At 62.3% G+C, this 54,716-nt stretch carries 59 protein-coding genes and 1 pseudogene (1 of these 60 only partly in view); 35 read left to right on the top strand and 25 right to left on the bottom strand.

The window, feature by feature from the left end:
* The 5 genes from GGR20_RS13490 to GGR20_RS13470 all read left to right on the top strand — a co-directional run.
* Window positions 1-652, top strand: the 3' portion of a protein-coding gene (locus tag GGR20_RS13490; RefSeq protein ID WP_183311878.1) for an amino acid ABC transporter permease. It extends 167 nt beyond the left edge of the window; 652 of the gene's 819 nt are visible here — the last part of the coding sequence; the start codon falls outside the window, past its left edge; the stop codon is at window positions 650-652.
* A gap of 70 nt (window positions 653-722) precedes the next feature.
* The gene (locus tag GGR20_RS13485) at window positions 723-1,250 is read left to right on the top strand and encodes a CreA family protein (protein ID WP_210283177.1); all 528 of its coding nucleotides are present in this window, start codon (window positions 723-725) and stop codon (window positions 1,248-1,250) included.
* A gap of 100 nt (window positions 1,251-1,350) precedes the next feature.
* The gene (locus GGR20_RS13480) at window positions 1,351-1,554 is read left to right on the top strand and encodes a hypothetical protein (RefSeq protein ID WP_183311877.1); all 204 of its coding nucleotides are present in this window, start codon (window positions 1,351-1,353) and stop codon (window positions 1,552-1,554) included.
* 170 nt (window positions 1,555-1,724) lie between these two features.
* Window positions 1,725-2,360, top strand: a complete 636-nt coding sequence (locus tag GGR20_RS13475) for a peroxiredoxin (protein ID WP_183311876.1) — start codon at window positions 1,725-1,727, stop codon at window positions 2,358-2,360.
* 457 nt (window positions 2,361-2,817) lie between these two features.
* Complete coding sequence (locus GGR20_RS13470; RefSeq protein WP_183311875.1) at window positions 2,818-3,174, top strand: septal ring lytic transglycosylase RlpA family protein; 357 nt, start codon at window positions 2,818-2,820, stop codon at window positions 3,172-3,174.
* Window positions 3,175-3,238: 64 nt separating this feature from the next.
* On the opposite strand, the gene GGR20_RS13465 is transcribed toward GGR20_RS13470, so the two are convergent.
* Window positions 3,239-3,511, bottom strand: a complete 273-nt coding sequence (locus GGR20_RS13465) for a hypothetical protein (protein WP_183311874.1) — start codon at window positions 3,509-3,511, stop codon at window positions 3,239-3,241.
* A 1-nt stretch (window position 3,512) separates the two neighbouring features.
* Here GGR20_RS13465 and GGR20_RS13460 point away from each other — a divergent pair, with 1 nt between their 5' ends.
* The 6 genes from GGR20_RS13460 (at window position 3,513) to GGR20_RS13435 (ending at window position 8,659) form a co-directional block, all read left to right on the top strand.
* Window positions 3,513-3,908 carry a LysR substrate-binding domain-containing protein gene (locus tag GGR20_RS13460; RefSeq protein ID WP_183311873.1) on the top strand — a complete coding sequence of 132 codons (396 nt, stop codon included), beginning with the start codon at window positions 3,513-3,515 and terminating at the stop codon, window positions 3,906-3,908.
* Window positions 3,909-3,980: 72 nt separating this feature from the next.
* Complete coding sequence (locus tag GGR20_RS13455; protein WP_183311872.1) at window positions 3,981-4,556, top strand: hypothetical protein; 576 nt, start codon at window positions 3,981-3,983, stop codon at window positions 4,554-4,556.
* A gap of 111 nt (window positions 4,557-4,667) precedes the next feature.
* Entirely contained in the window at window positions 4,668-5,840 is a 1,173-nt protein-coding gene (locus GGR20_RS13450; RefSeq protein ID WP_183311871.1) for an MFS transporter, read from the top strand.
* The gene (locus GGR20_RS13445; protein WP_183311870.1) at window positions 5,837-7,030 is read left to right on the top strand and encodes an MFS transporter; all 1,194 of its coding nucleotides are present in this window, start codon (window positions 5,837-5,839) and stop codon (window positions 7,028-7,030) included. The genes GGR20_RS13450 and GGR20_RS13445 overlap by 4 nt, the downstream gene beginning before the upstream one ends.
* The gene (locus tag GGR20_RS13440) at window positions 7,023-7,487 is read left to right on the top strand and encodes an MmcB family DNA repair protein (RefSeq protein ID WP_183311869.1); all 465 of its coding nucleotides are present in this window, start codon (window positions 7,023-7,025) and stop codon (window positions 7,485-7,487) included. Before GGR20_RS13445 ends, GGR20_RS13440 begins: the two co-directional genes overlap by 8 nt.
* Window positions 7,488-7,525: 38 nt before the next feature.
* Window positions 7,526-8,659: an MFS transporter gene (locus GGR20_RS13435; RefSeq protein WP_183311868.1), complete on the top strand. Its 1,134-nt coding sequence runs from the start codon at window positions 7,526-7,528 to the stop codon at window positions 8,657-8,659.
* Here GGR20_RS13435 and truB read toward each other — a convergent pair.
* The 4 genes from truB to GGR20_RS13415 form a co-directional block, all read right to left on the bottom strand.
* Window positions 8,649-9,557: a tRNA pseudouridine(55) synthase TruB gene (gene truB / locus GGR20_RS13430; RefSeq protein WP_183311867.1), complete on the bottom strand. Its 909-nt coding sequence runs from the start codon at window positions 9,555-9,557 to the stop codon at window positions 8,649-8,651. The genes GGR20_RS13435 and truB overlap by 11 nt on opposite strands.
* 2 nt (window positions 9,558-9,559) lie before the next feature.
* Window positions 9,560-9,973: a 30S ribosome-binding factor RbfA gene (rbfA, locus tag GGR20_RS13425; protein ID WP_183311866.1), complete on the bottom strand. Its 414-nt coding sequence runs from the start codon at window positions 9,971-9,973 to the stop codon at window positions 9,560-9,562.
* 33 nt (window positions 9,974-10,006) lie between these two features.
* Entirely contained in the window at window positions 10,007-10,666 is a 660-nt protein-coding gene (locus GGR20_RS13420) for a hypothetical protein (protein WP_183311865.1), read from the bottom strand.
* A gap of 151 nt (window positions 10,667-10,817) precedes the next feature.
* Complete coding sequence (locus GGR20_RS13415; RefSeq protein ID WP_183311864.1) at window positions 10,818-11,837, bottom strand: 2-hydroxyacid dehydrogenase; 1,020 nt, start codon at window positions 11,835-11,837, stop codon at window positions 10,818-10,820.
* Between the two features lie 114 nt (window positions 11,838-11,951).
* Here GGR20_RS13415 and GGR20_RS13410 point away from each other — a divergent pair, with 114 nt between their 5' ends.
* Window positions 11,952-12,497: an SH3 domain-containing protein gene (locus GGR20_RS13410; RefSeq protein WP_183311863.1), complete on the top strand. Its 546-nt coding sequence runs from the start codon at window positions 11,952-11,954 to the stop codon at window positions 12,495-12,497.
* Here GGR20_RS13410 and GGR20_RS13405 read toward each other — a convergent pair.
* A complete protein-coding gene (locus GGR20_RS13405) occupies window positions 12,473-13,291 on the bottom strand; it encodes a siderophore ferric iron reductase (RefSeq protein ID WP_183311862.1) in 819 nt (272 codons plus the stop codon). The two genes, GGR20_RS13410 and GGR20_RS13405, sit on opposite strands and share 25 nt — an antisense overlap.
* 175 nt (window positions 13,292-13,466) lie before the next feature.
* On the opposite strand from GGR20_RS13405, the gene GGR20_RS13400 reads away from it, so the two are divergent.
* The 3 genes from GGR20_RS13400 (at window position 13,467) to GGR20_RS13390 (ending at window position 16,864) form a co-directional block, all read left to right on the top strand.
* Window positions 13,467-13,895, top strand: coding sequence for a TadE/TadG family type IV pilus assembly protein (locus tag GGR20_RS13400; protein ID WP_183311861.1), 429 nt, complete (start codon window positions 13,467-13,469; stop codon window positions 13,893-13,895).
* Window positions 13,892-15,532 carry a TadG family pilus assembly protein gene (locus GGR20_RS13395; RefSeq protein WP_183311860.1) on the top strand — a complete coding sequence of 547 codons (1,641 nt, stop codon included), beginning with the start codon at window positions 13,892-13,894 and terminating at the stop codon, window positions 15,530-15,532. Before GGR20_RS13400 ends, GGR20_RS13395 begins: the two co-directional genes overlap by 4 nt.
* Before the next feature lie 207 nt (window positions 15,533-15,739).
* A complete protein-coding gene (locus tag GGR20_RS13390; protein WP_183311859.1) occupies window positions 15,740-16,864 on the top strand; it encodes a Gfo/Idh/MocA family protein in 1,125 nt (374 codons plus the stop codon).
* Window positions 16,865-16,913: 49 nt separating this feature from the next.
* Here GGR20_RS13390 and GGR20_RS13385 read toward each other — a convergent pair whose 3' ends face one another.
* Window positions 16,914-17,519 (bottom strand): hypothetical protein, encoded by a 606-nt coding sequence (locus GGR20_RS13385; RefSeq protein WP_183311858.1) that lies wholly within the window; start codon window positions 17,517-17,519, stop codon window positions 16,914-16,916.
* A 97-nt stretch (window positions 17,520-17,616) separates the two neighbouring features.
* On the opposite strand from GGR20_RS13385, the gene GGR20_RS13380 reads away from it, so the two are divergent.
* The gene (locus tag GGR20_RS13380) at window positions 17,617-18,054 is read left to right on the top strand and encodes an Rrf2 family transcriptional regulator (RefSeq protein WP_183311857.1); all 438 of its coding nucleotides are present in this window, start codon (window positions 17,617-17,619) and stop codon (window positions 18,052-18,054) included.
* Between the two features lie 83 nt (window positions 18,055-18,137).
* Window positions 18,138-19,028 (top strand): NAD(P)/FAD-dependent oxidoreductase, encoded by an 891-nt coding sequence (locus GGR20_RS13375; protein WP_183311856.1) that lies wholly within the window; start codon window positions 18,138-18,140, stop codon window positions 19,026-19,028.
* 110 nt (window positions 19,029-19,138) lie between these two features.
* Here GGR20_RS13375 and GGR20_RS13370 read toward each other — a convergent pair whose 3' ends face one another.
* Window positions 19,139-20,176 (bottom strand): aldo/keto reductase, encoded by a 1,038-nt coding sequence (locus tag GGR20_RS13370; RefSeq protein WP_183311855.1) that lies wholly within the window; start codon window positions 20,174-20,176, stop codon window positions 19,139-19,141.
* 69 nt (window positions 20,177-20,245) lie between these two features.
* Between GGR20_RS13370 and trhO the strand changes: the two genes are divergently transcribed.
* Together trhO and GGR20_RS13360 are read left to right on the top strand one after the other, a co-directional pair.
* Window positions 20,246-21,283 (top strand): oxygen-dependent tRNA uridine(34) hydroxylase TrhO, encoded by a 1,038-nt coding sequence (trhO, locus tag GGR20_RS13365; RefSeq protein WP_246349596.1) that lies wholly within the window; start codon window positions 20,246-20,248, stop codon window positions 21,281-21,283.
* Window positions 21,284-21,364: 81 nt separating this feature from the next.
* A complete protein-coding gene (locus GGR20_RS13360) occupies window positions 21,365-22,318 on the top strand; it encodes a LysR family transcriptional regulator (RefSeq protein ID WP_183311854.1) in 954 nt (317 codons plus the stop codon).
* Here the strand turns inward: GGR20_RS13360 and GGR20_RS19120 are convergent.
* Window positions 22,279-23,043, bottom strand: coding sequence for a LytTR family transcriptional regulator DNA-binding domain-containing protein (locus GGR20_RS19120; RefSeq protein WP_183311853.1), 765 nt, complete (start codon window positions 23,041-23,043; stop codon window positions 22,279-22,281). The two genes, GGR20_RS13360 and GGR20_RS19120, sit on opposite strands and share 40 nt — an antisense overlap.
* A gap of 101 nt (window positions 23,044-23,144) precedes the next feature.
* Between GGR20_RS19120 and GGR20_RS13350 the strand changes: the two genes are divergently transcribed.
* On the top strand, window positions 23,145-23,639 hold the full coding sequence (locus GGR20_RS13350) for a DUF2306 domain-containing protein (protein WP_183311852.1): 495 nt from the start codon (window positions 23,145-23,147) through the stop codon (window positions 23,637-23,639).
* Here the strand turns inward: GGR20_RS13350 and mbfA are convergent.
* On the bottom strand, window positions 23,636-24,616 hold the full coding sequence (mbfA, locus tag GGR20_RS13345; protein WP_183311851.1) for an iron exporter MbfA: 981 nt from the start codon (window positions 24,614-24,616) through the stop codon (window positions 23,636-23,638). The two genes, GGR20_RS13350 and mbfA, sit on opposite strands and share 4 nt — an antisense overlap.
* Before the next feature lie 148 nt (window positions 24,617-24,764).
* Between mbfA and GGR20_RS13340 the strand changes: the two genes are divergently transcribed.
* The 3 genes from GGR20_RS13340 to GGR20_RS13330 all read left to right on the top strand — a co-directional run bounded on the left by GGR20_RS13340 (window position 24,765) and on the right by GGR20_RS13330 (window position 26,792).
* Window positions 24,765-25,166: a hypothetical protein gene (locus GGR20_RS13340; protein ID WP_183311850.1), complete on the top strand. Its 402-nt coding sequence runs from the start codon at window positions 24,765-24,767 to the stop codon at window positions 25,164-25,166.
* A 63-nt stretch (window positions 25,167-25,229) separates the two neighbouring features.
* Window positions 25,230-26,198, top strand: a complete 969-nt coding sequence (locus GGR20_RS13335; RefSeq protein WP_183311849.1) for a copper chaperone PCu(A)C domain-containing protein — start codon at window positions 25,230-25,232, stop codon at window positions 26,196-26,198.
* A 3-nt stretch (window positions 26,199-26,201) separates the two neighbouring features.
* A complete protein-coding gene (locus GGR20_RS13330; protein WP_183311848.1) occupies window positions 26,202-26,792 on the top strand; it encodes an SCO family protein in 591 nt (196 codons plus the stop codon).
* Between the two features lie 57 nt (window positions 26,793-26,849).
* Here the strand turns inward: GGR20_RS13330 and GGR20_RS13325 are convergent, their stop codons facing one another.
* Together GGR20_RS13325 and GGR20_RS13320 are read right to left on the bottom strand one after the other, a co-directional pair.
* Window positions 26,850-28,103, bottom strand: coding sequence for an NAD(P)/FAD-dependent oxidoreductase (locus tag GGR20_RS13325; RefSeq protein WP_183311847.1), 1,254 nt, complete (start codon window positions 28,101-28,103; stop codon window positions 26,850-26,852).
* Window positions 28,104-28,230: 127 nt separating this feature from the next.
* Window positions 28,231-29,172, bottom strand: a complete 942-nt coding sequence (locus GGR20_RS13320; RefSeq protein ID WP_183311846.1) for a LysR substrate-binding domain-containing protein — start codon at window positions 29,170-29,172, stop codon at window positions 28,231-28,233.
* A 355-nt stretch (window positions 29,173-29,527) separates the two neighbouring features.
* On the opposite strand from GGR20_RS13320, the gene lepA reads away from it, so the two are divergent.
* Entirely contained in the window at window positions 29,528-31,333 is a 1,806-nt protein-coding gene (gene lepA, locus GGR20_RS13315; protein ID WP_183311845.1) for a translation elongation factor 4, read from the top strand.
* Between the two features lie 135 nt (window positions 31,334-31,468).
* On the opposite strand, the gene GGR20_RS13310 is transcribed toward lepA, so the two are convergent.
* A complete protein-coding gene (locus GGR20_RS13310; RefSeq protein ID WP_183311844.1) occupies window positions 31,469-32,194 on the bottom strand; it encodes an SIMPL domain-containing protein in 726 nt (241 codons plus the stop codon).
* Window positions 32,195-32,272: 78 nt separating this feature from the next.
* On the opposite strand from GGR20_RS13310, the gene GGR20_RS13305 reads away from it, so the two are divergent.
* Window positions 32,273-33,310 (top strand): Gfo/Idh/MocA family protein, encoded by a 1,038-nt coding sequence (locus tag GGR20_RS13305; protein ID WP_183311843.1) that lies wholly within the window; start codon window positions 32,273-32,275, stop codon window positions 33,308-33,310.
* A gap of 64 nt (window positions 33,311-33,374) precedes the next feature.
* Here the strand turns inward: GGR20_RS13305 and GGR20_RS13300 are convergent, their stop codons facing one another.
* The 4 genes from GGR20_RS13300 to GGR20_RS13285 form a co-directional block, all read right to left on the bottom strand.
* Window positions 33,375-35,015 (bottom strand): ABC transporter ATP-binding protein, encoded by a 1,641-nt coding sequence (locus tag GGR20_RS13300; protein ID WP_183311842.1) that lies wholly within the window; start codon window positions 35,013-35,015, stop codon window positions 33,375-33,377.
* Entirely contained in the window at window positions 35,015-35,974 is a 960-nt protein-coding gene (locus tag GGR20_RS13295; RefSeq protein ID WP_183311841.1) for an ABC transporter permease subunit, read from the bottom strand. The genes GGR20_RS13300 and GGR20_RS13295 overlap by 1 nt, the downstream gene beginning before the upstream one ends.
* A 3-nt stretch (window positions 35,975-35,977) precedes the next feature.
* Window positions 35,978-36,958 (bottom strand): ABC transporter permease, encoded by a 981-nt coding sequence (locus GGR20_RS13290; protein ID WP_183311840.1) that lies wholly within the window; start codon window positions 36,956-36,958, stop codon window positions 35,978-35,980.
* Window positions 36,959-37,028: 70 nt separating this feature from the next.
* Window positions 37,029-38,609 (bottom strand): ABC transporter substrate-binding protein, encoded by a 1,581-nt coding sequence (locus tag GGR20_RS13285; protein ID WP_183311839.1) that lies wholly within the window; start codon window positions 38,607-38,609, stop codon window positions 37,029-37,031.
* 226 nt (window positions 38,610-38,835) lie between these two features.
* On the opposite strand from GGR20_RS13285, the gene GGR20_RS13280 reads away from it, so the two are divergent.
* From GGR20_RS13280 to GGR20_RS13265, 4 genes are all read left to right on the top strand, one after another.
* Window positions 38,836-39,228 (top strand): VOC family protein, encoded by a 393-nt coding sequence (locus tag GGR20_RS13280; RefSeq protein ID WP_183311838.1) that lies wholly within the window; start codon window positions 38,836-38,838, stop codon window positions 39,226-39,228.
* Window positions 39,229-39,320: 92 nt separating this feature from the next.
* A complete protein-coding gene (locus GGR20_RS13275; RefSeq protein ID WP_183311837.1) occupies window positions 39,321-39,734 on the top strand; it encodes a hypothetical protein in 414 nt (137 codons plus the stop codon).
* Window positions 39,731-40,669, top strand: coding sequence for an aldo/keto reductase (locus GGR20_RS13270; protein ID WP_183311836.1), 939 nt, complete (start codon window positions 39,731-39,733; stop codon window positions 40,667-40,669). The genes GGR20_RS13275 and GGR20_RS13270 overlap by 4 nt, the downstream gene beginning before the upstream one ends.
* Before the next feature lie 220 nt (window positions 40,670-40,889).
* Window positions 40,890-42,077 (top strand): ROK family transcriptional regulator, encoded by a 1,188-nt coding sequence (locus GGR20_RS13265; protein WP_183311835.1) that lies wholly within the window; start codon window positions 40,890-40,892, stop codon window positions 42,075-42,077.
* Here GGR20_RS13265 and GGR20_RS13260 read toward each other — a convergent pair.
* Entirely contained in the window at window positions 42,068-42,382 is a 315-nt protein-coding gene (locus GGR20_RS13260; protein WP_210283176.1) for an HU family DNA-binding protein, read from the bottom strand. The genes GGR20_RS13265 and GGR20_RS13260 overlap by 10 nt on opposite strands.
* A 192-nt stretch (window positions 42,383-42,574) precedes the next feature.
* Between GGR20_RS13260 and rirA the strand changes: the two genes are divergently transcribed.
* Both rirA and GGR20_RS13250 read left to right on the top strand, forming a co-directional pair.
* Entirely contained in the window at window positions 42,575-43,030 is a 456-nt protein-coding gene (gene rirA, locus GGR20_RS13255) for an iron-responsive transcriptional regulator RirA (protein WP_183311834.1), read from the top strand.
* A gap of 249 nt (window positions 43,031-43,279) precedes the next feature.
* On the top strand, window positions 43,280-45,094 hold the full coding sequence (locus GGR20_RS13250) for an ABC-F family ATP-binding cassette domain-containing protein (RefSeq protein ID WP_183311833.1): 1,815 nt from the start codon (window positions 43,280-43,282) through the stop codon (window positions 45,092-45,094).
* Window positions 45,095-45,100: 6 nt separating this feature from the next.
* On the opposite strand, the gene GGR20_RS13245 is transcribed toward GGR20_RS13250, so the two are convergent.
* Window positions 45,101-46,147: a LacI family DNA-binding transcriptional regulator gene (locus GGR20_RS13245; protein WP_253560225.1), complete on the bottom strand. Its 1,047-nt coding sequence runs from the start codon at window positions 46,145-46,147 to the stop codon at window positions 45,101-45,103.
* Window positions 46,148-46,653: 506 nt separating this feature from the next.
* On the opposite strand from GGR20_RS13245, the gene GGR20_RS13240 reads away from it, so the two are divergent.
* The gene (locus GGR20_RS13240) at window positions 46,654-46,869 is read left to right on the top strand and encodes a hypothetical protein (protein WP_183311832.1); all 216 of its coding nucleotides are present in this window, start codon (window positions 46,654-46,656) and stop codon (window positions 46,867-46,869) included.
* 55 nt (window positions 46,870-46,924) lie between these two features.
* On the opposite strand, the gene GGR20_RS13235 is transcribed toward GGR20_RS13240, so the two are convergent.
* The 4 genes from GGR20_RS13235 to GGR20_RS13220 all read right to left on the bottom strand — a co-directional run bounded on the left by GGR20_RS13235 (window position 46,925) and on the right by GGR20_RS13220 (window position 49,717).
* Window positions 46,925-47,131, bottom strand: coding sequence for a hypothetical protein (locus GGR20_RS13235; protein WP_183311831.1), 207 nt, complete (start codon window positions 47,129-47,131; stop codon window positions 46,925-46,927).
* 188 nt (window positions 47,132-47,319) lie between these two features.
* A complete protein-coding gene (phnN, locus tag GGR20_RS13230; protein ID WP_183311830.1) occupies window positions 47,320-47,886 on the bottom strand; it encodes a phosphonate metabolism protein/1,5-bisphosphokinase (PRPP-forming) PhnN in 567 nt (188 codons plus the stop codon).
* Window positions 47,883-49,019, bottom strand: coding sequence for an alpha-D-ribose 1-methylphosphonate 5-triphosphate diphosphatase (locus GGR20_RS13225; RefSeq protein WP_183311829.1), 1,137 nt, complete (start codon window positions 49,017-49,019; stop codon window positions 47,883-47,885). The genes phnN and GGR20_RS13225 overlap by 4 nt, the downstream gene beginning before the upstream one ends.
* A gap of 5 nt (window positions 49,020-49,024) precedes the next feature.
* Entirely contained in the window at window positions 49,025-49,717 is a 693-nt protein-coding gene (locus GGR20_RS13220) for a DUF1045 domain-containing protein (RefSeq protein ID WP_183311828.1), read from the bottom strand.
* Between the two features lie 122 nt (window positions 49,718-49,839).
* Between GGR20_RS13220 and GGR20_RS13215 the strand changes: the two genes are divergently transcribed.
* The 3 genes and pseudogenes from GGR20_RS13215 (at window position 49,840) to GGR20_RS13210 (ending at window position 52,283) form a co-directional block, all read left to right on the top strand.
* Window positions 49,840-51,093: a glycerate kinase type-2 family protein gene (locus GGR20_RS13215; protein ID WP_183311827.1), complete on the top strand. Its 1,254-nt coding sequence runs from the start codon at window positions 49,840-49,842 to the stop codon at window positions 51,091-51,093.
* 60 nt (window positions 51,094-51,153) lie between these two features.
* Window positions 51,154-51,258, top strand: a pseudogene (locus GGR20_RS18740) (VOC family protein); the annotation flags it as partial.
* An 86-nt stretch (window positions 51,259-51,344) separates the two neighbouring features.
* Window positions 51,345-52,283, top strand: coding sequence for a Gfo/Idh/MocA family protein (locus GGR20_RS13210; RefSeq protein WP_183311826.1), 939 nt, complete (start codon window positions 51,345-51,347; stop codon window positions 52,281-52,283).
* Window positions 52,284-52,286: 3 nt separating this feature from the next.
* Here GGR20_RS13210 and GGR20_RS13205 read toward each other — a convergent pair whose 3' ends face one another.
* The gene (locus GGR20_RS13205; RefSeq protein ID WP_183311825.1) at window positions 52,287-53,048 is read right to left on the bottom strand and encodes a DUF1365 domain-containing protein; all 762 of its coding nucleotides are present in this window, start codon (window positions 53,046-53,048) and stop codon (window positions 52,287-52,289) included.
* Complete coding sequence (locus GGR20_RS13200; protein ID WP_183311824.1) at window positions 53,045-54,394, bottom strand: NAD(P)/FAD-dependent oxidoreductase; 1,350 nt, start codon at window positions 54,392-54,394, stop codon at window positions 53,045-53,047. Before GGR20_RS13200 ends, GGR20_RS13205 begins: the two co-directional genes overlap by 4 nt.
* Window positions 54,395-54,716 lie beyond the last annotated feature (322 nt).

The raw sequence follows: 54,716 nt of genomic DNA, 5'->3' as shown, positions 1-54,716 counted from the left end.
CATCCTGGGCTTTGTGGCAGCAACCGCGCTGGGCCTGCTGATCGCCCTGGCCCGCACCTCGGCTAACCGCATTTTGCGCGAACTCGCGACCTTTTATGTCGAGATCATCCGCGGCATCCCCATTCTGGTCTTTCTGTTCTACATCGCCTTTGTCGCCGCCCCCGCCATGGTGGCCGGCTTCAACTGGGTCTTCGCTCCGCTGATCGATTGGGGCCTTCTGCCACCGGCCACGGTGCGCGGCTTCGACTTTGTCTGGCGCGCCATTTTCGCGTTGACCGTGTGCTATTCCGCCTTCATCGCCGAAATTTTCCGCGCCGGCATCGAGGCGGTGGGGCGCGGCCAGATCGAGGCCGCCCGCTCGCTGGGCCTTTCCCGCTGGCATTGCTTCCGCCACATCATCTTCCCCCAGGCCCTGCGCACCATCCTGCCCCCGCTCGGGAATGACTTCGTCTCCATGGTCAAGGACTCCGCCCTGGTCTCGGCGCTCGGCGTGCAGGACATCACCCAATTGGGCAAGCTCTCTGCCTCCTCGAGCTTTCTGTTTTTCGAGACCTATAATGTTGTCGCCTTCCTCTATCTGACCATGACCATCTCGCTCTCTCTGCTGGTGCGCTGGCTCGAAAGAGTGATGGACGAGCGGGTAACGCGTTAGGATTTACTCCGCTCATCTTGCGGAGGGCTTTCCCATCCCCCATCTTGACGTGGTCAGCCGGAGGACCCTCATGCATCCCATTGCCCGTCTTGCCATTGTCGCCGTTGCGGCATTTTCTCTTGCCGCCTGTGGCAATCGCGACGAGGTGGGCAGTGTCGGGGTCGACTGGACCGGCAATGATATTTCTATCGAGGCGCTTGCCGACCCCGATGTCGATGGCGTGGTGTGCCACCTTTCCTTCTTCAATCGCTCCTTCATCGATCGACTAAGCCAAGGCAACTGGTTCGAGGACCCATCCTATTCGGCGCTCGATTGCTCGGCAGTCGCCCCCATCACGGTGGGTGACATTTCCACGCGCGGTGCCGGCGAGGAGATATTTCGCGAGGGCCGTTCGCTGATCTGGAAGTCACTGCGCGTGACCCGCATCTATGATGCAGCCAACAACGCACTGGTCTATCTGGCCCATGCTCGCGAGATACAACAGGGCTCGGGCAAGATGAGCCTGTCCGTAGTGCCGCTGAACGGGCTTGATGTGACCTGGGAAAACGGCGCGCCGACGCCGCAGCCGGCCGTCGAAGGCTCAGTCCTGGTGCAATAGCACCCGATACAATTTGCATTAAATCGCGTTCAAACCTGGCACCACCGCGCAATCAGTTGGTGCAAGCCTTCTCGGGCTATCGATGTCCCGGGAGGGGTTCATGCCGGATATGCTCGCCTATCTGGCCGATAACGCGGCCAATCTTTTGCTCAACGCCACCTTCGCTCTGTCGGTTTACCTGATTGCGCGGCTGCTCAAGGCCGGGCCCTCTGCCGCTATCGTATTTGCCGCCATCCCCTTTGGCGCGATCCTGTTACTGCAAAATCCGGCCGTGCCGAACCGCCTCATCGCCCTGCTGGGCTAGCAGGCCTCGTTTCGATCCACAGATCACAACGGCAACGGCTTGCCTGGATGGGCCTGAACAAGGCAAAACCATTCCGCTTGCCTCCGCTTCAATCGGGAGGCCCCAGCACGATATTCTATTGACCAGAACCGACAGCAGACCTGCGACAGCGCGGGCAGAGGAAGACGACCATGGCTATCCTGATTGGCGATACCGCTCCGGACTTCACCCTCGAATCCACCGAGGGCACCATTCACTTCCACGATTTTATCGAGGGCTCCTGGGCGGTGCTGTTCAGCCACCCCAAGAACTATACGCCGGTCTGCACTACCGAACTGGGTTACACTGCCAAGCTCAAGGACGAATTTGCCAAGCGCGGCGTCAAGGTTCTCGGCCTGAGTGTCGACAAGATCGAAGACCATGCCGGTTGGGCCAAGGATATCGAGGAAACCCAGGGCTCGGCCCTCAATTTCCCGCTCCTGGCCGATACCCAGGGTGAGGTCGCGCGCAAATACGACATGATCCACCCCAATGCCGACAACACGCTGACCGTGCGCTCGCTCTTCGTCATCGGGCCGGACAAGAAGGTCAAGCTCAAGATCGAATATCCCGCCTCGACGGGCCGCAACTTCGACGAGATCCTGCGCGTCATCGACAGCCTGCAATTGACCGCCAAGCATCAGGTCGCCACCCCGGTGAACTGGAAGAATGGCGAAGACGTCATCATCGTCCCCGCCGTCTCCAATGAAGCAGCCAAGGACAAGTTCCCGGGCGGCTGGAAGGAAGTAAAACCCTATCTCCGCATCGTGCCCCAGCCTCAGGGCTGAACGCACCACGTTCTTCGTTTCTCTCCCTGACCAACTCGGCGATGGCTTTCGGCCATCGCCTTTTTCTTTGCCGCAATGCTCCGCCGCTCGTCACATTGATGCCCAATTTCGCCTTGCGCGAAGACCAAATGGCCCAAGTACCTGCCATTGCTTTACCCAAATCGGGTCCTTTTGCCCGGTTTGTCGGAACCGTTGCCTCATGGTCACACCGGGCAAATCGGTTCCTCCCGAACGCCGATTCTGGTCGGTGGATAACGGGTCGTGCGCAAATCCGTGGATTCAGATTCTAAGGATTACGCGATCTTGCTTCGCTTCCTGCGCAACAACCCTCTCAGATTCTGCTGCCGAGCGGCCACAAACTGGAGCGGGACGTCGTACGCGGCCGACCTTGCCCAGATTCCGGCCCGCGCTGCCTCTATTGAAGCGACATCGAAAACTTCAGTGAGCTCCAAGACCATTGACTAAGCGCATCGCAATCGCCGCCGCTTCGGCCGCAACCATCCTTGCCTTCTCCGCTTCCGCTGCCTACGCCCAGTGTGGCGGTGCCTCCTGGTATGGCCCGGGATTCCACGGCAAGACTTCTGCCTCCGGCGAAGTCTTCAACCAGAACGCCATGACCGCCGCCCACCGCACCCTGCCTTTCGGCACCAAGGTGGAAGTGACCGACCAGTCCACCGGCAAATCGGTGGAAGTGACCATCAATGATCGCGGCCCGTTTGTCGGCAAGCGCATCATCGATCTCTCCAAGGGAGCTGCCGCCGCCCTGGGCTTCCAGAACAAGGGTGTCACCTCCGTCTGCATCGCGCAGCGCTAAAGCTTTCGCCCGCCTCCCGGGATGACAAGGGCCGCCTTCGGGGCGGCCCTTTTTCTATGCCCGCTCAACCCTGCTGCGCGCCGAGGAAGTCGAGGCGGCCATGCTCTCGCTGCGGCGTTGGAAAGACGGGGCCATCGGCGAGCGCGTGGTGCGCGTTTCGGCAGGGCCTTGGACCTCGGCCTTCATCGCCCGCCATATCGCCCAGGTCTGGACGGCGGCGGACCGCTTCGGCGTTGAATTGGTCACCGCCAGCCGCAAGGTCGATATTGGCCGTCGCCACGCCGATATCGGCATCCGCAACCAGCGGCCGACCGAGCAATGGCTGGCCGGGCGGCAAAGTGGCCTATGGTCTCTATGCCCGCCCCGGGTTGATCAGCGGCGTTGCCGCCGGCTATTTTGTGGGCCTGGCCGGGGACAGCAGCCAGGCCCATTCTGCCCGCTGGCTGCATGCCCGCCATGGCGACCGCATTGCCACCCGCGGCAATGACGCCATGAGCGTGCTCGAACTGGTCGCGGCGGGGGCCGGCATCTCGGTGTTTCCGTGTTTCGTCGGCGATGCCGATCCGCGCCTCTCGCCCATGGCCGGGACCATTCCCGAGCTCGAAACCGAGCAATGGCTGGTCTGCCACCATGAAGAGCGGCATGCCCCGGCAGTGCGCACCGTCACCGAGCGCCTTGCGGCCCTGATGCGCGAACAGGGGGGCCTGTTTCGCGGCGAGCGCATTGCTAGCTAAAGCATTGAGAAAATATTGCGCATTAGCGGTATGTTAGCAGCTTTGGAGTAATATTCGCGCCGGACGCAGGAAATGTTTGAAAGCGATGCCATGCGCGCATACGCCTATGTTGTCGGGCCTGAAGATGGTCCCGGTTCGGCCCTTCTCGACCTGGCGCGAGGGCTCGGCTTTGCCGGGGTGAGCCCGTTTTCGACCATGGCCCAGGCCGAGCGGCAGACCCAGACCACGCCCGTCTGCTTCTTTCTGTTCGCCGCTACCGACCATCTCGAAAGCTTGCGTAGCATCGCCGAGGCCGTCCGCTTCAGCACCACAAGGCGTCTGCGATTTTCGCCGCTGATGTATTTTGCCGAAAGCCCTTCGGTCGAGGCCATTAGCGGCTGCATCAATATGGGTTTTGACGATGTCATCACCATGCCCTTTACCCGCAAGCGGGTGCTTGAGCGGATGACGCGGCAGGTCGGGCAGAACCTGATCTATTACGAAACCCCGCGCTATTTCGGTCCTGACAGGCGCGGCCGGCCGGGCATCGAACAGGGGAACGGCAATAGCCGCGGCTCCGGCCAGTTCCGCCGCCTTGAAATCGTCCGCAACCTGGTCAGTGGCATCAATGTGGTGCGTGACGATCATTTCGCGCCTGAGCCGGTGTGACTGGAATGCAAACGTTGCAATAATCAGTTCGACTGGCGAGGGACCCTATTCTCAGCGGCGAGGAAATGGCCTAGCGTTCGCGCGAACACCTTCCTTGAGCACTTTACAAAAATGCGATTCGGCCTCGTCTTGCCGCCCCAGATCAAGGTCTTCGGGGCCTTCTTCATTTATTCGTTCTGCATGGGCTCCATGTTTCCGCGCCTGCCCGAAATCCAGGAAGCCATGGGCGTGGGCGAAGGCCAGCTCGGGCTGGCGCTGATCGGCTCGGCCGTCGGCACGCTGATTTCGCTGACCTTTGCGGGCCGGTTCATCGAGGCTTTCGGCTATCGGCGCATCCTGCTCGTCGCCATTCCATTGCTCGCAGTGTTCTTTGCCGCTGCCGTCTGGGCAGCCAATCCGCTGGTCTTCTTCCTGCTCTTGCTGCCGGTGGGGCTGACCATTGGCTGCATCGAGATCATCATCAATATCGAGGCCGACCGGGTCGAACACGCCATTGGTCGTCGCATCATGAGCCGCGCCCACGCCTTTTGGAGCCTGGGCTTTTTTTCCGCCGGCATTGTCGGTTCCTTCATCGCCCGCACGGGCCTGGCGCCGCAATGGCACCTGATGATCATGATCCCGGTGGTGCTGGTTGCCACGCTTATCGTGCTGGGCCAGTTTCAGCCCGCCGCTCATCGCGCCGGTTCCAGCACCGATGAAACCCCGCGCCTGGCCCGTCCCACCGCCACCATCATGGCGCTGGTCGCGGTCTGCCTCTCGGCCATGCTGATGGAAGGTGCCGGCATTGACTGGTCGGCCATCTATATGCGCAACATTTTTGACGCCACGCCCTTCTGGGCCGGTATCGCCGTTGCCGTGGTGGCCGGCTCGCAGGCCTTTGCCCGCTTCTTTGCCGATGGCTTTGTCGATCGCTTCGGCCCGGTCACCGTGGCCCGCGTACTGCTGACCATTCTGGGCGGCGGCGTGGTGCTGGCCTTTCTGGCCCCCTCGGCGCTGCTCGCCTATTGCGGCTTTGCCATGATCGGTTTCGGCTCAAGCGCCCTGTTCCCCCTGGCCATGTCGGCCGCTGCGCAACAGACCGACCGGCCCGCCGCCATCAATGTTGCCGCTTTAGCCCAGTTCTCCTTCACTGCCTTCCTGCTCGGCCCCCCGCTATTGGGGTTCGTCGCCGAACATTTCGGCATCCAGTGGACCTTTGGCGTCGGCTTCCCGCTGGTGCTGCTGGGGCTGTTCACCGCCCATGTGCTGGCGCCGCGCCCGGTCATCCGCACGGTGACGCCGTGATCATCGCCCCCCAGCACCGTATCTACGCCTGCTTTTTCTTCTTCGCCGCCGCCACCGGCGCGCTGATGTCCCGCCTGCCCGAACTGCAGACCCATCTCGGTGTCAGCGAGGGTCAGTTGGGTCTTACCATGATCGGCATGGCCATCGGTTCGCTGATCTCCTTGACCGCCGGCGCGCCGCTGGTCGAGAAGCTGGGTTTCCGCACCACCGCCTTCATCTCTACGCTGGGCCCGGCTATTCTGTTTGCCATCATTCCCTGGCTCCCGGCCGCGCCCGCGGTTTTCGTCGTTCTGCTTGTGGTCGGCTTGCTGGTTGGGGCGCTTGAGATCAATCTCAATGTCGAAATCGACCGGCTCGAAACGCTGACCGGCAAGCGCTACATGAACCGCGCGCACGGTTTCTGGAGCGTCGGTTTCTTTTTCACCGCTCTGTTCGGCGCCATGATCCGCCAGTCGGGCCTGTCCGCCGGGCTGCACCTGGCCCTCGTAGCCACCATTGTCGTGCTGGTCGGCGGCTATCTGATTTACGGCGCGACCAATGCGCCCAAAACCGCTCGCAGCCAGACCGAAGCGGTCGGGCACCGTTTTGCCTTCCCCAATCTGGGCCTACTGCCACTCTGCCTCATCGGCTTTGCCGCTTTTCTGGTGGAAGGGGCCGGCATCGACTGGTCGGCCATCTATATGCGCGATGTGTTTGCCGTCGAACCTATTGTGGGCGGCATGAGCCTGACCCTGTTTGCCTTCTTCATGGCCCTGCTGCGGCTCACCGCCGATCCCTTCGTCACCCGGTTCGGGCCGCGCAATGTGGCCATGTTCATGCTCGGCTCCGCCAGCCTCGGCGCCCTGTTGGTTGGTATCGCGCCGGGCCCCGCATTGGCTCTGGTCGGTTTCGCGCTAATGGGCGCGGGCTGTTCAGCGGTTTATCCCCTGGCCGTCTCGGCTGCGGCGCAGCGCACCGATCGGCCGGCCGCCGTCAATGTCGCGGCCATCGGCCAGGTCAGCGTCGTGGTGTTCTTCCTCGCCCCGCCACTGCTTGGCTTTGTGGCCGAGTGGATCAATATTCGTGCCTCCTATCTGGTCTGCCTGCCGCTGCTGCTGGCCGGGCTCTGGGCCTCCAGCTTTGCGTTGGGCACCAAAAAAGTGGAAGCTCCTATGCACATGCCGCCCGAACCGATCGGACCCAATGGCTGATCTGCCGCCAATCGTCGATCTGCGCCAATCGGCCACCGCGCTGCGCGTGCAGCGCGGGGTCATGCGCATGTTGCGCGAGCGGCACGACATGGCCTGCTACGCCGAAGTGCCATTGGCCAATGGCCGCCGCGCCGATGTGCTGGCGGTCGGGCCCAAGGGTGAAATCTGGATCATCGAGATCAAGTCGAGCCTGATCGATTTTCAGGTCGACCGCAAATGGCCCGAATATCGCGAATTTTCCGACCGCTTCTTTTTCGCCAAGCCGCCCGAATTGGATGGCGAGATATTTCCCGAAACAGAAGGTCTGATCGTGGCCGATGGCCATGACGGCGCCATTCTGCGCGACAGCCCCGACACCCCGCTCGCCCCCGCCCGCCGCAAGGCGCTGATGCTCAAGCTCGCCCGCATGGGTGCCGACCGCATCCACACCCTGATTGATCCCGGGCCGATCGCCTGAGCCTTCCCTTTGGTGCCAATCCAAACTATTGACGCACAATGCTTTCCACCCATTGGCGCATTATTGCGCTCTTCTTCACCCACGCCCTGGCCGCCGGCGCCATTCATACGCGCATCCCGGACCTGCAGCAGCTGATCGGCCTCACCGAAGGCCAGCTCGGCCTGGTCCTGATCGGCCAGCCGCTGGGCGCGCTCTCGATGTTCCTGTTCTCCAGCGCCATCGTCGAGCGCTTCGGTCCGCGCCGCATGATCCTGTGGCTACTGCCAATCGTGGTCATCACCGCTGCCCTCGCCACCGTGTTGCTCAACCCGATTACCCTGTTCGTGCTGCTCGCGCTCAATGGCGTCGGCTTTTCGCTCACCAACATCGCCATGAATGTCGAGGCCGACCGGGTCGAGGCGGCGACCTCGGCACGGGTGATGAATACCTGTCACGGCGCCTGGAGCGTTGGTTTTCTGCTGACCTCATTGCTTGGTGCCACAATGCGCGGTCTGCATGTCGCCCCGGCCATTCATCTGTGGGCGCTGGCCCCGGTGCTGATCGGGCTGATTGCTTTTGTGGTTCTGCCCATGCCCAACATGCCGCCGCGCCCCCATACCGACGGCGCGGTGAAAAAACTGGCCTGGCCGACCTGGGCCACCATGGGCCTGGTGGCCTTCGGGCTGGGCGCCGGCTTGACCGAAGGAGCATCGCGGGCCTGGTCGATCATCTATCTGCGCGATGCCTTCGATGTCGCGCCCTTCATCGAGTCGCTGGCCCTGCCGGCACTGCTCTTGTCCATGGCCGGCGGGCGGCTGGTCGCCGACCGCTTCATCGACCGCTACGGGCCGGTGCGCGTGGCGCGCAGCCTCTCGGCATTGGCCGTTCTGGGCATGCTGGCTATTGTCCTGGCCCCCAATGCCTATGCGGCCCTGGCCGGATTTTTGGCGGTGGGGATAGGCATCTGTGTGCTGTTCCCGCTGATGCTGTCAGCGGCGGCGCGCCTGGGGGATCGTCCGGCCAGCCAGAACGTGGCGGCAACAACGCTGATCTTTCAGCTGGTCAACCTAGGTGCGCCCGTTCTCATCGGCAGTGTCGCAGAGGGCTTTGGCGTGCGCATGGCATTCGCCATGCTCATTCCACTGCTCGTGCTGACCGTCACCATGGCGGGGCAGCTACGCCCTAAAGATTGAACACCCGGCCGGGTTTGAACTGGCCGAACTCCACATGCCCGGTGGCCAGCACCTTGCCCTTGAAGCTCACCCAGCACTCGTCCACCGACACCGGTGCATTGGCCCCGGTCAGCAGCACGGCATTGCCATGGCTCACCGCCTTGGCCTGCCCGGCATCGAGCCGGATTTCCTCGATGTCCTCAAGACCTACTGACACGGGCAGCAGCAGAGCATCGCGCGCCTCCCCGGCCTCGGCGGCTTCGAGTTCTTCGATGCTCACCGCGTCGTCATCGGTAAACGGACCGACCGCGGCGCGGTGCAGCTTGGTCACATGGCCCACCGTGCCCAGCGCCTCGGCAATGTCGCGCGCCAGCGCCCGCACATAGGTACCCTTGCCACAGGTGACCTCAAGAACGCTCTCCTCGGGGCTGTGCGACACCAGTTCGATCGCGTCGATGTCGATGGGGCGTTCTGCCAACTCCACCGTCTCGCCGGCCCGGGCCAGGTCATAGGCGCGCTCGCCATCCACCTTGATCGCAGAAAAGGCCGGTGGCCGCTGCATGATGGTCCCGGTAAAGCGCGGCAGCACGGCCTCAAGCGCGCCCTGTTCGGGCCGCACATCGGAGGTGGCGACCACCTCGCCCTCGGTGTCGTCAGTGGTGGTGGCTTTGCCCCAGCCAATGGTGAATCGATAAACCTTGATGCCGTCCTGCACCTGCGGCACCGCCTTGGTGGCTTCGCCCAGCGCTATGGGCAATATGCCGGTGGCCAGCGGGTCGAGCGTGCCGGCATGGCCCGCCTTGGCGGCGCTGAGCAGCCAGCGCACCTTGCCCACTGCCTGTGTGGAGGTGAAGTCATATGGCTTGTTGAGCACGACCCATCCGGAAATGGCGCGCTTTTTCGATCTTGGCTGGTTCAAACTCAGTCTTCTTGGCTGTCGTCGCTATCGTCGTCGAGGTCGCGCTTGACCCGCTCCGAGCGCAGCAGGGCATCGATCCGGCCGGCTTCCTCGAAGGTTTCATCCACGAAGAAACGGATTTCCGGGGCGTATTTGAGGTCGATCTGCGGGGCGACGCGGCCACGGATGAACTTGCGGTGCCGGTTGAGCGCCGCCACGATTTCCTCGGCATGCATGCCGCCCAATGGCATTACATAGGCATTGGCAATCTTGAGGTCAGGCGTCATGCGCACTTCGGGCACGGTCACGACCGCTCCGGCAAGCGCCTCGTCCTCAATGTCACCGCGGGCAAACAGCGCCGACAGGGCATGGCGCACCAGTTCCCCGACGCGCAGCATGCGCTGGCTCGGGCCAGCGGGTTTGTGGTCTTTTTTCATGGGCAAGCGGCTTAGGCTCTCCCAGGGGCGCCGTCAATCCAGAAGCGTCAAACTGACGTCAGACTTGAACTGGGCCATCCGCGCTTCCACTGTTTCGGCGGGCACTGGCCAACTCGCTGGCGTGCTGGCGTCAAACGCAGCACCGCGCCACTCCTGGAACACCAGGCCCAGCCCTGCGGCGGATTTGTAAAAGCCCATCACCATCACTTCACCCTGTCCGGCAAAGTCGGTGAAAGCGTCGAGATAGGCACCGCAAACATAGCCCAGCGGTGGCAACGCATCTTCCGTATCGGGTTCAAGCTGGAACAGTGCCACTCTGTCCGGATCGCAGGATTGAGCATAGACATTGACGACACGGGACCGGAACTCGTCCAGGTCCATGTCGGTCTGGTCACTGATGCGGGCGCCATAAAGCGTGGACCAGAAGGCTTCGCCCTCGCCCCGCTTGTAGATCGTCAGTTGCGCCTGACCGCCATCTTCGAGAAACCGGGTCGACACCCGCTCCGAAATTGCTGCCAGGTCAGCGTCAGCCGCCACCCAGTCCGGCAGAGGCATGGTCAGGCGCTGCCCCAGCGCATCAAGCACCAGGTGGCCCGCATCCTGTGTGAATGGCAGCGCGCTCTGCGCCAGTACCGGGGCAGCAAACAACGTCAGGCCAGCCGTCAGAACTGCCGTTTTATTCGTCCAAGGCACGGGCCACTCCTGACACCCGGAAACACGCGCGTCGCCCGGACGTGCCCTACGCCGTCGACCTTGTGACGATTAGGGGGCAGTTCGCCGCCACGCAAGCACATGACCTCGAAGTGGCCCAGTTGGTCACCCGATTGCGGAAATGCTGCAACACTTAGCCTTTGGCGGCGCGGGGCAGGGGACCGTCGGGCAACAGGCGGTGCGGCGGCTGATGCCCATCCATGAAGGTGCGGATATTGACGATCACCGCCTCGCCCATCTCTACCCGCGCTTCCAGGGTTGCCGACGCCATATGGGCGGTCAGCACCACCCGGTTGGCCTCGGCCAGGGCCAGCAGACGCGGGTTGATGCCGGGACGGTTCTCGAACACATCGAGCGCCGCGCCGGCCAGTTGACCGCTTTCCAGCCGCTCGATCAAGGCGCTCTCTTCGAGCAGTTCAGGGCGGCTGACATTGATCAGATAAGCACCCGGCTTCATCCGGTCGAGCCGCGCGGCAGAGAGGATATGATGTGTGTCGCGCGTAAGCGGGGTATGCAGCGACACGATATCCACCTCGGCCAGCATGGCGTCCAGATCGTCCCAATAGCGCGCCTCGAGCGGCTGTTCGATGGCCGGTGGCCGACGATTGCGAGAATAATAATGGATATTGAGGCCAAAGGCGCGGGCACGGCTCGCCACCGCCGTGCCGATCCGGCCCATGCCCACAATGCCCAGCGCCTTGCCACGCAGCCGGTGTCCCAGCATCGAGGTGGGCGACCAGCCAGCCCAGGCCCGGTCGCGCAACAGCATCTGCGTGCCCTCCACCAACCGGCGAGGCAGGGCCAGCATCAGCGCCGTGGCCATGTCGGCGGTATCCTCGGTCAACACCGAGGGCGTATTGGTCACCGTCAGACCGGCTGCCCAGGCCGCGTCGAGGTCGATATTGTCCACCCCGTTGCCGAACTGGGCGATCAGCCGCACGCTGGGCGGCAGCCGGCCGATCAACGCTGCATCGATATGGTCGGTTATGGTGGAGACCAGCACATCCTTGCCCTCTAGCCCGGCCAGGATATCCTCCCCGCTCAGCGCCAGATCGGCATCATTGACATCGGTCTCGAACAGGGTCGCCATGCGCGCTTCAATGCTCGCGGGCAGCCGTCTGGTCACCAGGATCTTGGGTTTGCTCGATGTCATGCGCACCAATGAAGGGCCGGTTTGCCACCGGCGCAATCGCCGCCTTCAGCGACCATTAAGGATATCGCGCTAGTGATAGGGCAAATCAAACCCGTCTGCAAAGTGATGTTGTTCTTGCCAGCTCTGCCGGCCCGCCTACGCGCTTTTCTCGCCGTACTCGTGGCCCTGTTCGCCGCAGCATTCGCCACGCCCGCCATCCAGGCGCAAGACAATCCCAGCGGCCTGCCGCTGCCGCGTTTCGTCACCACGCGCTCGCACCCGATCAATGTCCGTGTCGGTCCCGGCACGCGCTATGAGATCGCCTGGAACTACACTATTTCCGGCGTGCCGGTGGAGATCATCCAGGAGTTCGATACCTGGCGTAAGATCCGCGATGTCGACGGCGATGAAGGCTGGGTGCATCAAAGCCTGCTTTCGGGCAATCGCGCCGGCTACGCCACGCCTCTGCTGGCCAATGGCGAAGTGCAAATGCATTCGGGCCGATCGGCCGATGCTGGGGTCCGGGCTCGTCTCGCACCCGGCGTCAGGGTCTCGATTAGCGAGTGCGACGGCACCTGGTGCAATGTTTCAGCCGGCCAGCCGGGCGAACGGCAGGCCTATTCGGGCTGGGTACAACAGGCCGAGCTCTGGGGTGTCTATGCCGACGAGACGTTCGACTGAGCCTGAACCTCGAGCTCTGCCAGAACATTGGTGCGCTCGCGATTTCGCCGCTCTTCATCATTGAGTTTGGGGCACGAGGCGCAATAGCGCTCGGGGAAGGCAAGATAGTCCAGGCAGCATCCCTTGCGCGCCATGATGGCAACCTGCTGTCCATCGGGCAGGGCAAGCGTTTCCAGCCCGCCCAGTCCCTCCAGCCCCATCGCCGATAGCCATAGATCGCAATAGCGATACTGCTCCGCCATGCTGATTTCGGGCCGGAAATGCTTGAGGCGCACCATCAGCCCCAATATCCGGTCGGCCAACAGGCGCAGGGCCGGCACCCGCTTGAGCCGGGTCACAGCATTGATTTCGGCCAGCACGCTATCGCCCATGGCACGCAGATCGCGTCCCGCCCAGTCAATCAACTCTTCCGTGCTGCCTTCGCGCTGCGGTCCGGGAGCGAGGCGATAGCCGTTGACGTCGAGATTTTGCCGCGCCTGCGCCAGCGTCGTCACCGCCGGCAGCGCCCCATGCAGATGCACCGCGATGACCGAAAGATAAGCCGGCTGCCACATCAGATTGGTCCACAGCCGCACTGCGTAAAAAGGTTGCCCGGCGTCCCGATAGCTGGTCGCCAGCCGCTCATGTAGGTCTTCCAGGAACGCCCTGTTGTCCTGGCCAACGCTATGCCAATCGGGCAGAGGTCCGCCCGGAGCCCCCTTGAGAAAGCCCGTCGCCGACCCCGCCAACGCGATAAATCGCGTCAACGCAGCATCATCCGCGCTCTGGGCAAAAAGATAGTTGCGGGTGGTCAAGGCGGCATCCTCAAATCGGGGTCTTCTAACTGGTCCAAATGGACGAGAGAAGTCACTGCTTGTTTCGACCCTCGCATTCGCCCCGATCGGGCGACCACCTAGGAGAGCGTTTACCGCCTCATTGTCGTGCACCCGGCACTCTGCTGTCACCTGATCATTCGTACCGGGGGCTCGAATGCAGCGGCCAGTTCGTCGACTTCGCCATGACCGATCCGGCACGGCCGCCATCGAATTTGCCATACTCACGCCCGTCTTCCTGCTGCTGCTCACCGGCATGCTGGCCTATGGCATTTATTTTGGTGCCGCCCATTCCGTCCAGCAATTGGCCGCCGATGCCGCACGCACCGCCATTGCGGGCCTCAACGAGACTGAACGCAATAGCCTTGTGGCCTCCTATCTGGAGCAAAACGCGGGCGACTATCCGCTGCTCAACCCCGCCCGCCTCGCCCATACCATCGGCGACAGCTCTGCCGATCCAGCCCAATATGTCGTGCGTCTGAGCTATGACGCGACCGATCTGCCGATCTGGAATCTCTATCCACCCCTGCCGCTGCCGGGCAAGACCATCGCCCATGGCGCGACCATCAGGCGGGGTGGATTGTGACCGGGTCCCGTTTCCGCCGTGATGAGCGTGGCAATATGGCTGTGCTCTTCGCCTTCGGCTTCGCTGTTTCCGCCATGGTGTCGGCCTTGGCGGTGGATGCGGCTTCGCTCTATCACGAGCGTCGCGTCCTGCAGGCCGGAGTCGATCTGGCGGCCATCTCGGCTGCGACCGATCCCGCCCGCGCTGCCGAGATCGCTCAATCCGTGCTGACCGGGGCGCAGCTCCTTGCCCCGGCCAGCACGGATGGGCTGACCGTGCTTGCGGGCCGCTATGACCCGACCGAACCGGTCATCGCCGACCGCTTCACCCCCGGCAAGACACCACACAATGCTGTCTCGGTCACTCTCAACCGGCCCGGCAGGCTTTATTTCGCGTCCAGTTTCGCCACCGTTCCCATCCTCCGGGCATCCGGCATTGCGTCGGTGACCCCCGAGGTGTCCTTTTCTGTGGGTTCGCGCCTCGCCAGCCTGAATGAGGGCCTCGCCAATGCCATTCTGTCGGCCCTCCTTGGCACTACAGTGTCCCTGTCGGTCCTGGACTATAGGGCGCTCGCCGCAGCCCGTGTCGACGCCCTGGATTTTCTCGATGCGCTGGCTACCGAACTGGGCGTCACCGCCGGCAGCTATGATGACCTGCTTGCCACTCACGCCGGGACACGGGGTGTTGCCGCAACGCTGGCTGGTCTCGCCCATGGCAGAGCCCATTCCGCCCTGATGCTGCTCGCCACCGCCGGTGCCGGGGCTAATGTTGATCTGGGCAAGCTGATCGATCTGGGCCGGCTGGGTAGGCTGGAACTCGGCAGCGCCGGGGCGGCTGATCTGTCTCTGTCCGTGCTCGAACTGCTCTCGGCGGCGGCAGCGCTCGGCGACGGTAATCGTCAGGTCTCGCTCAATCTCGGTGCAGCAGTGCCGGGGCTGGTGTCGCTGCAACTCGATCTGGCCGTTGGCGAGCCGGCCCAGGGTGGCGCCTGGTTTACCCTGGGGCCCATGGGCACCATCGTTCGAACCGCACAGACCCGGCTGCGCCTCAGGGCTGAATTGCTGGGCGGACCGACCCTGCTTGGTGCCGGGGTCAAGCTCCCGCTCTGGCTCGACCTGGCGCCCGCCGAGGCGCGTGCCGAGGCTGCGACTTGCCCGACAACCGTAGCGCCACAAGGCAGTGCCACCATCGCCGCCCGCCCCGGCATATTGCGCCTGAGCGTCGGTGAGATGAGCGATGCGAGCCTGGCCGATTTCGGCGTGCCCCCTTCGGCCGCCCCGGTGCGCCTGATCGATATCCTGCTGCTGCGCGTTACCGGCGCAGCCATGGTCGAACTGGCCCAGACCACTCCGGTCCGGCTCAATTTTTCCTCAGCCGACATTGCCGCGGGCACCATGCGGACGGCGCGTACCGAAACGCTGGTTGCATCCCTTTCCGCCATGCTGCTCGACCGGCTCGATCTCACCGTCAATGTGTCGGGCCTGGGCCTGTCGCCGCCCCACATCATTGCTCAGACCGTTCGCGCCCTGCTCGTGCCGTTTGCGCCCCTGATCGACAACACAATCAGTGGCACGCTGTCCGCGCTGGGCCTGGGGCTGGGCGAAGCCGATGTGCGCGTCTATGGCGTGCGCTGCGACCGTGCCGTGCTGGTGGGGTAGGGTAGGGTTGCCCCGTAGACCTGCGCAAAAGAATTATCGCATAAATTCGCTGCTCCCACTTCCCGACTCCGTCCCGCCCGGTCTAGGTTGATGCACGTACATCTAAAGCGTTTTCCGGCCGGCTTTCTGGCCGCCGACGCGAAGAATCAACAGCGGGAAGCAAACGCGGCGTTTCCTTGAAACGCTGACCTTGGGAGGAGTGCGCAGATGAGCGCCAAGCGCCTCGGCATCGGCTTTATCGGTACCGGCAATATTTCTTCGGCCTATTTGAAGGCCATTCTGGGCAAGGACGGCTTGCCGGGCTTCGGCGTGCTCGACGTCAAGGCGCTTTCGGACATGCGGCCCGAAGCGGCCCAGGCCCGCGCCGACGAGTTCGGCCTCACGGCGATGAGTGTCGACGACATGCTCGCTGATCCCGGTATTGATCTGGTCGTCAACCTGACCATTCCGCGGGCCCATGTCGATGTGGGGCTCAAATGCCTGGCCGCCGGAAAGCATGTCTATTCCGAAAAGCCGCTCGGCATTTCTTTTGCCGAGGGCCAGAAGCTGCTCGATGCGGCAAAGGCCGCCGGCCTTCGCATCGGGTCGGCTCCCGATACTTTCCTGGGGGGTGCCCATCAGCAGGCGCGCGCCGTGGTCGATAGTGGCGTGCTGGGTCAGTTGATCGGCGGCACCGCCTTTATGCAATGCCCCGGCCACGAAAGCTGGCATCCTGACCCGGCCTTCTATTATGACCTGGGCGGCGGCCCCATGTTCGATATGGGCCCCTATTACATCACCGATCTGGTCAATCTGCTGGGGCCTGTCGCCAAAGTCTCGGCCATGTCCTCGCGTTTGCGGACCGAGCGCACCATCACCTCCGAGCCCAAAAAGGGCCAGACCATGCCGGTGCATATCGACACCCATGTCACCGGCGCGCTGGGCTTTGCCAATGGCGCTATCGTGCAGATCGCCATGAGCTTTGACGTTGCCGCCCATAAGCACGTGCCGTTCGAACTCTATGGCACCGAGCAGACCCTGCTCGTGCCCGACCCCAATCATTTCGGCGGCACGGTGGAACTGCGCAAGCGCGGCCGCGATGAGGACTGGAATGAGGTCAAGCTCGAGGCGCCCTATGCTGACGGCAATTACCGTTCACTCGGCGTCGCCGACATGGCCGCCGCGATTCTCGAGGGCCGGCCGCACCGCGCCAATGGCGACCTAGCCTTGCATGTTCTCGAAGTGATGGAGGCCTTCGAGGCTGCCGCACGTGATGGCCGCACCGTGGAGATCAAGACCCCGGTCACGCGCCCCGCTCCGCTCGCCGACAGTCTCAAGGACGGCGCGCTCTAGCGCCAGCTGTCCCGCCAGCATGTCTCCCTCTCCCCAGGGGAGGGGGACACTACCAATACCAGCCTAGGTCAGCGGCCGCGTCCGCATCAAAATACAGCGTCACCAGTGCATCATTGGCGGGGTCGGTTTCCCCTTCGACATAGTGGCGCTGCAACAGGGTTACTGTCTCTTTGGCCTTGTTGTGATGCTGGAAGAGATAATCGAAACAGTCATCGTCATCCTCCACGCTGACCATGCTGTAAATCTCCTCCCTCAATGCCGCCAGCGCGCGGCCCTCAATCGCGGTTCCATCGGCTCTCTCATAGCCGCGGACAGTGGGCACCCAGTCATTTCCTGTCTCGCAGATATAGCGATCTTGCCTGAACACGCCGCGGTCGACAAAGGAGATGTCGATCTCTTCGCTCCAGGGGTTGGAAATCTCATAGATTGCGTCGGTTTCGCTGACCGCAAGGTAGATGTCGGACCAGGCGCAATTGCCGTCCTGCAGCCTGTAGCACCAGCGCTCCGCCCCCATCATCAACACCGCCACATCGCTGATCGGCATCAGCTTGCCCGCTTTCATGCGATCAATCACCGCCTGGCTGGCTGTATCTTGTGCCGCTGCGGAGCCAATCAGGCCGACGCAAAGGGCGATCAGTAAAGCTGCAAGGCGCATGGTGATCCTCCCAAGATCGAGGGCCTCACCTTAAGCTGCCAATGGGGGCGAAGATAAGCCCCTTGACAGCGGCCCTATATGTAACAATAAAAGTTCCATGAAACGATCTAGCCGTCTCTCCATCGCCTTGCATGCCCTGGTGCATCTGCATGCCCAGCCCGACAAGCAGCTCAGCTCGGCCGCCTTGGCCACCTGCCTGATGACCAATCCGGTCGTCGTGCGCCGCATTCTGGGCGAACTGCGCGAGGCCGATATCGTCGAAGCCAGCAAGGGTCCCAATGGCGGCTGGACGCTCAGCCGTCCGGCCACCGAAATCACCCTGCGCGATGTCTACGCCGCGCTGGGTGAGCGGATGCTGCTGCGCACCGAGAGCGACCCGGGCGACACGACCTGCGCCATCGTGCGCTCGGTCGACCGGGTGATGCATGATTTCCTCAATGATGCCGAGGCGCTGCTGGCCGCCCGCTTGCAACGGGTGCGCCTGAGCGACTTGGCAACCGAAGCGCTCCATGCGGGGTTCCCCCGCCTGGACTGACATTTTCAACCCTAGAGCGAGCCTCAGGCGATGCCGCACCGCGGCAGCGGATGGGTCAGCTCGTCCAAAAAAGGACCTGAGATATGCAGGATGTAGTTATTGTCGGCGGCAGCTTTGCCGGCCTCACCGCCGCCATGCAGCTGGGCCGCGCTTGTCGCAAGGTCACCGTGCTCGACACCGGACTCAATCGCAATCGCTATGCCGAGCACGCTCACAATATCTTTGGCCATGACGGCACCCCGCCGAGCGAATTGCTCTCCGCAGCACGCAAGCAGGTTCAGGGCTACCCCACGGTGCAGATCGTCAGCGCCAAGGCCCAGCTCGTCACCGGTGAGCCGGACGATTTCCGCATCACCACTGCCGATGGCGAAACCATATCTGGCCGCAGCCTGATCCTGAGCTATGGCATTGTCGATCAAATGCCCGACATTCCCGGCTTCGCGCAATGCTGGGGCAACACGGTCATCCACTGCCCGTTCTGCCACGGCTATGAAGTGGCCGGAAAGCGCTGGGGCCTGCTCTATTCCTCGCCCATGTCACTGCATGCTCCCGCGCTCTATGCCAACTGGACCGACGACATCACCCTGATCCTGGACGGCCACGATATCCCCGACCAGGAGCGGCACAAGCTCGAAAAGCGCGGCGTAAAGCTCCAAGACGGCAAGCTCGCCAGCATTGCCCATGACCAGGGGCTGCTGCGCGGCGTTACCCTCGAAGACGGCACCGAAATCGCCCTTGAAGCGCTTTACGCCCACCCGCGCAATCGCCCCTCAGCCGATCTGCATGCCCAACTCGGTCTTGATATGAAAGACACCCCGACCGGCACCATGATTGCCGTGGGCGACATGCAGGCCACCTCCCGCCCCGGCATTTTCGCCGCCGGCGACCTGACCACCGGCATGCATTCGGTGACGTTCGCCAACAACACCGGCTCCCTCGCCGCCATGGGCGCGCTGCACTCAATGATGGTTTAACGCCTCTCCGGCGTGGGTGCGGTATCACCCCACCCCCAATCCCTCGCCTTGAGGGGAAGAGACCGAGGGTGGGGTGACGTTACACACCGGATGCCACGAGCCAGTCTACCCTACCGCAGCCAGCCCTGCGGGCGCGGGTGCAGTTCCATTTGTCCGCCGGCCGTGGCTTCGTCGATCGCTGCAATCTCCTCATCGCTGAGATCGAGGTTGTTGAGCACGCCCAGATTGTCCTTGAGCTGATCCAGCGTCCTGACCCCGACCAGCGCCGAGGTCATTTCCTGGCGCCTGAGCACCCAGCTCAGCGCCAGTTGCACCATGGTCTGGCCACGCGCCTTGGCAATCTCGCCCACCTTGTCGACAGCCTCGAGCACCCGCGGCTCGATATGGCTGGCGCGCAGAGTGCCATTCGGATTATCGCCCCGCGCCCCGTCGGTATTGCCGCTATTGTACTTGCCCGAGAGCACGCCCTGCGCCAGCGGCGAAAAGGCAATAACCCCGATGCCCAGCTCACCGCAGGCATCGATGGTCTTGTCGTTCTCGATCCAGCGATTGATCATCGAATAGCTCGGCTGATGGATGGTGGTAGCCACCCCCATGTCCTTCAGAATCCGATGCGCTTCGCGCGTCTGCTGTTCCGGATAGGAGGAGATGCCGACATAAAGCGCCTTGCCCGATTTAACCGCATGGGCCAGTGCACCCATGGTCTCTTCCAGCGGCGTTTCCGGGTCGTAGCGGTGCGAATAGAAGATATCGACATAGTCGAGCCCCATCCGTCGCAGCGACTGGTCGAGACTCGCCAGCAGATATTTGCGGCTGCCCCATTCGCCATAAGGCCCGGGCCACATATTGTAGCCTGCCTTGGTCGAAACGATCATCTCGTCGCGATAGGGGCGGAAATCGCGGGCCATCACCTGGCCAAACAATTCTTCCGAGGAGCCTGCCGGCGGTCCGTAATTATTGGCCAGGTCAAAATGAGTCACGCCCTGGTCGAAGGCGTAGCCCAGGATTTCCATGGCGCTGGGATAGTCCCGCGTACCGCCGAAATTCTGCCACAGCCCCAGGCTCACCACCGGCAGCTTCAGCCCCGATTTGCCTGAGCGGCGGTATTGCATCGTGTCGTAGCGCGCGTTGTCCGCCCGATAGGTCATGGTCACTCCCGATTTTGTGGCTGCGGTCGCCCCGTGACGCCGGGCGCGACCGATGGTATGAGCGGCGCAATGAACGCGCCCAGCTCGAAATCCATGTCCAGTTTGCCCCAGACCGATCATCCATACAAGGTGATGGCCGTCTATAAATTCGCTGCCCTTCCCGATGTCGAAGCGCTGAAAGGCCCGCTGGCCGAGTTCTGTTGCGGTCGCGCCATCAAGGGCACGTTGATCCTGGCCCCCGAAGGCATCAATGGCACCGTCGCCGGCGCACCTGAGGCCATTGACGCGCTGGCCGATTATCTCTTCGTCTCCGGTCCCTTCGGCGCCCGGCTCGCCGGAGCCGAGGTGAAATATTCCTTTGCCGAAACCGCCCCTTTCTTGCGCATGAAGGTGCGCGTGAAGCCTGAGATCGTCACCTTGCGCGCGCCGCAGGTCGATCCCAACCGGCAGGTTGGTACCTATGTCGAACCCGAGGATTGGAATGCGCTGATCGAGCGCAATGACGTGGTGCTGGTCGATACCCGCAATGATTATGAAGTGGGCCTGGGCACCTTTCAGCGCGCTCTGGATCCGCACACATCGAGCTTTGTCGAGTTCAAGGATTATGTCGAAAAGCACCTCGATCCGAACAAGGACAGGAAGGTGGCCATGTTCTGCACCGGCGGGATCCGCTGCGAAAAGGCGTCCTCATACCTTCTGAGTCAGGGCTTTGAGGAGGTGTTTCATCTCAAGGGCGGGATCTTGAAATATCTCGAAGTGGTGCCCGAGGAGCAAAGCCGCTTTGCCGGCGAATGCTTCGTCTTCGATGAGCGGGTCTCGGTGGGTCATGGGCTCGAACTGGGCAATGCCACGCTGTGCCGCGCCTGCCGCCATCCCCTGACCGAGGCGGACCGGAGCCATGCCGATTTCCAGGAAGGCATCTCCTGCCCCTATTGCGCCGGTGATGTCGCCAAGCACCAGTCCGCCGCCGAGCGACAGCGTCAGATGGATTTGGCCAGACAGCGCGGCCTCTCCCACATGGGCGACGCCGCTCTCACCGACGCCGAACGCCGCCGCCAGCAGAAGAAAGCGCAGGCCGAGCGCTCGCGCCGGGCCAACAAGGGCTAGCCTGCGTCACTCGACGTATAGACATTGCCAATGGTGCGCGCCATAGAACGGCGATATTCGCATATTGCATAAGCCTTTCCAATGGATCTCGACCAGCTTCGCACGTTTGACCGCATTGTCCGCGATCAGTCCTTCACCAGGGCTGCCGCCTACCTCAACATCACCCAGGCCACCGCTTCCATGCGCATCCGCGCCCTGGAAAACCTTTTGGGCGTGCAATTATTTGTCCGTGGGCGCACGGTGACGCTGACCGATCAGGGCATGACCTTTCTGCCCTTTGCCCGGCGTATCATCGGTACCGCCCAGGAAGGGCGCGAGGCATTGCGCCGGGTCGAGCGCGGTCGCGTCTCCATCGGCTCGCTGCGCACCCTGGTCTCCCCCCTAATTACGGAAAGCCTGATCCGCTTCCAGGCGAACTACCCCTCCGTTGACGTCGTGGTGCGCGAAGGCCGTCAGGCGCAGATCGCCGCCATGCTGCACGAACGTGAAGTCGAGATGGGGATACTCTGCTGGCCCAATATCGATCCGCTGGTGGTCGATCTCGAGCCGCTCATCATCATGCGCGAACATGTGCCGCTGGTGGTGTCCCCGGAGGTGGCGGCGAAGCTGTCGAGCCAGCCGAGCATCGACGAGGTGCTGGCCATTGTGCCCCGCGTCATTGCCCTGCGGTGGTGGCAGGCCGATCCGGAACGTGCCGCTGCCCTCGTGCGGTTGGCTAGGACCAGCGTCGAATTGCCCACCGGCCCCGCCCGTCGCCTGGCGATGAAAGGAGAGGGACTGGGATTCTTCGTCAATTCAGCGGTGGAAGAGGATGTGCGTGCGGGGCGGCTGGTGGAAATTTCGCCGCTGGAATTTGAACCGCTGCATCGCGATACGGCCATGGTGGTGCGCAATCCCGCCGTGCTCGAGCGGCCCATGCTGGCCGATTTCGTGCGCGAGATTGCCCAGGAATGTGCTCGTGTCGGCGAAATCATCGATGATCGGCTGCATCTGTTTCAGACCGGGAAACCTGCCGCCCGCACTGCTGCGATGTAGGTCCGGCTGACCGGCACGATGCTGCCATCGTCCAGTTCCAGCGCCGGCCGGCCCTTCTGACGCGTACCGCGCTTGACGGCGTCGAGCGCCACCCAGTGGGAGCGATGCACCTGCAGTCCGGCGACGGGCGCGGTTTCCTTGATGGCGTCGGAGAGCCGCATCAGGACCAGGCTGCTGCCCTTCTCGGTCGTCACCTCGACATAGTGATCTGCAACCGAAATGCGCCTTATTAATCCTCGTTGCGGGCGCGGCAAACGCCCCAGCAGGGCAGGTGGGACATGTGCCGGGTCCGGTTGAGCGGGCCGTTCCAGCACCGCGCTCACCAGCGTCACTGCAGCCGAAATCAGCGTGCAGTAAACCCCCAGTGTCAGCAGGTCAAAGCTTGTGACCCCCGGCCCGAACACGGCAATATTGATCAGCGCCACCATGGCCGCCAGCAACGGTCCGGGAAGGGCCCCGGCCAGCAGCGCCGCCAGATATTTGTTGAGGCGCGGCCGCAGCAGTCTTTCGACAAAGCCCACAACCAGCGTGCCGGTCAGGGCTGTGCCCAAAACGACCACACCCCAATAGGCAAGCCGCGGCGCCACCGCCAGCACCTGATAGGTGCCGAATGGCCCCACCAGTCCCACGATCAGCGCGATCACGACCAAGACAGTCCAGAACCGGGCATCGCGCGACAGCCCCTGCAGTTCACGAAGCGTGGATTGCAATGGGCTGTCGTTCACGTATGGGACCTGCGATTGGGGCACTTGGTATTGTCGCGACCAATCTAGCCAAGCATCGAGGTGAGGCAAAGTCTTTACCCTCACCAATATGGCGCCGCTCGATGTCCCTTTCGCCCCTGCTGCAGTCTGACCTTGTCATCCAGATCCACGCCTTCGCCGCAATCGCGGCAACCGTGCTGGGCGCTTGCATTCTCTGGCGTCGCAAGGGCACGGCCCTGCACAAGGCCGCAGGGCGGGTCTGGGTGGTTTTGATGCTCATCACCGTCACCAGCGCCCTGTTCATCAACGAGATCAGGCTGATCGGGCCATTCAGCCCCATCCACCTGTTTTCCCTCTTCACCTACTACACGCTCTTTTTTGCCCTCAAAGCCATCGAGCGTAACGTCGCGCGCCATCGGGCCGAAATGCAGGGGCTTTATGTCGGCGCGCTGATCCTGGCGGGCGCCTTCACCTTTCTGCCCGGGCGCCGCATGCACGAGGTGCTGTTCGGCCCCGGTGCCGGCTGGACCCAATCCCTGCTGGTCATCGTCCCGGTCCTTGCCGTCTCCGGTCTGGCCTGGCTCAGGATGCGGCGGCGGGCACAGCGCGCCGCCTAGGCGTTGCCGATCAATATCCCCGCCGCGAATACCAGCGAGCCGCCCAGCACCACTTGCATCACCGCCCGCCAGAACGGGGTCTGCATATAGCGGTTCTGGATATAGGCGATGGCCCAAAGCTCGATTAGCACCACCGCAATGGCCACGGCCGTCGCGGTGAAGAAATCGGCAATCAGATAGGGCAGGGCGTGCCCCAGCCCGCCCACCGCGGTCATGATCCCGGCGGCCAGTCCACGCTTGATGGGCGAGCCGCGTCCGGTCAGTCGACCATCATCCGAGGCCGCCTCGGTAAAGCCCATGGAAATGCCCGCACCCACAGCCGCGGCCAGGCCCACAAGAAACGTCTGGTGCGTGTCCCCGGTGGCAAAGGCGGCCGCAAACACAGGCGCCAGCGTCGACACCGAGCCATCCATGAGCCCGGCCAGCCCCGGCTGCACATAGGTCAAAAGAAACTGCCGGTGCTGTTCGTGGCCCTCGCTTTCCCGGCCCTCTTGGCCCAGCACTTGATCATCAATTTGATCGGCGCGCGTGGCGTGACCTTTCTCGGCCGCTGCCAAATCGCCCAATAGCTTTCGGATCCCCACGTCAGTCACTTGGTCCGCTGCGGCGAGATAGAAGCGATAAGCTCCTTCCTCCATTTCCCATACCTGCTGGCGCGCCTGTTCCAGCGTCAGCGTCTTCTGCAGCCACAGGGGCTTGCGGTTGAGAAAGCCGCGCACATGTTCGCGCCGGATCGGCACCAGTCGCGTCCCAAAAAGCTCGACATAAAGATCGAGCAGGCGCCGCCGATGCTCGTCCTCCTCGGCCGCCATGCCCTCGAATAGCGCCGCGCTGCCGGGGTAGGTTTGGCCCAGCCGCATTGCATATTCGGAATAGATGCGCCCGTCCTCCTCCTCGGCCGCTATGGCTAGCGAGAGGATTTCGCGCTCCGACAGCGAGGCAAAATCACGGCGACTGTCAGGCCACAGACGGAACATCGCGCTCTCTCCATAGTTTAGGGTTCCGAAAAGTGTTTAGAATGTTTCTAAACTAGAGGCAACTGCATCTATGCTGCGACAATGTGCAGTGCCCGCTGCCGCGCCATTACGCTTGAGCGGACCAAGGGCTCGGGCTATCGAGATAGGCGTGAACAGCAAGAACAACAGCACAGCGCAGATCATGCTTCGCGAGACCGGCATCGCCGTCGCGGTGCTGGCCATTTACGTGCTTACGCTGCTGCTGCCGCTGCATCAGGCCGCCGGTCTGCAACGCGACCTCAATGCCGTCGGCTATTCGACCCTCGATAGTTGGTCAGTCTGTCAGCCTTTGGCGCAGGACGAGAATGGCGACCCGCGTGAAGCGGCCGCGCTCAATTGCCCGGCCACCGGTGCCGCCAAATATCAGCTTGCCACCCTGGCCCTGCCGGCGCCGGCCCTTTCGCCCCCTGTCGGGGCCGATATCATCCGCTTCGCCCTGGCCTCCAGTCCGCACCAGTTCCTGCTGCCCGACCATTTCGGGCAATCCCGCGCACCTCCCGTCCCGGTCTGAATAAAACCCGCCCGGCAGGTCGCCCGCCGGAATCAGACCATTTCTTTGACTGGAGACGAACCCATGATCGGTTCTTTTGCGCGCGCCACCCTGGCCGCCACCACCCTCATCGCCCTGACAGCCCCGGCTCTTGCCCACGCCACGTTGGAAAACCCCAAGGCCAGCCTTGGCGCCAGCTACAAGGCGGTCCTCCGCATTCCCCATGGCTGCGGCACCGAAGCCACCCACACCGTTCGCGTCCAGATTCCCGAAGGCTTCTATAATGTGAAGCCCATACCCAAGGCAGGCTGGACCCTTGAGACCGTCACCGGGCCCCATCAGAACACTTATGTGAACCACGGCGCGCAAGTGTCCGAAGGGGTCATCGAGATCGTCTGGTCAGACGGCAATCTGCCCAACGAATTTTATGACGAGTTCGTTTTCCGCGGCACCTTTGCCGACACGCTCGAAGAAGGCCCTTTCCACTTCCCGGCCATTCAGGAATGCGCCAATGGCGAGGAGGCCTGGACCGATGTGAGCGGAAGCGGCGACATGCCCGCGCCCAGCGTTACACTGGTCGCCGGCGGCATGGACGCACACGCCCATCATGGCGCCGCGTCCGCTCCGGCCGAAACGACCATTGGCGATCTGACCATTTCGGGCGCCTTTACCCGCGCCACCCTGCCCAATGCCCCGGTCGCTGGTGGCTTTCTGACCCTGACCAATAACGGCACTCAGGACGATACCCTGATCGCGGTGGAAACCCCGGTGGCCAAGGAAGGGCAAATTCATGAGATGGCCATGGAGGGCGATGTGATGAAGATGCGTCAGCTCCCCGACGGTCTGGTCATTCCTGCTGGTGAGACCGTGGTGTTCGAACCCGGCGGCTATCACCTGATGTTCATGGGGCTTACCGACCCGATCGCCGAGGGCGCTGCCGTGCCGGTCACGCTGACGTTTGAGAAGGCCGGCACCATCACGCTCGACCTGATCGCCGCCGGGTCCGCCGCCGACGCACCGGCAGCAGATCACTCCAGCCATATGGGGCACTGACCCATGGCCCTGTCCCACATCCGCACCGTGCTGTGGACCCTGGTAGCCGTCGCGGCTCTGGGTGCCACCGGGTTATATGTCTATACCACCATGACGCGTCCGGCCCAGGCAGTTGCCCTGGGGCAGGGCGATTATGAACTGGTGACCGCGACCGGCGAGGCCTTCAATCGCGACAGCCTCAAGGGCGGCCCCTCCATGCTGTTCTTCGGCTTCACCCATTGCCCCGAGGTCTGCCCGACCTCGCTGGCCGAAATGACCGTCTGGTATGAGGCTTTGGGCGAACAGGCAGATGATCTCAACGCCTGGTTCGTCACTGTCGATCCTGAGCGGGATACGGCGGCAGTCATCGGTGATTATGTGAGCTGGACCGGCCGTGTCACGGGCGTGACAGGCACCGCCGAGGAAGTGGCCAAGGCGGCCAAGTCCTGGGGTGCCTATTACGAAAAAGTGCCGCTCGAAGGCGGCGACTATACCATGGACCACACCGCCTCGGTGTTCCTGGTCAACGCTGAGGGTGAGTTCGAAGGCACCATCGCCTATCGCGAAAACAGCGAAACGGCTCTCGCCAAACTGCGGCGCCTGCTCGAAGGTTGAACCACGCGGGCAGATCGGCGTCGCGCCGATCTGCCCTGTCGTTAAATTTCAGGCGGATCAGCCCCCCATAAACCGCGCCATGCGGAAGGGGTGAATATCGATCGCGGTCTCGTCCCCGGTCATCACCTGCGCCAGCAATTCGCCGGTGGCCGGTCCCAGCGTAAAGCCGTGATGGGCGTGTCCGATGCCGACAAACAGGCCCTGATGCTTGGGGGCTTCGGAAATGATCGGCATCATGTCGGGAGTGCAGGGGCGCGCGCCCTTCCAGGGCTGCGGATCGAGCCGCTCGCCCAGCGGGAACAATTCCCGCGCCGCCGCCTCTGCCTTTCCAAGCTGAATTGGGGTCGGTGCAGCGTCGCGCTCGGCAAATTCGGCCCCCGTGGTGATGCGAATGCCCCTGGCCATCGGCGCCATGGCATAGCCGACCTCGGGGTCGAGCAGCAGATGATTGAGCGAAGCGCCTTCGGTTGTCCCGTAGTGCATGTGATAGCCGCGCTTGACGAACAGTGGCAGCCGATAGCCGAGCTTATCCAGCACGTCGGGCGCCCAGGGACCCAGCGCAATCACCGCCTGTTCGGCAAACACCTGTCGGCCCGCAATCTCAGCACGCCAGCCTTCGGCGCTGTCGCTCAGGCCCGTTGCAGCGCCACGGATAAATGTGCCGCCCAGTTTTTCGAAAAGGTTGAAATAGGCGGTCACCAGCGCGCCCGGATCACGCACCGTCCAGGGGTCGGTCCAGTGGATGGCGCCGGCCAGATTGCCGAGCAGGCTGGGCTCGGCCTTTTGCAGCGCCGGCCAGTCCAGCACCTCAAAGCCGATCCCGAACTGGTCATGGTCGCCCTGCGCCTTGCGGGCTTCCTTTTCCAGCTTTTCCGGGCTGCGGAAGGCCAGATGCCAGCCATAGCGCGATATCAGGCTCTCGGCCTCCGGGCCGCACGCTTCGATGAAGTCAGTATGGGTGATGATCGAGCGCCCGATCAGCGGCGCATAGCTTTGCACCACCTTGCGATAATGCTCGGGCGAGGATTCCCACCAATAGCGCAACAGCGGCGGCGCCAGCCGGGGCAGGGCCAGCGGCTCGTAGCGGGCGGCGGTCGAGAGATGCAGCCCGACTTGCAATAAGGTTTGCAGGTCGCGTGGGAATGGATGCGGCCGCACCCCCTCGCGCTGGATGATTCCGGCATTGCCGAAGCTGGTCTCGTGCCCAGGCTCGCTCTTGTCGACCAGGGTCACGCTGCGCCCGCGCCGCAGCAGATGAATGCCGGTAGCGATGCCGACGATTCCGGCACCAAGAATGAGTACGTCGTCCATGCCGATCCCCCGATCTAGCGACTATGGGATCAGGCTATCAGAGCATCTGTGCAACAAAGCGTCCATATTAGCCGGTGAACGGCGCTATGTGCAAAATTGTTCAATCAAATAGCAAATATACGCAATACTATATTGAATATGGCGCTAGTGTCGCCGTGTTCGGCACATTTTGATGCACATAGCCCAACACGCTCGCAGGCACTTCTGCAGCCAGCCAGTCGCGAAAAAAGCCCAGCTTCTTGGGTTGCCGCCGACCCTTGGCCGTCGCCAGGAAGTAGCCGCGCTTGCCCGCAACCGGCAGATCGAAGGGCCGGATCAGCCGCCCGTCGCTCACCGCATCGGCGGTCATCATGTCGGCGGCCAGCAAGATGCCTTGTCCCGAAATCGCGGCGTCAAAGGCCAGTGAAGCATCCGAATAGACCGGACCATTGAGCGGCATGGCCGGGTCCAGCCCCGCCCTTCTTAGCCACGCCGGCCAGTCCAGCATGCTGGTCTGGTCGGCAATCACTGGCACACGCGCCAGATCCGCCGGGCTTTCCACCTTGTCGCGGATCAGCGGCGAGCACACCGGCTGATAGTCCTGTCCGCCGATCAGGCTCACATCGACGCCAGGCCAGACCCCGTCGCCATAGCGGATGCCGCAATCGATATCGGGCCGGCTCAGATCCAGCATCGCGCCGGTGACGGTCAGGCGCACTTCCAGCCCGGGATAGAGTGCGGAGAATTTGTTGACCCGCCAGATCAGCCAACGCGACGCGAAGATGCTGCCCACCGTCACGTTGAGCACGCCCTCATGCGCGCCGGTGAGGCTCGCCAGCCCATCCTGCAACTGCGTGAAGCCGCCACTCAATTGCGGCAGCACCTGCATGAGCGCCGGTAATGGCTTGATGCCCTGCGGCGTGCGCGCGAACAATTCCATGCCCAGCCGGTCTTCGGCCCGGCGCAAATGCTGGCTGACCGCACCGATGGTCACGCCCAGTTCCTCGGCGGCCGGCGCCAGAGCGCCGCGCCGGGCAACGATCTCGATAGCGCGCAGCGCATTGAGCGGTATGGGAAAGGGATTGGGCATATAGATTTTCTATATTGGCTCGCAGGCCTTGTCCATTGTCGCCGTTGCCGTGCGGGCGCATTATGGATGCATAGCAAAGCACACCGCATTTCCGGAGACAGAAAATGTCGATCTTGACCCGCCTTTTGGCGTGGCTCGGCAAGTTCGCGCCGTCACGCTCTAGCCCACCAGATCCCGATAGCATGTCGCTGCATGACTGGGCTGACCTGCCGCCCCATCACCCAGGCTGCGATCCGTGCTGATCCTTCTGCGCGGCGCCTCAACACGCCATCGACCCACCCCATGCCGCAAAACCCCGGTTAACCCGCGCTAAACCATCTTTCTAGGCTCTTCGGGTTCTGCTACAGCCACGGCTATGACCACGCCGCTCAAGAACATTCGCAATTTTTCCATCGTCGCCCATATCGACCATGGCAAATCCACCCTGGCCGATCGCCTGATCCAGATGACGGGCGGGCTCGACCTGCGCGAGATGAAGGCCCAGGTGCTCGATTCCATGGACATCGAGCGCGAGCGGGGCATCACCATCAAGGCGCAGACAGTGCGCCTGAAATACACCGCCCAGGATGGCGAGGATTATATCCTCAACCTCATCGACACCCCCGGCCATGTCGACTTCGCCTATGAAGTCAGCCGCTCCATGGCTGCCGTGGAGGGCTCGCTGCTGGTGGTTGATGCCTCCCAGGGCGTCGAGGCGCAGACCCTGGCCAATGTCTATCACGCCATCGACGCCAATCACGAAATCGTCCCGGTCCTCAACAAGGTCGATCTGCCTGCCGCAGATGTCGATCGCGTCAAGACCCAGATCGAGGACGTCATCGGCATTGATGCCAGTGAGGCGCTGGAAATCTCGGCCAAGACGGGCCTGGGCATGGAAACCGTGCTCGAAGCCATCGTCACGCGCCTGCCCGCCCCCAAGGGCGAGCTCAATGCGCCGTTGAAGGCGCTACTGGTCGACAGCTGGTACGACACCTATCTCGGCGTGGTCGTGTTGGTCCGCATCATCGATGGGGTGATGAAAAAGGGCCAGAAGATCCGCATGATGGCCTCTGGCGCCGTTTACGAGCTGGACCGCGTTGCCGTCACTACCCCCAAGCTGGTCGAGGTCAAGGAACTGACCCCGGGCGAGCTGGGCGTCTTCACCGCCTCGATCAAGGAAGTGGCCGATACCAATGTCGGCGACACCATCACCGAGGACAAGAAGCCCACCGACAAGGCGCTGCCCGGCTTCCGCCCGGCCCAGCCGGTAGTATTCTGCGGCCTTTTCCCGGTTGATGCGTCCGATTTTGACGAGTTGCGCGCCGCCATGGGCAAGCTGCGTCTGAACGACGCCAGCTTCTCTTTTGAGATGGAAACCAGCGCCGCTCTGGGCTTCGGCTTCCGCTGTGGCTTTTTGGGCCTCTTGCACCTCGAAATCATCCAGGAGCGTCTCAGCCGCGAGTTCGATCTCGATCTCATCGCCACCGCCCCCTCGGTGGTCTACGAGGTCGCAATGACCAATGGCGAGACGCTGCATCTGCACAATCCCGCCGATCTGCCCGATGTGATGAAGATCGAGGAAATCCGCGAGCCCTGGATCAAGGCGACCATTCTTACCCCTGACGAACATCTCGGCGCGATCCTCAAGCTCTGCCAGGATCGCCGCGGCATCCAGACCAATCTGAGCTATGTCGGCCAGCGCGCCATGGTCGAATATGAACTGCCGCTCAACGAGGTGGTGTTCGATTTCTACGATCGTCTCAAGTCGATCTCGAAAGGCTATGCCAGCTTTGACTATCAACTGGCCGAACACCGCGCCGGCGACCTGGTCAAACTCTCGATCCTGGTCAATGCCGAGCCCGTTGATGCGCTTTCCATGCTGGTGCACCGCACCGTGGCCGAAAGCCGCGGCCGCGTCATGTGCGAAAAGCTCAAGGAGCTGATCCCCCCGCATCTGTTCGTCATCCCGATCCAGGCCGCCATCGGCGGCAAGATCATCGCCCGCGAAACCGTCCGCGCCATGCGCAAGGACGTCACGGCGAAATGCTATGGCGGCGACGCCACCCGCAAACGCAAGCTCCTGGAAAAGCAGAAAAAGGGCAAGGCCCGCATGCGCCAGTTCGGCTCTGTGGAAATTCCGCAAGAGGCGTTCATCAAGGCACTGAAGATGGGTGATGACTGAGCCAAAAGCGCGGCTCTTATTCCCCGCATAATCGTCATCGGACGATTCCATTCACATCGGTCTCGCAGCCGATTGCCCCGCGTTGAAGGACGTTTTTGCGGAAGCGATGTCGGACGCAAGCCTGTATTGGGAATGTCAGTCGACCAGGAAATAGGTGATGGTGGTGACCACGCGCACCTTCTTGTCGATCTGCTTTTCCGGCCGGTCATTGGGAATTTCCACCGCCGGTAGAATTTCGAACACCCCCTGATTGGCGGTCTGGATATCGCCAACCTGCGCCCCGGATTCGGCGGCGAATTGCTCGGCGGTTTCCTTGGCGCGCTGGGTGGCTTCGGTCAGCATATCGCCCTTGAGGTCGTTTATGCCGGTAAATACGAAGCTGGCCCCGGCGCTATAGGCATCGGAGGAGAATACCACGCCCTGGCGCAACAGATCGGCAACCGAACGGCTCGCTTCGGCCAGGTCCTGCACCCGGTCGGTGGTGACCAGCATGTCCTCGGTCAGCACGAAGCGGTATTCGTCCGGGGTGGAGCCTGCGTTGTAGCCGGCGGCCCGGTCTTCCACGAGCACATTCTGCACCTGGATCTCGGTCTCGGCAAACCCGCGCTCAGTCAGGAAACCGCGAACAGCCACTTCGGAGGCTTCAAGACTTGCCCGCGCGGCCTGCAATGTGGGGCCGGTAGCCACAAAACGAACGGGCCAGAAGCCCAGATTGGCCTCTACCGAGCGCTCGCTAAGTCCCTTGACGGTGACGACGCGCAAAGGCTGGCGGCTTTCCACCAGAGACGTGCCGACAAACCAGCCGGCCAACGCAATGCCTGCTGCCAGGAAAAGTGCAGCCACAATTCCAACGATTTTCATGCTAGGTCCCCCAACAATGCCCGCGGGCACATGACGCCGGAAAGATGGCGCGATAAAGGCTTATAAGGAGGTCGCTGAATGGCTGATGAACACGGGAAATTCGGTTTGGGCGTGGTCGGCGCCGGCATGGGTGCCAAGCCCCATGCCCTGGCACTCAATGCGCTCAAGGATCGCATCGCGGTGCGGGGCGTCTACCGACGCAATCGGGACCAGCTTGACCAGTTCTGCCGCGAGTATGACCTGCCGGCCGCCTCAAGCTATGAAGCGCTGCTGGAGGACCCCAGCGTTGACGCGATCTTGGTGCTCACCACGCCCAATGCGCGCGAAGAGCTGGTGGCTGCGGCCTGCAAGGCGGGCAAGCATGTGCTGATGGAAAAGCCGGTGGAGCGTTCGACCGAAGCGGCCCGGCGGATTGTCGAGACGTGCGCATCTGCCGGGGTGACTTTGGGCGTCATCTTCCAGCATCGTTTCCGCGCGGCCTCGCAGGCGCTGGCCGAAAAAGTCGCCAGCGGCGAACTCGGCACGCTGCGGGCAGCGCAGCTTGTTGTGCCCTGGTGGCGCCCGCAGCAGGGCTATTACGACCAGCCCGGGCGCGGCACCTTCGCCCAGGACGGGGGCGGCGTACTGATCACCCAAGCGATCCATTCGCTCGACCTGATGCTTAGCCTGACCGGTCCAGCCAAGGCGGTCACCGCGATGACGACGACCACCGGGCTGCACCAGATGGAGACCGAGGACTTCGCGGCCGGGGGCATCGAGTTCGTCAATGGCGCGGTGGGCGGACTGATCGCCACGACCGCCAATTTTCCCGGCGGCCCGGAAAGCCTGACGCTCAATTTCGACAAGGCCAGCGCGACGCTGACCGGGGGTGTTCTGACGTTGAACTGGCTCGATGGCCGGATCGAAACGGTCGGGGAAGAGGCCAGCACCTCGGGCGGCGGCGCTGACCCAATGGCCTTTCCCTTCCAGTGGCATCAGGCCCAGATCGCCGACTTCGCCGAGGCGGTACAGGCGGGTCGGCAGCCGGTCTCAACCGGCCATACGGCGCTCAACGTGCACCGGCTGATCGATGCCCTGATCCGCTCGGGCAAGGAGAGGAAAAGGGTGGAGGTCTAGTCCCCACCCGACCGGCTGCATCGGAATAGGAACACCGCCCGGGACTTCCCGGGCGCTGCGCGTATCAAGCCACCCGCGAAATATCCGGCACGGCATCAAGCAGCATCCGGGTGTAGTCGGCCTGCGGATTGTCGAAGATGGCGTCTGTCGGTCCCTTTTCCACCAGCACGCCATTGTGCAGCACCCCGACCGCACTCGACATCTGCCGCACCACCGCCAGATTGTGGCTGATAAGCAGATAGGTGAGGCCGAATTCGTCCTGCAGCTCCTGCATCAGGTCGAGCACCTGAGCCTGTACCGATACGTCGAGCGCCGAAGTCGGCTCGTCGCAAACGATGAATTCAGGCTGGCTGGATAGGGCACGGGCAATGGCGATGCGCTGGCGCTGGCCGCCGGAGAACTCATGCGGGAATTTGCGCATGACGGAAGGATCAAGGCGCACGCGCTCGAGCAGTTCGGCTACCCGGTGATCGACCTCGGTGCGGTTGCGGGCGATGCCCAGGGTCCGCATGGGTTCGGCCACGATGTCTGCGACCCGCCAGCGCGGATTGAGGCTGGCATAGGGATCCTGGAAAATCATCTGCACCCGCTTGCGTCGCTCGCGGTGCCCGGCGCCGCCGGCCCAGATATCATGGCCGTCAACGGTGATCTGGCCGGAGGAGGGCCGCAGCAGCCCGACAATCATCTTGGCGCAGGTGGACTTGCCCGATCCGCTTTCGCCCACAAGGCCGAAGGTCTTGCCTTTTTCAATGGCGAAGCTGACGTCGTTGACGGCGCGGAACATCTCGACCTTGCCGGGCAGGAGCTTGAGAAAGCCGCCACCACCGATCTCGAAATCGCGCACCAGATGCTTGACCTGGACATAAGCGCCGTCGTCGTTGGCGGCCTCTTCCGAGGCAACATCGCCAGCCTGACGCTGGATAGTCGGGATCGAGTTGATCAGCTTGATCGTATAAGGCTCCTGCGGGCGGCGAATGATGTCGCCCACTGTACCGGTTTCGACCACCGTGCCCTGATGCATCACCACCATGCGGTCGGCCGTCTGGGCGATGACGCCCATGTCATGGGTGATCAGCATCACCGCCGCACCATGATTGGCACAGAGCTTTTTCAGTACCTTGATGATCTGGGCCTGTACCGACACGTCGAGCGCCGAAGTAGGCTCGTCGGCAATGATCAGTTCCGGTTCTGCCGCAATGGCCAGTGCGATGACGACGCGCTGGCGCATGCCGCCCGAAAACTGATGCGGATAGCTCTCCATGCGCTCGGCTGCTTTGGGAATGCCGGCCTCGGTGAGCAGGTCGATGGCCTTCTGGCGCGCCTCGGCCTCATTGAGCGGCAGGTGCGTGCGGATCGTTTCGATCAGTTGCTCGCCGATGGTGTAGAGCGGATTGAGGCTGGTGAGCGGGTCCTGGAAGACCATGCCGATGCGCCTGCCGCGCAGTTTGGCCTTGGCTTCTTCGGGCAGATTGTCAACGCGTTCGCCCTTGAGACGAATTTCGCCGGACGCGATGTGGCCGGGCGGTTCGATCAGGCCAATGACGGCCGAGCCGGTCATGGATTTGCCGGCACCCGATTCACCGACCACGCCAACCACTTCGCCGGGCATGATGTCGAAGCTGACGCCATTGACGGCGCGGAACACGTCATTGCGAAACGGGAATTCGACCACAAGGTCCTTGATGGATAGTACGGGCTCGGTCATCAGCGCAACTTCGGATTGAGGGCGTCACGCAGCCAGTCACCCAACAGGTTGACCGACAGGGCGAGCAGGACAAGGGTCACCGCGGGGAACAGCAGGATCCACCATTCGCCGGAGAACAGGAATTGCTGACCGATACGGATCAGCGTCCCGAGCGAGGGCTGGGTGGGTGGCACGCCGACACCAAGATAGGAGAGCGTGGCTTCCTCGATGATGGCCAGCGCCAGGCCGATGGTGCCGATGACCAGCACCGGCCCCATCACATTGGGCAGCACGTGGCGCAGCAGGATGATGAAGGGATTGACCCCCAGGATGCGGGCGGCGGACACGTAATCCTTCTGCCGCTCGACCATGGTGGCGCCGCGCACGGTGCGGGCAAACTGGGCCCAGTTGGCCAGGCCGATTGCCAGGATCAGCACCCAGATGGCTGCGCCTTCCTGCTGGTTGGGCGGGATGAGGCCGCGCGCCACGCCGAAAATCAGCAGTGCAATCAGGATGGCCGGAAAGCTCAGTTGCACATCGGCGACGCGCATGATGATGGCATCCCAGATGCCGCCCAGATAGCCGGCGACCAGGCCCAGCCCGACCCCCATGACCATGGCGAACAGCGTGGCCGAGAAGCCGACAAACAGCGAAACGCGCGAGCCATACATAATGGTCGAGAGCACATCGCGACCCTGATTATCGGTGCCCAGAATGAAGTAGCGTCCGGCAAAAGAATTGGAGTTGGGCGGCGTGAAGCCGTCCATCAAATTCAAGGTTGCTGGATTGAACGGGTTATATGGAGCAATCCAGGGGGCGAGCACCGCCATCAGGATCAGCACCAGCGCAACGATCGAGGCAATAATGGTCACCGGCGAATGCCGGTAGGACCAGACGATGTCGGACTTGAGAAAGGTCCGCCAGCGCGAGGTCTTGGCAGCCGGAACGGGCTGCTCGGGGGAATGGGGTAGATCGGTCACCGACTACCTCCCGGATTTGGCGCCGTCGCGCAGGCGCGGATCGACGATGAAATAGAGAATATCAACGATGAGGTTGATGACCACGAAGACCAAGGCCACAAAGACCAGATAGGCAGCCATGACCGGCACATCGACTACAGCCACCGAGTTGACGAAGAGCGAGCCGACACCGGGCCACTGAAACACGGTTTCGGTGATGATGGCGAAAGCGATGACCGACCCCAGTTGCAGCCCGGTAATAGTGATGACCGGAACCATGGTGTTCTTGAGCGCATGGCCGAAATTGATCGCCCGCTGGCTTAATCCGCGGGCCTTGGCAAAGCGGATATAGTCGGTGCGCAGCACTTCGAGCATTTCGGCGCGCACCAACCGCATGATCAGCGTCAACTGGAACAGCGAGAGGGTAATGGCCGGCAGGATGATCGAGCGCAGCCCGGATTCGGTGAGAAATCCGGTGCGCCACCAGCCCAGGTCCACCACTTCGCCACGCCCGAAGGAGGGCAGAACCTTGAGTTCGACCGCAAAGACGTAGATGAGACCAATACCGATCAGGAAGGTGGGCAGGGACACCCCGATCAGCGACGCGGTCATGATGACGCCGGTGGAGAAGGCGCGGGGCCGAAGGGCGGTGTAGATGCCCAGCACGACACCGAGCACCAGGGCGATGCTGGCCGAGGCGAAGGCCAGTTCGATGGTCGCCGGCAGGCGCTCCATGATGAGCTGGCTCACCGGCTGCTGCAGCCGGTAGGAGATGCCGAACTGCCCCTGCAGGGCATTGCCGACGAAGCTGAAGAACTGAATGTAGAAGGGCTCGTTAAGGCCCAGGCGCTCGCGCAGCGCCGCATGGTCGGCCAGCGTCGAATCCTGGCCCAGCATGGAACTGACCGGATCGCCGACATAACGGAAGACCACAAAGGCGATGAACGCCACCGCAAGCATGACGATAACGGACTGAAACAGCCGTCGCGCAATGAAGGCCAGCATGGGGCCCTCCATAACTGAGAACCGCCGCGCGGGGATCGACTCCGCGCGGCGGTTCAGGATTGCAGGACGCTTATTCGGCGAACACGACGGTGGTCATGTTAGGCTGGTTTTCCGGATGCACCGGCAGGGTGATATCCTCGCGCATGGCATAAGCCAGCGTCTGGTTATGCACCGGCAGGAGCACACGGTCAGCCTTCACCACTTCCCAGATTTCCGCAATGGTCGCATCGCGTGCCTCAAGGTCGGTTTCGGTGCCGAGCGAGATGATCTTTTCGTCCAGCTCGGGATTGGAGTAGCCACCGACATTATAGGTGCCGTGGGTGTCGGTCTTGGTGTGCACCAGATCGTTGAAGATATAGGCGCTATCGAAGGTCGGAACGCCCCAGCCGAGCAGGTAGAAATCCGTTTCATCGCCAAGAATGATCGGGCTGTGCTCGGCGATTGGACGCGAGGCCAGCGTCACGTCGATGCCGATCTGGCCCAGCATGCCGACAAATGCCGTGGAGATCGCTTCGTCGTTGACATAACGGTTGTTCGGCGTGTCCAGGGTCACCGAGAAACCATCGGGATAACCCGCTTCGGCCAGCAGTTCCTTGGCGCGTTCCACATCCGGTGCCGGATACTGGTCAAGCTCTTCAGTCCAGCCATTGACGAAGGGCGGGGTCGCCACGCCGGTGGGGATCGAATTGCCGCGCATCACCACCTGCTGGATCGCATCGCGATCAAGCGCCAGTTCCATGGCTTCGCGCACCAGCGGATCATTGAAGGGGTTGGAATCGGTGACGTTGGAAGACTTGAGTGGCTCTTCACCGAAGCGATAACCAAAATAAATCACGCGGTTCTCGGGCCCGGTTTCGACCTTGAATCCGTCGGAATTCTTCAAGCGCTCGATATCCTGCACCGGCACGTCCTGAACGATGTCGACGTCGCCCGAGAGCAGGGCGGCAACGCGCGTGGCATTGTCGGCGATCGGCAGGTAGACGATCTCGGTGACTTCGGGCGCCTCGCCCCACCACTCGTCGAAAACGGTCAGCACGGATTTCACGTCAACCTCACGAGAGGTGAGCTCGTAAGGACCGGTGCCATTGGTGTTGAGCACGGCATAATTGGATTCACCGGCGGCAAAATCCTGGACGTCCTCGACATTATTGGCTTCGGACCAGGTCTTGTCCATGATGAAGGTGTTGGTGACATTGTTCGGGTAGAGCGGGCTCGGACCGACCATCTGCACTTCGACAGTGTAGTCGTCCACGGCACGCACTTCGGCGACTTCGGCGTGAAGCTGCTTGAGGTTGGACCCTTCCGAGCGGGCGCGGTCGAGCGAGAACACGACGTCCTCGGCGGTGAAGTCAGCGCCATCGTGGAACTTGACGCCTTCGCGCAGCTTGAACACCCAGACGGTTGGATCACCTTCCTTGACATACCATTCGGTCGCCAGGCGCGGGATCAGGTTGCCTTCGGTGTCGCGCCACATCAGGGTTTCATAGATGTGATGCGCAAAAGTATGGGTGACGCCCTGGTTCTGCGAATGCGGGTCCAGCGTCAGCGAATCGGACGAACGCGCCCAGCGGACCGTCTCGGCCTGGGCAACACCGGCGAGCATCGTCGAGGCGATCAGGACCGCCGCGATGCGGGTCAGTGAAGTGTGCATGTATAGTCTCCCGTTCCTTGAAAGCGCCATCTCAATGGTTGCCCAAAGGTGGCTTGGGCGACACCAAAGCGTAGATTTAGCAGGAGCGCAACGGGAATCGTTGACCGTTTGGTCAATGCCGTGGCCCTCGAATTGGCAATCCACAGAATTGGACGGTTCTCCGCCGATCCGTTCGGTTGGCCCGGAGGCGCTTGACGTCAACCTGCTGAGAGATTTCTGTGCGGGCATGAAACAATCCATCGCCACCATAGCTTTGGTCGTCGCCGACTATGACGAGGCCATCGCCTTCTACCGCGACGCAGTGGGCTTCACACTGGTCGAAGACACGCGGTTGGCGCCGGACAAGCGCTGGGTGGTCTTGGCCCCGCCGGGCGGTGACGGCGCGCGACTATTGCTGGCAAAGGCCGATGGCCCGGACCAAAGGGCGGTGATCGGCAAGCAGGCCGGGGGGCGGGTCATGCTGTTTCTGCAAACCGACGATTTTGACCGCGACTACGCCCGCATGCAGTCCAATGGCGTGCGGTTTCTCGAAGCGCCACGGCGCGAGGCCTATGGCACGGTCGCCGTCTTTGTCGATCTATATGGGAACAAATGGGACCTCATCGAGCCGCAGCGCTGATTGGCCTTGCTCTATGCTGTGTGAGCCCGGTCGCCGGGCAACAGCCGGGTTGGCACTATTCTCCCTTGCCCGGGGAAGGCGACAGGGCCAGCATGGGCTGTGCACGCGATAGCGACGCGGACGCATTTTCCTGTCTCGTGGTGCGCTGCGAGGATGACTATTCCACCGGGGTGCACGTCCATACCAGCCGCCCCGGGGGCAGCGCCGGCACCTGGGAAATGACCCTGGATCGGGAAGCTCGGCAGATTGATGCCATCGGCGCCTCGCCCTATGGCGCCCGCCTTGTTGATCCGGATGGCTGGCTATTGGACGGGTTGCGTCACGGGACATTTGTCTACTTGCGCCACAGTCAAGATATGGAAGACGCCTTCGCCTTTATCGATCTGTCGGGATCCTTCCGTTCCATCGCCGAAGCTCTGCAATGGTGTGCGCCCCGCGTGCCGCCAGACGAACAAATCGGGTCGTCCGACGTTGGCCCACCAGAGAACAATGGAGAAGCACAATGAACCGTCGCCCACTTGGCCGCAGCGAACTGGTGATCGAACCCCTGGTGCTGGGTGGCAATGTTTTTGGCTGGACAGTCGATGAGGCGAGGGGCTTCGACATCCTCGATGCCTATGTCGGCGCCGGCTTTTCCGCCATCGACACCGCCGAGGGCTATCCCAATTGGGTGCCGGGCAATCCGCCGGGCATGAGCGAGACGATCATCGGCAAATGGCTCAAGGCGCGAGGCAACCGCGATAGCGTGCACATCTTCACCAAGGTCAATTCGGGCAAAAAGCCCGGTGGGCTCAAGCCAGAAGCGATCAAGACAGGCATTGAAGCCTCCCTCAAGCGGCTGCAGACCGATTATGTCGATCTCTATTTCAGCCACTGGCCCGATGCCGAATCCAGTCATGAGGAATCGTTGGAGGCTTATGACACGTTGATCCGGGCGGGCAAGGTGCGGGTCATTGGCGCCTCGAACTACGACGCCGACATGATGCGCGAGGCGCAGCAGACCGCCATTGTCAAATCGCTGCAGCGCTACGAAGTGACCCAGCCGCGCTATAATCTCTACGACCGCGCCGAATTCGATGCGCTCCGCCCCTATCTCCTTGAGAACGAGTTGGGCTCGATCGTCTATTTCAGTCTCGCTTCGGGCTTTCTGACAGGCAAGTATCGCAGTCAGGATGATCTGGAGCAGGCGACACGAGGCGGCAGTGTCGGACAATATCTCAACGCTAAGGGGTTGAGCATTCTGGGCGCGCTCGATCAGGTCGCCACCGAACTGGACGCAACGCCTGCCGAGATCGCCTTGGCCTGGCTTGTGGCTCAACCCGGTGTCAGCGCACCGATCGCCTCAGCCACCTCGATCGAGCAGGTCGAAACCCTGGCGCGCGGCGTGCGTCTGAAACTAAGCGCGGAAGCAGAAAAACTGCTGAACGACAGTGGGCGGTGAACGGTCACGGCCCGCCATGGAGCAAGCAGCTAAAGCACAGAAAATTGGTCTGTGAAAAATTGAACGGCGTCTGAGACTTGACGAGGGATTGCGATTACTGGCATTGCGTTGTTGAGTTACCGCAAAGCTGTGGGGCGATATTCAGCCGGTCTGGATATGAGTCCAGGTAAACTATCCATCGGCCGCAGGCTCGTCTTGCCCCGGCAGGAGTCCTGTCAATATGTCTTCAGTTCTGGAGCCGACGCGCGACGTGTTTGGTGCCGGCCGGCGTGGTGTTCGGCACGCTGGAGTGCGGCGCGCCAATGAAAAGACCGTGCTGACGGTGGTTGCATTCAATTCCGGCGCCTCGAATGCTGAGATTTCGCGACTGTCGGGCCTTGCACCGCAAACGGTTTCCGCCATTCTGGTCGATCTTGAGCAGGAGGGACTGATCGAGCGCGGCCCGGTTTTGCGGGGACGGCGCGGGCAACCCGCCACGCCGATCCTGCTGCATGAAAACGGCGGTTTCTCCATTGGTGTAGAGATCAGTTGGCGGCATTTCGATGTCGTCTTGATTAACATGCATGCCAAAATTCTTCAGCATCACCATGAAGACCATGCCTATCCCGATGCATCTTCGCTGTTCGACCGCATCGGCGTCGTCATAGAGGAATTCCGACATTCCTTGGCGCAAGATCAGCGGTCCCGGCTACTCGATATTGGCCTGGCAATGCCTGGATCGTTAACAACGGACCTGGATCTGCTCCATGCGCCGCCTGAACAGGTGGTCCGCTGGCGTCAACTCGATCCTGTCGCCGAATTGACTCAGCGCAGCGAGCTAAAGATTACCCAGGTCAATGATGGCAATGCCGGTTGCTGGGCAGAACTCATCGCATTGGCACCACCGCGTCCGGCCAACATCATCTTCCTCATGGTCTCGCAATTGTTGCTGGCCGGCATGGTCAGCGATGGCACGCTATGGGAGGGCGCGACGGGCCACGCTGCCGATCTGGGCTCCAGCCTGATTCATGTGGACGGCGGCGCGCCGCAATTAGCGCATCAGGTCGCCTCGCTCTTCGCCCTGCGCGCCCGGCTGGTCGCCGCCGGATTTGCGGAGGCCGAAGGACCCGTCGCGCATTGGGACATGACCGCCATGGCGCCCCATATCGAGGCGTGGATTGGCGAAGCGGCTCAGGCCCTGGCGCAGGTGGTCCACAATGCCAGCGTGATCTTTGAACCACCGCTGGTGGTGCTCGACACCGAGCTCGGCGCCGCCATAGGGTCGCAATTGGCAATGCGCCTGCAGAACGAGATGGGCCGGTTCGCCACGCGCGGATTCAACCCGCCTCGCGTGGTCAACGGCCGTCACGGCAGACTATCGCCCGCCATCGGCGCTGCGGAGTTGCCGCTTTACTGGCGCTATTTTTGAGCCTTCCTTGCGGCTTTGGGCGGCTCCAGCGCATCGCGTAGCCGGGCGCTGGGGATCAGCACGACCGTATGATGCGGCGCAATGCGGTGTTCCTGGCCGGTGCGGGGATTGCGACCGATTCGCTCGGCGCGGGAGCGCACATCCAGAGTTCCAAATCCGCTCAGCTTGACTGACTCGCCACGCTTAAGGGCGTCGCCGATCAACTCGAACATACGTTCGCCGATCTGGACGGCGTCGTGACGCGACAGGCCAGTCGCATCGGCAACGCTTTCCCCTAACATGGCTCGGGTGACTGTTTTATCCACTCCAAACCTCCTCGCCCCATTAAATTCATAGGAGGAAGATAAATGGCTGTCCAGTGCCGCGCGTGATCACAAAAAACATGATCTTCCATTTCAGGATTAATTGACTTTTTTTAGAATGGTTATAAGCTGGCGACCGCGTTATGGAGAGAAAAGAGCCCCTAAAGCGCGCAAGACCCAGCAGAAAGGTTTCCTGTGAGACTGACCCGTCAATCCAACTATGCCATCCGCACGCTGGTCTATTGCGCCGTCAATGAACCAGGCCTGAGCCGGGTAGCCGAAATTGCGCGCGCATACGGCATTTCGGAATTATTCCTGTTCAAGCTGATCAAGCCGCTGGTGGAAAGCGGGCTGCTGCAGACTGTGCGCGGTCGGCATGGCGGGATCAAGCTGGGCAAGCCGGCCCAGGACATCACCCTGCTTGAAACTATCCGGCTGACCGAGGAAAATTTCGCGTTGGCGGAATGCTTCGAGGATGGTGCGGACTGCCCCTTGATCGGCGAATGCGACCTCAATGGTGCGCTGCGCGAGGCGCTTGGTGCCTTCTTCGACGTGCTGAGCCGCTACACCATTGCCGATCTCGCCAGCAAGAAGCGTTCTATCCGCGAGCGGCTCGGGCTGACGGTGGATGAGGCCGTCAACGTCGCCTGATCAAAAATCGACAACCAAATTTAAATATGAGTTTGACAATCATGTTTGGGCGTGGTTGGTTGCGCTTATGGCGCTACGACCCCTTGGGGCCTGTGGGTCCGAGCGCCTGAATACGACGGGGCTTGCTGCTACCGTCTCCCCGGGCCGGCCAGGATCCTCAACGTCCTGACCGGCCTCTTTTCATTCCCCTATCGATTGCCATCGGCCCGACCCCATGCTCTATGCGGGCCGAATGCCACCGGACACGACATGGCCCAGCCTCCCCTACTTTCCCTGCAAGATATTCAGCTGACTTTTGGCGGCACGCAGTTGCTCGAAGCGGCCGAGCTGATCGTTTCACCGGGCCAGCGTATTGCTCTGGTCGGGCGCAATGGATCGGGCAAGTCGACGCTGCTCAAGATCGCCGCCGGAATCGTGCAGCACGATGCCGGCAAACGCTTTGCCGAACCCAGCGCCACCATTCGTTATCTGCCGCAGGAACCGGATTTGGCCGGCTACGAGACGACCCTGGCCTATGTCGAGGCCGGTCTGGCCCCGGGCGATGATCCTTACCGGGCGCAATATCTGCTCGAAGCGCTGGGGCTGACCGGAGCGGAGAAGCCCACGACGTTGTCCGGCGGCGAGGGGCGTCGCGCAGCGCTGGCACGGGTGCTAGCACCACAGCCCGATGTGCTGCTGTTGGACGAGCCGACCAACCATCTTGACCTGCCGGTGATCGAGTGGCTGCAGGCCGAGTTGAGCCAGATGCGCTCGGCGATGGTGCTGATCAGCCACGACCGACGATTTCTCTCGGATCTGTCGCGTTCCACGGTTTGGCTGGACCGTGGCGTCACCCGGCGCATCGAGAAGGGCTTCTCGGCCTTCGAAGGCTGGCGCGACGAAGTGCTGGAGCTTGAAGATAAGGAACGGCACAAGCTCGACCGGCAGATCGTGCGCGAGGAGCACTGGCTGCGCTATGGTGTGACGGCACGGCGCAAGCGCAATGTGGGTAGGCTCGAACGCCTGGCCAATCTCCGCCAGGAGCGGCGCGAACAGCGCAAGGTGACCGGCGGGGTGACCCTGGCCGTGAGCGAAGGCCGAACATCCGGCGCGCTCGTGGCCGAAGCCGAAGCCATTTCCAAGAGCTTTGGCAACCGGACCGTGGTGCGAGAGTTCTCGACCCGCATTCTACGGGGCGACCGGGTTGGTATTGTCGGGCCGAACGGCGCCGGCAAGACCACGCTGATCAAGATGCTGACCGGTCTGCTGGAGCCGGACAGCGGCACCATCAAGCGTGGCGCGGCGCTCGAACTGGCCATGCTGGATCAGGGGCGCGCCAGATTGCAGCCCGATACACGGCTCAAGGATGCGCTGACCGGTGGCGGCAGCGACACCATCCACATCAGTGGCGAACCCAAGCATGTCATTGGCTATATGAAGGACTTTCTGTTCAGCCCGGAACAGGCCAACACGCCCATTGGCAAACTTTCCGGCGGGGAGCGCGCGCGGGTGGCGCTGGCGCGGGCCCTGGCCCTTCCGTCCAATTTCCTGGTGCTGGACGAGCCAACCAATGATCTGGATCTGGAAACGCTCGATCTGCTCGAGGAAATGGTCTCGGACTATGCCGGCACGGTCGTGGTGGTCAGCCATGATCGTGACTTTCTCGACCGGGTCGCCACCTCGGTGATCATGGCCGAGGGCGATGGGCTCTGGACCGAATATGCCGGCGGCTATTCGGACATGGTGGCCCAGCGCGGTGCAGGTGTTGCGGCGCGGCAGGTGGACAAGCCAGCCAAGACCAGCAAGCCCAGAACGCAGGCCGCAGCGCCCCCGATAGCGGCCAAGCGCAAGCTGAGCTTCAAGGAAAAGCATGCCCTTGAGACTCTGCCCAAGCAGATCGAAACGCTGGAAAAAGAAATCGCTGCGCTGAACACTGCCCTTGCAGCCCCCGACTTCTATAACCGCGACCCCAATGGGTTCGCAGCCAAGTCCAAGGCGCTTGAAGCGGCGGCGGCCCGCAAGGCGGCGGCAGAAGAACAATGGCTGGAGCTTGAAATGCTGCGCGAGGAACTCGAAGGCTCCTGAGCCGGATCAGTCCTGCCAGTCGAAGACTGGCTGGGCCATGAATTGCAAGTCGTCGGTTTCCCCGGCGATACGGCGGAGCAGCAGGCTGCCCAGATTACGACCCGCAGCGACAAAATCTTCCGGTACCGTTTCAGCACCGGGCTGGAACTGGGCGAACATGGACGAGGATTGCTTGGTCACGACATGGGCGGTCTTGCCCACCACCAGCCCCGCATCGGACAATCCGCCGGTTACCGCCAGCGCCGAAATTTCTGAGGCGCAGACATAGCCATCTGGGCCGTCCGGCCGCCGGGCGCGTTTGATGACATAGTTGCGGATGGCATCGGTTGGGCTGCCCAGATTGACGTCTGCGGCAAATTCGAAGGCGATGCCGGCTTCGCGGGCGGCCCGTTCCATGCCGGCCTTCAAATGCTCGGTATAGGTGAGCGCGCTTTCGGGCAGGATAATCGAGACCCTGCGGCAGCCCTTGGCCGCCAGGCGCAGCGTGGCGCCATAGGCATAGGCCTCATTGTCATAATCGACGAAGGGATGCGGCTCCGGCCAACGGCTGCGGCCATGGCTGACAAAGGGAAAATCATTGTCGAGCAGGAAGCGAATGCGCTCGTCAAAGGTTTCGGCCTTGGAGAAGATCACGCCGTCGGCTACGCGGTTGCGCACAATGTGCTGGATCGGCTCGATCGGTTCGACATTGCGGAACAGCGGCGTGATGACGAGGTGAAAACTGGTATTGCGCAGCGCCTCGGTAATGCCGGTCACAAGACTGGTACCAAAGCCATAGATCTGCTCGTCGGGCTCGAGGATCAGCGAAATGACATTGGTGCGGCCGGTCTTGAGGCGCAGGGCCGCCCGATCGGGCATATAACCGATTTCAGCGGCGATCTTCTGGACGCGGTCGCGTGTTTCCTGCGCCAGTTCGGGTGCGTTATTGAGGGCGCGAGAAATGGTTGTGACCGCCAACCCCGTCATTTGTGCGATGGTTTTGAGCGTGGGCTTGCCTGATGGCTTTACGCCCCGCTTGCCGCGCGTGGCGGGCGGTACTTCTTCCTGCGACACCTATGTTCCCCTCAGACCCGCCGATAACCAGCGGGGACGCCTAATCGACAAAGAACATCAGATTGCGGGGTCCGAAGCAAGACGCATGCAATTGCGTTTTAATATGACCGATGTTATCAAGATTTTACGGGTCGAGAATTTTTGGGCAGGCTTTTGCGCGATTCTCGGCAAATACGCATAAAGGTGCACTGGCAAAACCTGACTGCGTTCCCTATCTTGCCATTGCGCCGCCGCATTGGCGTGCCACACAAGCGTCCAACACCCGCAAGGAGAGGAATGACGATGACGACATCGAAGACCTTCACGATCCATGCCATGTGTTCGACCGTAGTAACCTGCATGCGCGTTTCCAAACGCTGGCAAGGGTCCTGTCGCTCAAAACGAATGTGATCTAATCCGTCACATCCTCGTCTCACAAAACCGATAGACCCCGCGCTGCCAGCCCCCGGATCGCCTTCAAGCCGAAGGGATTCGTTTTGGACGGACGCGCAAGTGGAGATTCCACCATGCAGGAACATAATCTGAACAGGGCCGAAAAGCTCAGGCCCATAGTGATTGAAGTTGCCGGAGAACCACAGGGCGTGGTTGTGCCGGATGCCGAAGGCTACAGGTTCGTGGCGGTCAAGCTGCCGGCCTTCGCCATGGACGGCAAGCGCTTCCCTTCCGTCGAGACCGCTCATTTGGCGATCAGTCGCGCCGTCTCAAACGGCGAGGCCGCATGACTAAGCCGGTGGCATGGACCACCGGTTTTTTCATTTCTGATCGAAGGCTCTGCCCTCAATCATCATTGGTCGCGTTCAGCTCCGAAGGTCGCCGTCCTTCCGCCATTGGCGGGTCCGGATCGAGCGTAGCTTCCACCGCCGTGGCCAGCGCATCGACATCTACCCGTGAAGCGCCCGACGCAGCCTGTCGTTCAAGTTCGGAAGCCAGGGCCGTGATGATCGCCTGATGACGCAGTTCTGCGCTGTCCTTAGCCGTTTCCATCGATCGAAATCCCCTGTTCATCAACACGCACCTCGATGCCCGGTTGGGCCGGCCGCTGATAGATTTAGATGCCGGGAGCGACCATTGCGATGACCAGAAAGGCGATCACGCCGTAAAGGCCCTTGCGCGGCAATGATATCTCCCGACGCTTGAACTGAAATGGTTCAACGCGCACGACCTTGATGGGTTCAATCCTCGGCGATGCGGCGCAGCGCCATGACGAAGGCGGTGACGCCGATGCCGACCGAACTTGAATTGTCGATGACCACGGGATGGACATCTGCGGGCAATGCCGCTCCTTCACGGGCTAGGCGGGAAACGATCTGGTCGCGGCTTTCGCGCCCTCGCCTGGACAGGCGTGCAGCCCGCAGGGATATCTCCGCAGAAATCTGAATGACCCGGCAAAGTGGATACTTGGCAATTGCCTCTGGCACGGCATGGCGTGAGATATTGGCAATTACCACGCGCCCCAGCGCCAGATCGGTATCGACGCCAATGGGCAGGGCATAGTCCAGCCCATGGGCCTGCCAGGTCAGGGCAAACCGGCCGGCTTTTCGGGCCCGAGCGAAATCTTCGCGCTCAAGGCTGATATGGTCCTCAAGATCAATATCGGCGGGTCTGGTGACCAGCCGTCGCACGAAGCTGAAACGCTTGTCGCCGTCGAGCGCCTGACGGGCCCCGCCGATCAGCGTATCCTTGCCGACCCCGGAGGGACCAACAACCAACACCAGCACTCCAGGGGGACGTTCGCTCAACTCACACGCAGCCCTTCGCGCCAGACGCCGCGCACAACGGGCAGAGGCGCTTGCGCTGCAACCCTCACCAGATCGGCCCGCTTGCCTGTCACGATTTCTCCCCGATCATCGAGCCCGGCTGCCCGCGCCGGATTGGCCGTTACAGTCGCCAGGGCGTCCGGCAGGGCAAGGCCTTCAATGCGCTGCGGCAGCAGGAAAACGGCCTGCAGCAGGGCAAAGGGTACATAGTCCGAGCTCAGAATGTCCAGCAGACCCGCTTCCACCAGATCGGTCGCCGAAATATTGCCCGAATGGGATTTGCCGCGCACCACATTGGGCGCGCCCATGAGGATCGACAGCCCCGCTTCATGTGCCGCAGACGCCGCCTCGAGCGTGGTGGGGAATTCAGCGATGGCCACCCCGTCAGCCTCGGCCTCCTCGACATGGGCCAGGGTGGCATCGTCATGGCTGGCCAGGGCGATGCCCATGGCGTGGGCCCGCGACACAATGGCCTGCCGGTTAGGGGCGGAAAAGCGCTTGTGCTCGGCCAGGCGCGCATTGAGATAGGACTGCAATTCCTCGGGACTGCGCCCCATCTGCTTGGCATAGAAGCGCTTATAGGCATCGAGCGAACGGAACTGGCGCTGTCCCGGCGTGTGGTCCATGACTGAGGCCAGCCGCGTGGTGGGATGGTTTGCCAGCGCGTCGAAGTGATCGACTACATCGTGGCTCGGCAATTCGCAACGCAGATGAATGAAATGCTCGGCGCGTAGCCAGCCGCCGGTGCCACCGGCCCTGACCGCATCGACCAGATGCCTGGCATGGGACAGCATGTCGGGCAGGTCATTGTCAGACCCGATCCGCACCGCATCAAACACAGTGGTAATGCCTGAGCCGGCGATCTGCGCATCATGGGCATGGAGCGCGGCAAGCGGATCCCAGAACACGCCCGGGCGCGGCCTATAATGGTTCTCCAGATGGTCAGTGTGTAGTTCCACAAGTCCCGGAATGAGATAGTCGCCGTCGAAATCGTCGCCCACCCGGCTGGACCCGGCCTCGATCTCGGCGATCTTGCCATCGCGCATCACGATGCTGCCCCGGATCACTTCATCCGGCAGGACAATCTGCGCATTGGAAAACACCGTCTCGGGCACCGGTTCTAGCCTCCCAGGGCAAATTCTGCGACGCGGTTGAAGGGCAGTTTGTTCTCCTTCTCGTGGAACAGGGTCAGCCGATCAAGCGTAAGCGGGTCGTTGAGAACCGGCCCGAACCAGGTTTGTGCGGCCTGCAGCACCTCATCGTGCTCGGCTTCCGAAAGACGGTCGGTCAGCGTCATGTGGAAACGGAACTGGTCAAAAACATAGGGGTACCCGTAAGCGTCGAGCAGTTCTTCCTGGCGTGGCGTCAGGCCACGGGCCGCCCGCTCAGCGCGATCACGTGGCTTGAGCGGCGCCCGGAAAGGGTCGAAACGCTCAACCACGGTGGCAGCGAAATCCTGCAATCGGGCATTATGCGCCTCTTCTGGCATCAGGGCCAGAAACCCGTCGAGCGAGTCGATCCGAAGCTTGCCCAGCGGTACGGTTGCCCACTCCGCCGCCGCTTCCTTCATGGCGGCGCGCAGGCTTTCTTCACTCTGACCTGGAGCCAGCGCCATGGGCGGCTTGAGCGTGGCGTGAAAGCCGTAGCGGCCGGCTGACTGGGTGAGGTTGAGCAGGCGGGTCCGCGCCATTCCGGCCACCGCGCCATCATAAGAAACCCCGGTGGCAGGGTCGCGGCCCAGCCAGACCGCAGCGCGCTCCCAGAGAAGGTCGGTGACCGCGGGGGCGTAGTAAATTGCGAATCTCTGCGACATGGGACCTCCTGAACGCGGAGCTAATGGACCTATATGGCGGGCGTTTGACAAGTCACGGGACTGGACAAATAGATTTCGGGTGGCGACAAGGTGCACCCCGGCAACCTGAAGACAGCATTCCCATGGACCGCCCCCTGCTCGAACGCCTGTTCCGCCAAGCCGTTGCACAGGCTCAGCCCGCCCTGGCCGTCGCACGCCATTTGCCTGAACCTGCCAACGGCCGCACCGTGGTGGTCGGAGCCGGCAAGGCATCTGCGCAGATGGCCAAGGCTTTCGAGGAGGCCTGGCCCGGTAACATCTCGGGTCTGGTGGTCACGCGCTACGGCTATGCAGAGGTGTGCGAACGCATCGAGATTGTCGAAGCGGCTCACCCCGTCCCCGACAACGCCGGGCAAGTGGCGGCCCAGAGATTGCTCGAACTGGTTTCGGGGCTGACCGAAGATGATCTGGTGGTGGCGCTGATCTCGGGGGGCGGCTCGTCCCTGCTGCCCGCCCCCGCACCGGGCCTGGACCTTGAAGATGAACAGGCGATCAATCGGGCGCTGCTGGCGTCGGGAGCACCGATCGGGGTGATGAACCTGATCCGCAACCAGTTCTCCCTCATCAAGGGCGGGCGCCTCGCCGCAGCCGCGGCGCCGGCGCGGGTGGTAACGCTGGTGGTGTCCGATGTGCCGGGCGACGATCCGGCTTTGGTCGCCTCCGGCCCCACTTTGCCGCTGCGTGGCGGGCGGGCAGAGGCGCGCCGACTGGCTGCACTCCATCGTCTCGAACTGCCCGAGGCGGCGCAACGCCTGCTGGAGGGTGAAGATAATCTGCCGCCAGAACCGAGCGACCCGGGTTTTGCCCGCAATAGCGTGGTCACCATTGCCTCGGCGGCCCTGTCGCTGGAGGCCGCCGCAGACATGGCGCGTGAGGCCGGCATAGAAGCGGCCATCCTGTCCGATTCCATCGAGGGCGAAGCGCGCGACGTCGCGCAGGTGCATGCGGCGCTGGCCAGGGAAATTACCGAGCGCAATCGCCCCTTCAGCAAGCCGGTGGTCTTGCTGTCGGGCGGAGAGACGACCGTGACGCTGCGCGGCAAGGGGCGCGGCGGACGCAATGGCGAATTTCTGCTTGCGCTGGCCATTGCGCTGGACGGGGTTGATGGGGTTTCGGCCCTGGCCGGCGATACCGATGGCATTGACGGTTCGGAAGACAATGCCGGCGCCTTTGTCGATGGCACGACTGCGCGACGCATGCGCGAGGCCGGCATCGACCCGCAGGCAGCGCTGGCCAACAATGATGCCTATACCGCTTTCGAGGCCATTGGCGATCTGTTCGTCACCGGCCCCACCGGCACCAATGTGAACGACTTCCGCGCCATAATCATTCGCTAAATTGGTCTTCTGACCGTCGCCTTGTCGTACCATGCTGGCCTCGAAGAGAAACCGCGGCCGGATGAATGGGACCATGAAGAAACCGGGCGCTTTGCCCGCATTCAGGATCCCGAAGGCAATCCCATTGAGCTGTGGGAACCATCTCCACCGGCATCTACCGCATAAAAATCATACTTTTATCGATTGAGGCCTTGGCAGAAGCTGGCAAGACCTGCTCTATAGCCGCGTTTTTGCTGCAGGGGAGTTCTGGCATGGCCAAGCGCAAGATCGCCATCATCGGCGTGGGCAAGATCGCGGTGGACCAGCACATACCGGTGATCGAGGCCTCCGAGGATTTTGAGCTGGCTGCGACCGTCTCCTCGCGCGGCGTGACCCATGGCGATCTGCCGGTGTTCCGCACGGCTGCCGAACTCTATTCGACCATGCCCGAAATTGGTCTGGTATCGATCTGCACGCCGCCTGGCGTTCGCCACGCGCTGGTGCGCGAAGCGCTGGCTGCGGGTAAGGACGTGATGATGGAAAAGCCGCCCACGACCACAATTTCGGAGCTGGACGACATCGTCGCTTATGCCGCACGACTTGATCGCGTGCTGTTCCAGACCTGGCATAGCCAGTACAACGCCGCTGTTGATCGCGCCAAGGCCATCCTTGCTGATCAGGGCGTCAGCAAGGTGCGCATCGACTGGCGCGAAAGTGTGCGTAAATGGCATCCCGGCCAGGATTGGGTATGGGAGCCCGGCGGCTTCGGGGTATGCGACCCTGGTATCAATGCCTATTCGATCTTCACCAAGATCATGCCCTTTCCGGTCTTTGTCGAAAGTGCGCAACTGATCTTCCCGGCCAATCGGCAGACGCCTGTCGATGTGGAGGTCAGGTTCAAGTCCGGTCAGCCCCATCACCCCGAGATGTCTTCAGGGTTCAACTGGCTCGAAGAGAGCGGAGAAATCTGGACCATTCAGGTAGCGACCGGCACGGGTGACGATCTCAAGCTCGAACGCGGCGGTCGCACCTTGCGCATCAATGGCGAGGTGGTGCTCGACCATGGTGACGAAGAATATGCCGGCATATATGACCGCTTCGCCGATCTGCTCGACGCCCGCGCATCCGATGTCGACGCAGCCCCGCTTAAGCTGATGAGCGACGTCTTCTTCCTCGGTGCCCGCGAAAATGGGCCAGCCTTTGAGTGGTAGACGCTAGTCCTGCGGCTCGGTTATTTGAGCCGGGCTGGCGTGCTGCTGGGTCTTCCGGTCGGTGTGCCAGCGAATGCGAATGCCCTTGGCAATCAGGCGCAACGCTTCAAAGTGAATGCTCGCCGTGACCTTGAGGGTCATCAGCGGGTGGGTCACGAAGAGGCGCATGAGCATGGCATTCGTCATCTCGTGCCGGTCCCCTGTGAACGCGGCATAGAGCAAGGGCTGATCGTCCTGGGTTTCATTGATCGCGATGCGCACCTTGTCACCCGGCGGGGTCAGGCGAAATTCGTAGCGGCAGTCCATGTCGATAAAGGGCGAAACGTAGAACGCCTTGTCAGCTGCCTGCTCGGCACCGACCGGCAGCACATAGCTATGGCGCTCGCGGAAAGTGTTGTGCACTTCGTAGATCGTCGCCAGGGGCTGCCCAGCTGCGTCATCACAGAACCAGACGGTGAGCGGATTGAACACATAGCCCAGAATGCGTGGATAGCAGAGCAGGCGTATGCGGCCGGCCCGGCCCAGCCCCTCGCTGGCCAGTTGTCGGTTGACCCAGTCGCGCAGGGGCAGGCCGTCACCGTGGTCGGCGTCGCGGAACGAGAACAGCGCCCCACGGTTGTGGCCGAACCACTTCAGATCGTTCAGCACGGGTAGCTCGTCGAGATCGATGAGCAGCGAAAACACCCGATAGCGCAGATGATGCTTTTTCGGGCGGTGCCGCTGATGCACCACATGGCCGACATATATGGCCGAATTCAGCTTCATGCCACCAGCGCCGCCTCGGCGGGCGCAAGCGTGATCCGGCCGGAAGGATCGGCCACTGTCCAGGGACGCGGCAGCGATCCCATGGCCTCGGCGGCGGCGAGGCCGGATTGCAATCCATCCTCGTGAAAGCCGCGGCCGAAATGGGCGCCAGCATAAAAGGTGCGGTTCTGCCCCTGGATCTGCCAGAGATTGTCTTGGGCATGGATGGCAGCGCTGTCGAACAGGGGATGAGTATATTCGAAGCGCGCAATCTCCTGCTGCGGATCGGCCGGCGGGTTAAGCGTGACGAATAGATCTCGCCCGTCCAGGCTCTGCAGCCGGTTCATCCAGTAGCTGACACAGAGCAGGTTCTCGTCCGAAAGATGATCGGTCGAAATATAGTTCCAGCAACTCCATACCTTGCGACGGCGCGGCATATAGGTCGTATCGGCATGCAGCACGGCGGTATTTATGGTGTAGGAGAACGCCCCGAGCAGTTCGCGTTCCGCCTCGCTGGGCGCATCGAGCATGGACAGCGCCTGATCGGCATGGGTGGCGATCAGGATGGCGTCGAAATGATCAACCTGACCGGTGCGGGCGGTGATAGTGACGCCGGCGGCGTCTCGGACCACTTTGGCGACCGGAGTGGAGAGCCGAAGCTGCCCGGCAAAGTCGTTCAGCAGCGCCCCCACATAGGCACGGCTGCCCCCCGCGACGGTGCGCCAATTGGGACGCTCCCAGAGTTGCAGCAGGCCGTGGCTTTCGAAGAAGCGAACAAAGGCAAACAGGGGATAGGCGCGAATATCCTCGGCCTTGGACGACCAGATCGCTGCCGCCATGGGCAGCAGATGGCCTTCGACGAATGAGCGCGAATAGCGCTGCGCCCGCAGATATTCATCCAGGGTCAGGCCACGCATGTCGGGCTGGAGTAACGCCTTGGGCGCTTCGCGGTAAAACCGCAGCAGATCGCGAAACAGGCTCCAGAACCGGGGGCGGAAGGCGTTGCGGCGCTGTGCCAGCATGCCAGAAAGCCCCTCCCCGCAATACTCAAACGTGCCGCGATCGAGCGAGGCGGCAAAGGACATTTCAGTCGGGATGCTGCCGACCCCCAGGTGGGCCAGCATGGCCTGGAAGTTGGGGTAGTTCCTGTCGTTGTAGACGATAAACCCCGTATCGACCGGACCAGTGCCGGGCACATCGATGGTGTTGGCGTGACCGCCAGCCCGATCATCGGCTTCGTAAAGGACCACATCATGGCTTTTGGAGAGCAACCAGGCCGCCGAAAGACCAGAAACGCCGCTGCCGACAACTGCGAGACGCTGGCGCGTGGAGGGCGAGCCGGAAAAACCTGTGGCGGCGTGAAACATGCTTTGAAGTCCTGATTGTTTGATACAGATACGTCTTTGCGGCAAGGATGGATCAACCGCCGGAACAATATTTTTCGGCATAGGCCCGGTAAGATTTTTTGCATCCGCCCATGATCCGCTGGGCGCGGGCCGGCGTATCTGGGGCATGTCACTTGCGATTTACCCACTTGCCGGACCATGCGAGGATGCTGCCAGAGCACAGCGCCGCCGCCTTGCCGGGCCTGCGCCGGAACAGGGCCAAATTCGCATGACGCATCGGACAGACGCCGCCGCACCGCCAACGGAGACCGGCGCCCAGATCGTGGCAATAGCTGCCAGCGCC

Origin of the sequence: Devosia subaequoris (genome assembly GCF_014197055.1) — a bacterium.
Taxonomy (GTDB): Bacteria; Pseudomonadota; Alphaproteobacteria; order Rhizobiales; family Devosiaceae; genus Devosia; species Devosia subaequoris.
The sequence above is the reverse complement of the archived record's forward strand: the minus strand, read 5'-3'. Positions and strand labels throughout refer to the sequence as shown.

What these genes read in the sequence shown, in the direction of transcription:
- GGR20_RS13320 (WP_183311846.1), bottom strand. Translation starts at nt 29,172, where the DNA reads ATGCCCAATCCCTTTCCCATACCGCTCAATGCGCTGCGCGCTATCGAG.
- GGR20_RS13290 (WP_183311840.1), bottom strand. Translation starts at nt 36,958, where the DNA reads ATGCTGGCCTTCATTGCGCGACGGCTGTTTCAGTCCGTTATCGTCATG.
- GGR20_RS13440 (WP_183311869.1), top strand. Translation starts at nt 7,023, where the DNA reads ATGGCTGATCTGCCGCCAATCGTCGATCTGCGCCAATCGGCCACCGCG.
- GGR20_RS13325 (WP_183311847.1), bottom strand. Translation starts at nt 28,103, where the DNA reads ATGGACGACGTACTCATTCTTGGTGCCGGAATCGTCGGCATCGCTACC.
- GGR20_RS13300 (WP_183311842.1), bottom strand. Translation starts at nt 35,015, where the DNA reads ATGACCGAGCCCGTACTATCCATCAAGGACCTTGTGGTCGAATTCCCG.
- GGR20_RS13455 (WP_183311872.1), top strand. Translation starts at nt 3,981, where the DNA reads ATGTTTGAAAGCGATGCCATGCGCGCATACGCCTATGTTGTCGGGCCT.
- GGR20_RS13380 (WP_183311857.1), top strand. Translation starts at nt 17,617, where the DNA reads ATGAAACGATCTAGCCGTCTCTCCATCGCCTTGCATGCCCTGGTGCAT.
- lepA (WP_183311845.1), top strand. Translation starts at nt 29,528, where the DNA reads ATGACCACGCCGCTCAAGAACATTCGCAATTTTTCCATCGTCGCCCAT.
- GGR20_RS13235 (WP_183311831.1), bottom strand. Translation starts at nt 47,131, where the DNA reads ATGGAAACGGCTAAGGACAGCGCAGAACTGCGTCATCAGGCGATCATC.
- GGR20_RS13330 (WP_183311848.1), top strand. Translation starts at nt 26,202, where the DNA reads ATGGCCCTGTCCCACATCCGCACCGTGCTGTGGACCCTGGTAGCCGTC.
- GGR20_RS13285 (WP_183311839.1), bottom strand. Translation starts at nt 38,609, where the DNA reads ATGCACACTTCACTGACCCGCATCGCGGCGGTCCTGATCGCCTCGACG.
- GGR20_RS13400 (WP_183311861.1), top strand. Translation starts at nt 13,467, where the DNA reads ATGCAGCGGCCAGTTCGTCGACTTCGCCATGACCGATCCGGCACGGCC.
- GGR20_RS13375 (WP_183311856.1), top strand. Translation starts at nt 18,138, where the DNA reads ATGCAGGATGTAGTTATTGTCGGCGGCAGCTTTGCCGGCCTCACCGCC.
- GGR20_RS13240 (WP_183311832.1), top strand. Translation starts at nt 46,654, where the DNA reads ATGCAGGAACATAATCTGAACAGGGCCGAAAAGCTCAGGCCCATAGTG.
- GGR20_RS13475 (WP_183311876.1), top strand. Translation starts at nt 1,725, where the DNA reads ATGGCTATCCTGATTGGCGATACCGCTCCGGACTTCACCCTCGAATCC.
- GGR20_RS13370 (WP_183311855.1), bottom strand. Translation starts at nt 20,176, where the DNA reads ATGACCTATCGGGCGGACAACGCGCGCTACGACACGATGCAATACCGC.
- GGR20_RS13390 (WP_183311859.1), top strand. Translation starts at nt 15,740, where the DNA reads ATGAGCGCCAAGCGCCTCGGCATCGGCTTTATCGGTACCGGCAATATT.
- trhO (WP_246349596.1), top strand. Translation starts at nt 20,246, where the DNA reads ATGAACGCGCCCAGCTCGAAATCCATGTCCAGTTTGCCCCAGACCGAT.
- GGR20_RS13435 (WP_183311868.1), top strand. Translation starts at nt 7,526, where the DNA reads ATGCTTTCCACCCATTGGCGCATTATTGCGCTCTTCTTCACCCACGCC.
- GGR20_RS13385 (WP_183311858.1), bottom strand. Translation starts at nt 17,519, where the DNA reads ATGCGCCTTGCAGCTTTACTGATCGCCCTTTGCGTCGGCCTGATTGGC.
- GGR20_RS13305 (WP_183311843.1), top strand. Translation starts at nt 32,273, where the DNA reads ATGGCTGATGAACACGGGAAATTCGGTTTGGGCGTGGTCGGCGCCGGC.
- GGR20_RS13210 (WP_183311826.1), top strand. Translation starts at nt 51,345, where the DNA reads ATGGCCAAGCGCAAGATCGCCATCATCGGCGTGGGCAAGATCGCGGTG.
- GGR20_RS13485 (WP_210283177.1), top strand. Translation starts at nt 723, where the DNA reads ATGCATCCCATTGCCCGTCTTGCCATTGTCGCCGTTGCGGCATTTTCT.
- GGR20_RS13450 (WP_183311871.1), top strand. Translation starts at nt 4,668, where the DNA reads ATGCGATTCGGCCTCGTCTTGCCGCCCCAGATCAAGGTCTTCGGGGCC.
- GGR20_RS13350 (WP_183311852.1), top strand. Translation starts at nt 23,145, where the DNA reads ATGTCCCTTTCGCCCCTGCTGCAGTCTGACCTTGTCATCCAGATCCAC.
- GGR20_RS13280 (WP_183311838.1), top strand. Translation starts at nt 38,836, where the DNA reads ATGAAACAATCCATCGCCACCATAGCTTTGGTCGTCGCCGACTATGAC.
- GGR20_RS13250 (WP_183311833.1), top strand. Translation starts at nt 43,280, where the DNA reads ATGGCCCAGCCTCCCCTACTTTCCCTGCAAGATATTCAGCTGACTTTT.
- GGR20_RS13205 (WP_183311825.1), bottom strand. Translation starts at nt 53,048, where the DNA reads ATGAAGCTGAATTCGGCCATATATGTCGGCCATGTGGTGCATCAGCGG.
- GGR20_RS13310 (WP_183311844.1), bottom strand. Translation starts at nt 32,194, where the DNA reads ATGAAAATCGTTGGAATTGTGGCTGCACTTTTCCTGGCAGCAGGCATT.
- GGR20_RS13275 (WP_183311837.1), top strand. Translation starts at nt 39,321, where the DNA reads ATGGGCTGTGCACGCGATAGCGACGCGGACGCATTTTCCTGTCTCGTG.
- GGR20_RS13265 (WP_183311835.1), top strand. Translation starts at nt 40,890, where the DNA reads ATGTCTTCAGTTCTGGAGCCGACGCGCGACGTGTTTGGTGCCGGCCGG.
- GGR20_RS13270 (WP_183311836.1), top strand. Translation starts at nt 39,731, where the DNA reads ATGAACCGTCGCCCACTTGGCCGCAGCGAACTGGTGATCGAACCCCTG.
- GGR20_RS13415 (WP_183311864.1), bottom strand. Translation starts at nt 11,837, where the DNA reads ATGACATCGAGCAAACCCAAGATCCTGGTGACCAGACGGCTGCCCGCG.
- GGR20_RS13480 (WP_183311877.1), top strand. Translation starts at nt 1,351, where the DNA reads ATGCCGGATATGCTCGCCTATCTGGCCGATAACGCGGCCAATCTTTTG.
- GGR20_RS13335 (WP_183311849.1), top strand. Translation starts at nt 25,230, where the DNA reads ATGATCGGTTCTTTTGCGCGCGCCACCCTGGCCGCCACCACCCTCATC.
- rbfA (WP_183311866.1), bottom strand. Translation starts at nt 9,973, where the DNA reads ATGAAAAAAGACCACAAACCCGCTGGCCCGAGCCAGCGCATGCTGCGC.
- GGR20_RS13215 (WP_183311827.1), top strand. Translation starts at nt 49,840, where the DNA reads ATGGACCGCCCCCTGCTCGAACGCCTGTTCCGCCAAGCCGTTGCACAG.
- GGR20_RS13220 (WP_183311828.1), bottom strand. Translation starts at nt 49,717, where the DNA reads ATGTCGCAGAGATTCGCAATTTACTACGCCCCCGCGGTCACCGACCTT.
- mbfA (WP_183311851.1), bottom strand. Translation starts at nt 24,616, where the DNA reads ATGTTCCGTCTGTGGCCTGACAGTCGCCGTGATTTTGCCTCGCTGTCG.
- GGR20_RS13360 (WP_183311854.1), top strand. Translation starts at nt 21,365, where the DNA reads ATGGATCTCGACCAGCTTCGCACGTTTGACCGCATTGTCCGCGATCAG.
- GGR20_RS13200 (WP_183311824.1), bottom strand. Translation starts at nt 54,394, where the DNA reads ATGTTTCACGCCGCCACAGGTTTTTCCGGCTCGCCCTCCACGCGCCAG.